Below are 54946 nucleotides of genomic sequence, written 5' to 3'. Positions count from 1 at the left end.
AGAACATGGAAGACGCCATCCCGCTCGGCCGCCTCGGCAGCCCGCGCGACGTGGCCAACGCCTTCCTGTTCCTGGCCTCGGATGACGCCAGCTACATCACCGGCACGACCATCATCGTCGACGGCGGGCAGCTTTTGCCCGAGGGCAAGGATTTCCGGCTGCTGCCACCATGATCGTCGATTTCGGCGGCGGTTTCTTCCTGCGCCGGGCGACCGCCGCCGATCGTGCAGCGCTTGCCGCAATCTGTCTCAAGACCGGCGACTCCGGCAAGGACGCCAGCGGCCGCGAGGACGATCCGGAACTGCTCGGTATCCTCTACACCGTTCCTTACCAGGTGCTCGAACCCGAACTGGCCTTCATTATCGATAGTCCCGCAGGTGCGGCCGGCTACCTGCTTGGCGCGGCCGATACGGGCGCTTTCAATGCCAGCCTGGCATCAGACTGGTATCCCGACCTTCAGCGGCGCGTGGCAGACCCCGGACCCGACAGCTCGCGCTGGCGCGGCAGCGACTGGGCGCGGCACCGGATCCACCACCCCGATTTCGCTGTTCCGCCTGCACTGGCGGCCTATCCGTCGCATGGCCATATCGACCTGTTGCCGCAAGCGCGCGGGAAAGGCATCGGCCGGCGCGCGATGGCCTTCCTCGAGCAGGGGCTTGCCGCGAGCGGCTCGACCGGCATCTACCTCGAAGTCATGCCGGAGAACGATGGTGCGCTAAGGTTCTACAAGGCGATTGGATTTGAGGTGGTGCAGGACGCTGATTCATCAAAGCGTTGTGTTTATGTGGCGAAACGGATTGCTCACGCTCCGGCGATTGCAGGCTGATCTGCGACAAGCCAATCGCCCAAGTTGCAAAGAACCGGGAGGCCTATGGAAGTACAATGCTGCCGTTCTGCAGCAGCCAGTTGCCCGCGTGAACACCTTTGCCGCGGGAACGAAACCTTCGTCGCGTGCTCCACCGCAGACACGAAAGTCACCAGCATCAACACGGTGTGGGGCTAATCCGAGTGTTGGCGGAGCGTCTACTAGTTCAGTATGGGCGGCAAGGGAACATCCGCGACCGTTCCCCCGGCCACAATCGAGAGCACATAAAGCAGATAAATGGCTAATACCAACAGGGCGAGGAATGAACCGCTGGCAAAGACTCCTGCAACCGCGGCGTCGGGATAAGCTTCGACTTGTTCTTTCTTGAAGGTGTCTTCTTCGTTACGGGTTGTCTTCACAACCCGTTCGCCTGGAAGCCGGTTTTTTTCAGCTTCCTTCGATATCTTATCCGCGAGATCTCCTGCGATCACGGGATCGTCCGGAAGATGACTCGCAAGCCATCCAGGAATATTTTCGCTCCCGCCCATGCCCATACGCAATTGAGATACTGCAAGTTGTAGCTTTCGGCAATCGTTTCCCTCATGAGAGGCAAGCAGATCAGACTTAAGTTCCTGCGGAAAGACAGTTTGAATCAGACCAAAGTCCGAGTAGCACAGTGGTCGGACGGGTCTCACCTGGGCGATCAGCTTGAGCGGTGTAGCCCAAACTGAACACATCGAGGAAAATGGTGGGCGATGACGGGCTCGAACCGCCGACATCTTCGGTGTAAACGAAGCGCTCTACCAACTGAGCTAATCGCCCGCCCCGGGCCGGACCTTTAAGCAGTTAGGACCGGCTTCGCAAGGCCAAATGAGCGGCGAGTGGCTTGGCCGGGAGCCGGTTTCGGCAACAAAGTTCGGCTTGTCAAAAAACCTTCTCCTGTTTGCTGTTATGCTGTCCGGGTCCGCTTGACACCCGGTGGGTTACCCCTTATCCACCGCCCCAACGACGAACACGGCTGACACGTGCTCGTCCATGCGCGGGTGTAGCTCAGTTGGTTAGAGTGCCGGCCTGTCACGCCGGAGGTCGCGGGTTCGAGCCCCGTCACTCGCGCCATTTCTCCTTTGGGGTCACGTCCCCTTGATGTCGGAGAAATGTCGACGTTGATTTGTCAAAAATCATCTTCTTCGTGACCCAGTCTAGGTCCATTCCTTTCGAATTCTGGCATTGATCCTCATCCATCGACCTGCCCGCCTGTTTGTGGTCGAGCCAGAAGACAATAGCTTCTCGGACAAGAGTCGGGTCTAACCCATTCGCTCCCGCTTACAGTCTCATCCCGCAGTGCCGGGCTTCACCCCTCGGCGAGCAGCGCCTCGACTTCCTGCAGCGTCGGCATGGACGGCGCGGTGCCCGGGCGCGTCACCGAGATGCCGGCGACGGCGCAGGCGAAGCGCACCGCTTCCAGAGGTTCGATCCCCCTCGACAGCGCGGCAGCCAGGCCGCCGTTGAAGGCGTCGCCAGCGCCTGTGGTCTCGACCACCGGGCCGGCGGCGACCGCTGCGACATGCTCGGAACGATCGGCCGTGTGCAGCAGCGCACCCTTTTCGCCGAGTGTCACGATGACCGTGCCAACGCCCTTCTCGAGCAGGCTGTCGGCGGCACGGCGGGCATCGTCGATCGAGGACACCTTGATGCCGGTCAGTTCCTCGGCCTCGGTTTCGTTCGGCGTGACATAGTCGCAAAGCGTATAGATGCGGTCTGGAAGCTTTGCCGCCGGCGCCGGGTTGAGGATAGTGGTCACCCCTGCCCCACGCGCGATCTCCAGCGCCCGCATCGCCGCCTCGATCGGCTGTTCGAGCTGGCTGACGAAGACCCCGGCCGCGCGGATCAGTTCGGCATTTGCCTCGATATCGGCGGGCGAAATCAGCATGGCCGCACCGGGACTGACGATAATGGCGTTGTTGCCGCTCGTCTCCTCGATGAAGATATAGGCGGCACCGGTGTAGCTTTCCGGTGTGTCGATGACAGCGCTCTTCACGCCGGCCGCGTTCCAGGTCTGTCTCGCCATCTCGGCAAAGGGATCGACGCCGAGGCGGGTCAGAAAGGTGACGTCGGCGCCGAGCCGGCCGGCCGCCACCGCCTGGTTCGAGCCCTTGCCGCCGGGGCCGAGCGTGAAGGACGTGCCCAGGATCGTCTCGCCGATGCGCGGCTGGCGGGCGGCGCGGTAGGCCGTGTCGGCGACGAAGACGCCCAATATGACAACAGGCTTCATAACGATCGGTCTGCCCGGCATGTCGCTACTCCGCATCCGGCGGCACGACGCCCTTGCGGAATGCGAAGCAGCCATAGAAGCGGCGCTCGCCGGTCTGGATGACGCAATAGGCCTTCTTGGCGCGTTCGTAGAAGGCATAGCGCTCGACCGAGATCATCGGCCAGGCCTTGCCCTCGGCGGCATCGATCTCTTTTTGCACTTCCTGCTGCACGGCGGGAATCTCGTCCGGCTTGCCGACGATCTCCATGCGCGCGGCGGCATCGTCGACGAAGGTGTCCAGCGGATAAAGCGACAGCACCGCCTTGACGACCTCCGCTGCCGATGCGTCGATGCGCAGCAGCTTGCCAAGCACAGTCTGCCGCGCCACCGAATCGGACGGGAAATTGGTGTCGGCGATGATCAGATCGTCACCGTGACCCATCGCCCGCAGCGCCTGCAGCACATCGGCATTGAGCAGCGGATTGATTCCTTTGAGCATGGTATTCCTCGCGAGGTTTGCTGGGGCGAAATCAGAGCCGCTTGCCGGTCTCTGCGTCGAAGAGATGCACCTGGTCGAGCCGCGGTTTCAGGTGCAGTGTGTCGCCCGGCTTGAACTCGTGGCGTTCACGGAACAGCGCCACCATCTCGCCCTCGCCGAAGCGCAGGAACACGAGAGTCTCGGAACCGGTCGGCTCGACCACCGAAATCTTCGCTGGGACACCATCTGGATGGATTTCGAGATGCTCGGGCCGCACGCCGTAGACGACATTGCGGCCATCTTCCACGGTATTGCTCGATGCGATCGGGAACGGCGTCCCGGCGATCTCGACGACGGGCTTGTCGCCCTTGCGCACGACGCCCTTGAGCAGGTTCATCGAGGGCGAGCCGATGAAGCCGGCGACAAACAGATTGGCCGGCCGGTCGAACAATTCCAGCGGCGCGCCGACCTGTTCGATGCGACCGTCGCGCATCACCACGATCTTGTCGGCCATGGTCATGGCCTCGATCTGGTCGTGGGTGACGTAGATGGTGGTGGTCTTCAGTCGTTGGTGCAGTTCCTTGATCTCGGTGCGCATCTGGACACGCAGCTTGGCATCGAGATTGGAGAGCGGCTCGTCGAACAGGAACACCTGCGGGTTGCGCACGATGGCGCGACCCATGGCGACGCGCTGGCGCTGGCCGCCCGAGAGCTGGCGCGGATAGCGCTTGAGGTAGGGGTTGAGGTCGAGGATGTCGGCGGCGCGCTTGACCCGCTCAGTGACCACCGCCGGATCAGTTTTGCGCAGCTTGAGAGCAAAGGCCATGTTCTGCTCGACCGTCTTGTGCGGATAGAGCGCGTAGTTCTGGAACACCATGGCGATGTCGCGCTTGGCCGGCGGCAAATGGTTGACGACGCGCTCGCCGATGGCGATGGTGCCGCCGGAAACCGTTTCCAGCCCGGCCACCATCCTCAGCAGCGTGGACTTGCCGCAGCCGGAAGGCCCGACCAGCACCACGAACTGTCCGTCGGCGATGTCGACGCTGACATCGTGCAGAACCTTGACGGTTCCGAACGCCTTGGCCACATTGCGGATCGCGACTTGAGCCATCATTCCCCCTTCAGTTGCCGTGAAGCTAAACAACGCAAACGGCGAGGGCAAGTCGGTCTCTTATAGATAAAAAACCCATTCACGTTGACACCGCACTTCGTTGTGCGAATAGTGACAGTGCCCGGCTTATGACCCTGTTCCGGGCGCACCGGTACGCTTGTCCGGCACTCAATGCGAGGCGTCGCGGGAGGGAGAATTCGGGCCGCTATTTACGGGAGTCGCTGTCGTTGGGGAACATAATCGGCGCTCCACCATCTGAACCAATTCACGATTGATCTTCTGGGAGGAACGAGATGAAAGTCAGCCTTTATAACCAACTTGTCCGCGCCGGGGCCACCCGCCGCGACGTGCTGAAGGGAGCGGCCAGCATGGCCGCCCTCGCCGCGGCCTCAAGCGCCGGACTTGGTGCCCTGACGCGCCCGGCTGCGGCCGCCGATGACCTGCGCGCGCAGATCCTGCAGATCCCGGGCGTCGGCAAGGGTCAGCCGACCGATGCCGATTTCCAGCAGGTCGGCGAGCTTTGCCTGGGCGCCACCAAGGCCAATGTCAAGGAAGGCGAATTCGCCGGTGTCGAACTCACCTTCATGGGCCTCAACAATCAGAACCTGCACAATGTGCTGTTTCGCGGCTTCCTGAAGCCGTGGGAGACCTATACCGGCGCCAAGATCAACTGGATCGACCTGGCGCAGGCTGACTACAACGCCCGCCTGCAGCAGTCGATTGCGACCGGCACCGTCGATTTCGACATCATCGAAATGGGAGCACCGTTCGAAGGCGACGTCTGCGGCAAGGGTCTCACCTCCGAGATGCCGGACTGGGTCAAGGACCAGATCGACATGAAGGACGTCGTGGCCTATCTGCAGCCGCCGGTCGGCACCTGGGACGGCAAGCAATATCGCGTCACCGTTGACGGCGACGCGCATAACTTCAACTACCGCACCGACGTGTTCGCCGATGCCGACCTCGCCAAGGCCTGGAAGGACGGCGGCGGAGAAGGCGAATGGGGCGTGCCGAAGACCTGGCAGCAGGTGCAGGCGGTGACGAAATTCCTCAAGGGCAAGCAGGTGAACGGCCAGGATGTCTTTGGCTACCTCGATGCGCCCAAGCCCTGGGGCGGTTTCGGCTTCTATTTCCTCGGCAGCCGCGCCAGCGCCTACGCCAAGCATCCCGATGACAAGGCATGGCTGTTCGATGCCGACACGATGAAGCCGCGCGTCAACAATCCGGCATGGGTGCGGGCGATCCAGGACGTCATCGATGCCCTGCCCTCCGAACCTGCCGACCAGATCAACGCCGACCCGAATACCACCGCCTTCCAGCAATTCCTGGCAGGCACCGGTTCGATGGTCACCTGGTGGGGCGACGTCGGTTCGAACGTCAAGACCAACGATTCCTCGGTCGTCGGCGACATCACCGGCTTCTCGATCCTGCCGGGCTCGGACGATGTCTACAACTCCAAGACCGGCCAGTGGGACAAGCTCGCCAGCGGGCCGAACCATGCGCCGAACTGCGCCTATCTCGGCTGGGGCGTCTATGTCATGGCCCGCGTCGACGGCGACGAAAAGAAGAAGAAGGCGGCCTGGTCTGCCGCCGCCCATCTCGGCGGCAAGGACCTGTCGCTCTGGTGCGCGGCCTATCCGTCGGGTTTCCAGCCCTATCGCAACTCGCATTTCAACATTCCGGAATGGGTGGCGGCGGGCTACGACGAGGCGTTCATCACCTCGTATCTGAAGTCGGAAGCCGACAGCTACAACCATCCGAACGCGGCGATCGAGCCGCGTATCCCCGGCATCTTCCAGTATTACAGCGCCGCCGAGGACATTTTGGCCAACACCTTTGCCGGCAAGATGAAGGCGCAGGAAGGCGCCGACGCCATCGCAGCCGCCTGGGAGAAGCTGACCGACCAGATCGGCCGCGACAACCAGATCAAGCTCTACAAGGCCTCACTCGGCATGTAGGTTGAGATAGTGAAACTTGGTCCCGCGGCGTACAGACCCCGGGCCTCCCCTTGACCGACTTGGCCTCGACCGGCTCGGCCGGTCATCGAGCCTCCTGTGAACGGGCAAGACGCGTGGCTGACCGGACCCTGGCTGACCAGACTCTGTCGACAAGTGAATGGCCGGCAGGCGCCGTGCCATCCGACCTGATACCGCGGAGCCGCAAACGGCTTGGCTGGGCGCTGATGGCTGCTGCAACGCTAGGCCTTCTGGCGGTGATTGCGCTGCAAATCCTTTACAAGAGCGATGTCGACACTATCGGCTTCGAGACGTGGCGGCCGGTGGTCTACGCCTATGTGCTGTGGGGTGTCGCGCTCGGCATCGGCCAGGTGCTGACGCGCGGCGAGGATGGCCAGCGCGCGTTGTTCCTGCTGCCGGCGCTGCTGTTCACCATTGCCATGGTGATCTTCCCGACATTGTTCGGCTTCTACATCGCGCTGACCGACTGGAACCTCAGTTCCTTCAGCGGCCGGCAGTTCAACGGGCTCGACAATTTCTGGCAGATGCTGAACGACGCCTATTATCGCAACGCCCTGTTCAACATGGTGCTCTACGTGCTGGCCGTGTTCGTCGAATATGTCATCGCCTTTGGCCTGGCGCTGCTGCTCAACGCGCAGATCCGGGCGCGAAAATTCTTCCGCGTCGTCTTTCTCATGCCCCTGATGCTGTCGCCGGTGGCTGTGTCGTGGATGATCGGCAAGTCGCTTATGGAATACCGCTTCGGGCCGGCCGCAACGCTGGCGCGGCATCTCGGCTGGGAAAACCCGGCCTTCTTCTCCAATCCGATCACCGCCCGCATCTCGATCATGGTGCTCGATGCCTGGACGTTCATCCCGTTCATGATGATCATGCTGCTTGCCGGCCTGCAGGCGATGTCGCGCGAGGTGCTCGAGGCAGCGCGTGTCGATGGCGCCACCGCCTGGCAGACCTTCTGGCAGGTCACCTTCCCGCTGATGCTGCCGGTCTCGGTGACGGCGGTCATCCTGCGCATCATCTTCAAGCTGAAGCTCGCCGATATCATCATCACCGTTACCTCCGGCGGCCCGGGCGGCGCGACTGATTCGGTGTCGAGCTTCATCTACCGCGAATATCGCGACCGTTCGAATGTCGGCTACGGCACGATGCTGGCGATGGCCTATTTGATCATCATCATCGTGTTTGTGACCTGGCTACTGAAATTCGCCAGCCGCTTCGTGCGCAACGTCAACTGATCGGGCCGGCAAGATGAGCGTTCAAACCACCGACTTTGCCGCCTCCGAAATCCGCTCGCCGGCGGCGTTCTTCGCCAACCGCGTCTTCATCTACGGTGCCCTCATCTTCTGGGCCTTCATCTGCCTGTTTCCAATCTATTGGACGATAACCACCTCGTTCAAGACCGCGGTCGACGTCACCCAGGGCCATCTGATCCCGTTCGTCGATTTCAAACCCGACTGGAAGGGCTGGCGTTCGCTTGGCCTGTCGCCGGACTCGATCTTTCGGACGTCGACGGTGCGCGACGAATTCATCAAGCGCTTCATGAATTCGGTCATCACTTCGGTCGGCGCGTCGACCCTCGCCATCGTCATCGGCAGCCTCGCCGCCTATGGGCTGACCCGCTATCGTTACAAGTTCGCCTGGTTCAGGAACGAGGACATTTCCTTCTTCTTCCTGTCGCAGTTGATCCTGCCGCCGGTGGTATTGGCCCTGCCCTTCCTCGTGCTCTACCGGGAAGTCGGCCTGCTCGACACGCGCGTCGGGCTGATCCTGCTCTACACGCTGATGGTACTGCCGATCGTCATCTGGATCATGCGCGACCAGTTCAATTCGATCCCTGTCGAGCTGGAGGAGGCAGCACTCGTCGATGGCCTGTCGATCTGGGGTGCCTTCTTGCGCATCGTCATGCCGATCGCGCTGCCGGGCATGGTCGCGGCCTTCATCCTGGCGATGGTGCTGTGCTGGAACGAGTATTTCTTCGCCGCGCTTTTGACCTCGACCGATGCCAAGACCATTCCTGTCATGGTGGCGAGCCAGACCGGCTCACAAGGCATCAACTGGTGGTCGATGGCAGCGCTTGCCACCGCGGCCATCACACCGCTCGCCGTCATCGGCATTGCGCTCGAGCGTTACCTGATCATGGGCATGACGGCGGGCGCGGTGAAATAGGCGATGGCCAACAAATACTGGTTCGCACGCAACAGGCGCGGCAGCGGCTACGCCAAAGGCGTGATGCCGATCAGTTGGGAAGGCCGGGCCGTAGTCGCCGGTTTTGTGATGGCGATGATTGCCGGCGGCTTGATCATGCTGCTTCTCGGCCTCTACGCGAACCTGATGGCACTCGGCATCGTGATTTACGTCCTGCTGGCTATCTGCGGCGCCGGCACGTTCATCTGGGCTGCGGCGACCAAGGTCGATCCCGAAAAGACCATGGCCGACTATCAGGCGGAAAGGCTAAGAGCCCGGTCGTCCGGGATCTAGACAGCACCTAACCCAAAAGTGTTGCCCGCAAATGATCGAGGATCATGGCAACCCCTTTTTGCCCCAGTTCCGCCGAGGCTTCGGGCGCACTTGCCGTGTACCAGCCGGTGTTGTCGGCGAAGCGGCCGGCATCCACCGCTTCCGGGCACAGCGCCAGCATCAGTGACGTCTCGCCGGTGCCGGCATGGTCGAACGGGTACTGGCTGTGCATTGAAGCCGGCATCAGCGGATGCACCTGTACCCAGTTGAAGAAATTGCTGCCCTCGGCGTGCTCGGCATAATAGTCAGCCATCGCCGCAGAGCCCCACCAGCCTTCGCCGCGTTCTTTCTCCAGGAAGCGGAAGATCGCTTGTCGGCCGGCGGCCTTGAAGGCGAGATCGGTTGGCATGCCGGCAGCAAAATTCTCGGTTTGGTGGTGAATGATGGCGTGGATGTTGCGGAAGCCAATGCGCAGCAAGCTGTAGAACAATTCTTCCGCAAATGGCGCCAGCACATTGCCGCCGACCTGCACCGAGCCGCTGCCTTCCGGCGCCGCAACGGCATAGCTTGCCGCGCCGTAATAGAAGGGCGGCAGAATGACGATTTCGGCCTCCGTTTCGAACAGTTCCAGGCTCTTGACCACGGCCAGCGTGTCCATGCCGACGGCCATGTGCTCGCCGTGATATTCGAGCACACCGAGCGGCAACACGACCGGCCGGTTCTCGGCGATCGCCTTGCGGATCTGGTGCGGCAGCATCAGTTCGTAGCGCATGACACCTACTCCATATTGGTGTGGCGGGCGCGCATCGCTTCCGGCGAGACGCCGGTCAGATCCCTGAGCTTCAGCACCATCACTTCGAAGAGGACGAACAGCGCGCCTTCGAACACCGAGCCCATCGGCAGGACGGATGTCTTTTCCGGACCCTGGTCGTCGGCCATGGTCTGAGCCGGGATAAGCAGCGTGAAGTCGGCCAGCTTCGCGGCAGTGCTGTCGGCTTGCGCGGTGAGCAGCAGGACGACGGCACCGGCCTCGCGCGCGACCCGCATCAAGGTCAGCACCGTCGATGTCTCGCCCGGGCCGGAGCTGGCGAGGAAGACATCGCCCGCGCCCAGCGGCGGCGTGGTCATGTCGCCGACGACCGACACCGGCAGACCGAGATGGTAGAGCCGCATGGCAAAACCCTGGACCTGCAGCGCCTCGCGGCCGCAGCCATAGGTGACGATCTTTTTCGCGCCGGCCAAGATGGCGCAAGCCGCGTCAATGCGGCTTTCGTTGATACGCTCCAGCACGGTGCCAAGCTCGCTCAGCGCAATCCCAAACAGGTTTTCGCCGTCGTCCGTCATGACATTTGCACCAGCTTGCAGGTACCGGAGAACCACATGAACATCTCAGTCACATTTGCCCCGAACAGCTTGTTTTCATTCATGCTATCACCGCGAAAATTGGTGTCCAACGACACGCAGTGCTTTTGATGCGCTACAGCCGTGATAGTGTCACGGCAAATCGTAAATGAGGAAACGACAGCATATGAAGACACGGCATTTCGACCGCATCGGCAATGGCGGCATCAACTTCACCGAGCTCGGCTTCGGCACCGCGCCGCTCGGCAATCTCTATCGCGCCGTGTCCGATGAGGATGCCAATGCCACGCTGGAGGCGGCATGGCGGGTCGGCTGCCGCTACTACGACACAGCACCGCTCTATGGGCTCGGCCTCGCAGAAACGCGGCTTAATCCGTTCCTGCGTTCGAAGAGGCGCGACGACTACGTGCTGTCGAGCAAGGTCGGGCGCATCATGCGCGCCTGCCCGCCGGAACAGCGCACCGGCATCGGCAAGTTCTTCGACACGCCGTCGCGCCGCGAGGTCTACGACTACAGCTATGACGGCGTCATGCGCTCGTTCGAAGCCTCGCTGGAACGGCTCGGCGTCGACCGCATCGACATCCTCTTCGTGCACGATGTCGATATCTTCACTCATGGCAGCAAGGAAGCCTCGGACCAGCGCATCCAGGAATTCATGAGCTCCGGCTACTATGGATTGCTGGCACTGCGCGACCAGGGCGTAATCGAGGCGTTCGGCGGCGGCATCAATGAGTGGCCGGTTGCCCAGACGCTGGCCGAGCGCGGCGATTTCGACCTGTTTCTGCTTGCCGGGCGCTATACGCTGCTGGAGCAGGAGGCGCTGCAGTCTTTCCTGCCTCTATGCCAGCAACGCGGCATCGGCATCGTTCTCGGCGGGCCGTACAATTCCGGCATTCTGGCAACCGGGCCGAAGCCCGGCGCCTACTACAATTATTCGGAAGCGCCGCAGGATATCATGGACCGCGTCACCCGCATCGAGGCCGTCTGCAAGCGCCACGGCGTGCGCCTGATCGAGGCGGCGCTGCAGTTCCCGCTGTTGCATCCTTCGGTCGTGTCGGTAATCCCGGGTGGCCAGCGGCCGGGCGAAGTCGAAAGCAATCGCTCGCTGCTCGACGCGAAGCTGCCATCAGCGCTGTGGGCCGATCTCAAGACAGAAGGCTTGATGCGCACGGATGCGCCGACGGCATAGCGCCGCCTTTCCAACGACCTGCGGGCACAGAAAAGAAAAACCGGATATGCCGGCTTTTCTTTTCTCTGAAAGACTTAAGGAGGCGCTTAGTTGACCGCGTCCTTGAGGCCCTTGCCGGCCGAGAACTTCGGCACGGTGCGCGCCGGGATCTTCACTTCCGCACCGGTCTGCGGATTGCGGCCGGTCGACGCGGCGCGTTTTGACACGGTGAAATTTCCGAAGCCGACAAGCCGGACATCGCCGCCCTTTTTCAGTTCGCCGGTGATGACGGAAAACACCGCATCAACCGCCGACTGCGCGTCACCCTTCGAAATACTCGCGGCATCGGCGACAGCGGACACCAGTTCGTTCTTGTTCATAAAAATTCCCTTCCATGAGAAAACCGGAACACTCGACTCATCCGGCAGGAAACGGACTTTAGAAAGAAGCGCTCCGCCAACCAAGTCGAAAAGCGCCAAGAAAGTCGAAAAAAGCCCGGAAATCCGGGGTTCTTCACATGAAAAAGCCGGGCTCAAGGCCCGGCTCTCTCTTGTGCATTGCAACTTTAGCAAGAACTAATGCGCCAGCGATTTACCTGCCTCGTCTCCGACATCGACCACGGCCGGCGCATTGACGGGTTCGACCCACTGGATCGGTTCCGGCATGCGCACCAGCGCATGGCGCAACACTTCGCCAACGCGTGAGACCGGAATGATCTCCATGCCGCTCTTCACGTTCTCCGGAATCTCCGCCAGATCCTTGGCGTTCTCTTCCGGGATCAGCACCTTCTTGATGCCGCCGCGCAGTGCGGCAAGCAGCTTTTCCTTAAGGCCGCCGATCGGCAGCACCCTGCCGCGCAGCGTGATCTCGCCGGTCATCGCCACATCGGCCTTGACCGGGATACCGGTCAACACCGAGACGATCGCCGTCGCCATCGCCACGCCAGCCGACGGTCCGTCCTTAGGCGTTGCGCCTTCTGGCACGTGCACGTGGATATCGCGCTTGTCGAACAGCGGCGGCTCGACGCCGAAATCGATGGCCCGCGAGCGGACGTAAGACGCCGCCGCCGAGATCGATTCCTTCATCACGTCGCGCAGATTGCCGGTCACCGTCATGCGGCCCTTGCCGGGCATCATGACGCCTTCCACCGTCAACAGCTCGCCGCCGACTTCCGTCCAGGCGAGCCCGGTGACCACGCCGACCTGATCGTCGCTCTCGACCTGGCCGAAGCGGAAGCGCGGAACACCAAGGTAATCGGCAAGATTGTCCGCCGTGATGTTGATCGTCTTCTTCTTCGTCTTCAGGATCTCGGTCACCGCCTTGCGCCCGAGCTTCATCAGCTCGCGCTCCAGGCTCCTGACGCCCGCTTCACGGGTGTAGGTCTGGATGATGCCGCGGATCGCGTCCTCGCCGACGGAGAACTCCTTCGGCTGCAACGCGTGGTCGCGGATCACCTTGGGCATCAGGTGACGCTTGGCGATTTCGATCTTCTCGTCCTCGGTGTAACCGGCGATACGGATGATCTCCATGCGGTCCATCAAGGGCGCAGGGATGTTCAGCGTGTTCGCCGTCGTCACGAACATCACGCTCGACAGGTCGTATTCGACCTCGAGGTAATGGTCCATGAACGTCGAGTTCTGCTCGGGATCGAGCACCTCGAGCAAAGCCGATGACGGATCGCCGCGGAAATCCTGGCCCATCTTGTCGATCTCGTCGAGCAGGAAGAGCGGGTTGGATTTCTTCGCCTTCTTCATCGACTGGATGACCTTGCCGGGCATCGAGCCGATATAGGTGCGGCGGTGACCACGGATCTCGGCCTCGTCGCGCACGCCGCCCAGCGCCATGCGGATGAACTCACGACCGGTCGCCTTGGCGATCGACTTGCCGAGCGAGGTCTTGCCGACGCCGGGAGGTCCGACGAGGCACAGGATCGGCCCCTTCAGCTTCTTCTGGCGGCTCTGCACGGCGAGGTATTCGACGATGCGGTCCTTGACCTTGTCGAGGCCGAAATGATCCGTATCGAGCACGTTCTGGGCAAAGGCCAGATCCTGCTTGACCTTGGAGTTCCTGCCCCACGGGATCGACAGCAGCCAGTCGAGATAGTTGCGCACGACGGTCGATTCAGCCGACATCGGCGACATCGTCCGCAGCTTCTTCAGTTCGGCTTCTGCCTTTTCGCGGGCCTCCTTGGAGAGCTTGGTCTTCTTGATGCGCGCCTCGATCTCGGCGGCCTCGTCGCGGCCGTCCTCGCCTTCGCCGAGCTCCTTCTGGATCGCCTTCATCTGCTCGTTGAGGTAGTATTCGCGCTGCGTCTTCTCCATCTGGCGCTTGACGCGCGAGCGGATGCGCTTCTCGACCTGGAGCACCGAGATTTCGGCTTCCATGAAGCCCATCGCCTTCTCCAGCCGTTCCTTGACGGAAAGCGTGGCGAGCATCTCCTGCTTCTCGGGGATCTTGATGGCAAGATGCGAAGCGACCGTGTCGGCGAGCTTGGAATAGTCGTCGATCTGGCTGGCGGCACCCACCACTTCGGGCGAGATCTTCTTGTTCAGCTTGACGTAGTTCTCGAAGTCGGTGACGACGGAACGGGCCAGCGCCTCGACCTCGACCTCTTCCTCCTCCGGTTCGACCAGCGCCGCAGCACGGGCTTCATGGAAGTCGGGACGGTCGGTGAACGCAACGATTTTCGCGCGCGAGGCGCCTTCGACCAGCACCTTCACGGTGCCGTCTGGCAGTTTCAGCAATTGCAGCACATTGGCGAGCGTGCCGATGTCAAAGATGGCATCGGGCTCCGGATCGTCGTCGGCGGCATTCATCTGGGTCGCAAGCAGGATCTGCTTTTCCTGACCCATCACTTCTTCCAGCGCCTTGATCGACTTTTCACGCCCGACGAAGAGCGGAACGATCATGTGCGGGAACACCACGATGTCGCGCAGTGGGAGGACTGCGAAGACGCCGTCGCTGGGAGCCTTGGATAATTTGGCCATTGTCCAACCTTTCATGTCGCGGCCGCCAATCGGCCAACCGCGAATCTCATATTAACGACCGGGGATCGTTCCGCCTACCACCGTTTGTGACGGGAGTTTTACAGCACAGAATTCGGCACCACGGCCTTCTGCCTTTAGTTGGAGGCACGGCGGGTAAAGATCAAGGGTCAACACGGTCCGTCCCTCCAATCCGCAGCCATTACGCGGCGCCGTACGCGGTGTGCGACAGCAAAACGGCGCCCCGCGGCGCCGTTTCAGAAAAATCCATTGCCGGCTCACGTCAGGCGCTGACGTTGCCCTTCTTTTCCTTCTGCTCGGAATAGATGTAGAGCGGCCTGGCGTTGCCTGACACCACCTCTTCCGAAATAACCACTTCGCGCACGCCTTCGAGCGCCGGCAGCTCGAACATGGTGTCGAGCAGAATCGCTTCCATGATCGAACGCAGGCCGCGCGCGCCGGTCTTGCGCTCGATGGCGCGCTTGGCGATCGCCGACAGCGCGTTCTCGTGGAAGGTCAGGTCAACATTCTCCATCTCGAACAGCCGCTGATACTGCTTGACCAGCGCGTTCTTCGGTTCGGTCAGGATCTGGATCAGTGCCGGCTCGTCGAGATCCTCCAGCGTCGCCAAGACAGGCAGACGGCCTACGAACTCGGGAATGAGGCCGAACTTCAACAGATCCTCAGGCTCGACCAGGCGGAAAACATCGCCGGTGCGGCGATCCTCGGGCGAAGCGACGATGGCGCCGAAACCGATCGAGGTCTTCCTGCCGCGATCCGAGATGATCTTGTCCAGGCCGGCAAAAGCGCCGCCGCAGATGAACAGGATGTTGGCGGTGTCGACCTGCAGGAATTCCTGCTGCGGATGCTTCCTGCCGCCCTGCGGCGGCACGGAGGCAACGGTGCCTTCCATGATCTTCAAAAGTGCCTGCTGCACGCCCTCGCCCGAGACGTCGCGGGTGATCGACGGGTTGTCCGACTTGCGCGAGATCTTGTCGATCTCGTCGATATAGACAATGCCGCGCTGGGCGCGCTCGACATTGTAGTCGGCCGACTGCAACAGCTTCAGGATGATGTTCTCGACGTCCTCGCCGACATAGCCGGCCTCGGTCAGCGTCGTCGCGTCGGCCATGGTGAAGGGAACGTCGATGATGCGGGCCAGCGTCTGCGCCAGCAACGTCTTGCCGCAACCGGTCGGGCCGATCAGCAGGATGTTCGACTTCGCCAGCTCGACGTCGTTGTTCTTGCCGGCATGGGCGAGGCGCTTGTAGTGGTTGTGGACGGCCACCGACAGCACGCGCTTGGCGTAGGGCTGGCCGATGACGTAGTCGTCGAGAACCTTGAGGATTTCCTGCGGGGTCGGCACGCCCTCGCGCGACTTCACCATCGAGGTCTTGTTCTCCTCGCGGATGATGTCCATGCACAGCTCGACGCATTCGTCGCAGATGAACACCGTCGGCCCGGCGATCAGCTTGCGCACTTCGTGCTGGCTTTTGCCGCAAAACGAGCAATAAAGCGTGTTCTTGGAATCACCGCTGTTGTTGCCGACCTTGCTCATTTTCATGTCCTTTCATGGCCGCCCGCCGATGGTCTGGTTGAAAGGGCGCATATTCAATCTATCGCGGGAATCCGCCGCCGCCAGTGCCCCGGCTCCCGCAACGCATTCCGTACGAAACACAAATCGGAAAACGGGGCAATGATTCGAACAACCCCACGCAAAGCTAAGCCGTCGAAAATCAACATAGCCTTAACGTAGGCAATTGCACCCGTCGAGGGAACAGCCAATTGTGGCCGAAATGCCGCAAGCTGCGCCAAAAGCGTGTGATCCCGCCACTCACTGCCACCGCGGGGCCACCGCGTGCCTATAAGGCAATACCTTCGACCGGCTCACGTGACGAAATGACCTTGTCGATAAGGCCGAAATCCCTGGCCTCGTCGGCAGTCATGAAATGGTCACGGTCGAGCGTTTTTTCAATCTCATCGTAGCTCTTGCCGGTGTGCTTGACGTAAACCTCGTTGAGGCGGCGCTTCAGCTTGATGATGTCCTGGGCATGGCGCTCGATGTCGGAGGCCTGGCCCTGGAAGCCGCCGGACGGCTGGTGGACCATGATGCGGGCGTTCGGCGTGGCAAAGCGCATGTCCTTGTGGCCCGCCGTCAAGAGCAGCGATCCCATCGATGCGGCCTGGCCGATGCAGAGCGTCGACACGGCGGGCTTGATGAACTGCATGGTGTCGTAGATCGCCATGCCGGAGGTGACGACGCCGCCGGGCGAGTTGATATAAAGGTTGATTTCCTTCTTCGGATTCTCCGCCTCGAGGAACAGCAGCTGCGCGCAGACCAGCGTCGCCATGCCGTCCTCGACCGGGCCGGTGATGAAAATGATGCGCTCCTTGAGGAGCCGCGAGAAAATGTCATAGGCCCGCTCGCCGCGATTGGTCTGTTCGACCACCATCGGAACGAGGTTCATGTAGGTTTCGACGGGGTTCTTCATGGACTATCCCTTTTTGAGGATGGGATTCCGGCGCCGGAGATTTGCAATCGGGCAGAATCGGTTCTGGATCGTTATTGTGTAAATAGGATGCCGGCTCACCCTAGCGCAAGGCCGCCTCTCCTAGCCATCCGGTTAAGTCGAATCAAGGTTTCCAAACCAAGTTTCGCCCGTCGCCGTGCCGGCAGCCCTCTCCTGCCGCCGGAAGGGACGCTCATGCTTGGCCGTTGTTTAGCAGTTTCTTAACCGCATCGCTTAACGAAAAGCGGTGAAACCGCTTTTTCCAGCCGCGGCTTGCCCTACAATCCAACGTTGAACCCGCTTCACGCAGTTCAAACAGGGGGAGTGCGATGATCAGGAAAACTGCTTCCTTGGCTCTTACCGGCATCGCCGTACTCGGCATGGCATCCGAAACGGCTGCCAGCGGACGCGCGGTTGAATGCTACGAGAAGGTCAACCGGCCGGCCGTCTACGACACGGTCTATGAGGACGTGCTCGTCAGTCCGGCCGGCCAGCAGGTGGAATACGAGGCGCCAATCTACGGGACGCGCGAGCGCGTAGTGCAGATCGCGCCGGCGCGCGTCAGCTACGAGATCGCGCCCGCCATCACCCGCACCATCTACCGGTCCGTGAGGGTCGACGACGGCGGCTATTCCTGGGAATGGCGCATCATCAATGGTCGCAAGGTCCTGTGCAAGGTCAGGCACAAGGCGCGCTATGAACGTGTGGCCGAGATCGTCGTGGTTGAGCCGGAACGCCGGCGGCGCGTTGTCCTCCCCGCCGAATACGAGAGCGTCGCCGAAGAGGTGCAGGTGCGGCCGGAGCAACGGCGCATCATCGACATTCCAGCGTCTTATCAGACAGTGGCGCGCCGCGTGGTGGTCAGGGAGGGCTCATCCAGCTGGCGGCGCGTGCATATTCCGAGGCATTGCCGATACTAGGCGCTCAGGCCGCCTCGGCCCTGAGCCATTTCTTCAGGCCGTCGACATCGCCATCGCCGACGCAGGCCGCAACCCTTCTGCCAACTGCCGCGCCGAACTTGTAGCCGTGGCCGGAGCAGGCCGAGACGACCAGGCATCTGCCCTTTTGGTGGGCCAGAAATTTCTGGTCGGCGGTGAAGGTGTAGGCGCAGGTGACCACCTCGGTGACCTTGTACTCCGCGATACGGGCAATCGGCGGCGAAAACAGGTTGCGGATCGCCTCACCCTCGCCCGGTACCGGTTGACGGTTCCAGTCGGCATCGCTGGTCGGTACTCGGTGCAGGCCTGAGCCGAACTTCATGCCGGCGCCGCCGGAGGGCGGGATCACGTAGCCGTCGACGGAGCCACCGACGTCGAGCACAACCGGTGCTGCCTGCCAGGCTGCCTTCAGGTCCACCGGCGGCTCGACATAGGCGAGCGCGGTGCGCCAGGTTTTCAGCTCGCCATCCAGCTCCGGGAACAGTTTTAGCACCCAGGCGCCGGCAGCGACGACGATCCGGTCGGCCTGCATCGTTTCGCCCCTCGCAAGCACGACATGTCCGGCGTCGGCGTCGATCTCGACCACCTTGCTGTTTTCGTAGACATTGGCGCCGTTCGCGCGCAGCCATCTGGTGAGGCCCGAGGCGATCTTGCGGCAGTGCAAGGCGCCACCGTCCGGTGAAAAATATGCATAGCGGAATGAACCGGGTTCTAGGAACGGCCAGCGGTCGACCGCGGCGTCCGGTTCGAACAATTCGAACGGGTAGTTCCCGGCTTCCATGCCTTCGCGGTATTCCTCGGCCTCATCTCCCGGCTCGCGCGAAATACAGATGAAGCCGCGCGGATCGAGATGGCTTTCGCCGAGATCGGCCCACATTTCGTCCCAGGCTTCATAGGCGTTGGTGATCAGCCGGCCGTAGCCCGTCCTGGCCCGATAGGCGCGGCGAATGATGCGATGGTGGTCGCCGGAGGCGGCGAGCGGATTGGGGATCGGTCCCTGCTCGACGATCGAGACGAGGTGACCGGCCTTGACCAGCGACCACGCCGTGGAAAGCCCGGCAATGCCTGCACCGACCACGATCACATTCATGAAAACCGTCCTTCCACAACCGCTTTGGTGGCTCACCTCACGGGAGGGCCAACATACGGTCTGGCACCAGACTGGCAAGCCTTGGAGCGCCGCGCGTCCTTCGACGCGCAAAGGACGCTCCAACACTTTGAATCTGCGCATGATCCTTTCCGAAAACCGATTCCGGTTTTCGGGGTCATGCGCTAATGGTCTGGCATGACCGAATTGAAGCCGCCCTACCTTGCCTTTGATCCAGCCACCCGCCGACTGCGGCTCGATCCGCACGAGCCGGCTTTTTTTCAGGACCCTTACGAAGCCTACGCTTACCTGCACGGTGCATCGAGCGCCATCTTCTGGGAAGAATTTGGTTTCTGGTGCTTTGGCGGCTTCGACGACGTCAACCGTCTGCTGCGCGATCGCCGCTTCGGCCGGCAGAACCCGGCCGGCATTCCGGACAGCCGGGGCATCGGCCAGGATCGCACGCATCTCAGCGCCTTCGACGGCATCGAGGCCAATTCGATGCTGGAGCTGGAACCGCCCGTCCACACACGGCTCAGAACGCTGGTCAACCGGGCCTTCGTCTCGCGCCAGGTCGAGCGGCTCAGGCCGCGCGTCGAGGCGCTGGCCAACGAACTGATCGACCGTTTCGAACCAGGGGAAGTCGACCTGCTGCCGGCGTTCGCAGCTCCCTTGCCGATCACCATCATTGCCGAGATGCTCGGCGTACGGGTCGACATGGGTCCGCAGCTGCTCGACTGGTCGCATCGGATGGTCGCCATGTACATGCATGGCCGCACCCGCGAGACGGAGGACACGGCCAATCGCGCCGCGCGCGACTTTTCGAATTTTTTGCGCGGCTACGTCGCCGAGCGGCGAAAGAGGCCGGGCGAGGATCTTCTGTCGCTGCTGATTGCGGCACAGGAGGATGGCCAGAAACTGTCGGAGGACGAGCTGGTATCGTCGGCGATCCTGTTGCTCAATGCCGGCCATGAAGCAACCGTCCACCAGACCGGCAATGCGGTGCGCTCGATCCTTGCGCAAGGCGGCGACCCGCGCCGCTTCTTCGCCTCACCGGAAGCAACAGCCGCGACGGTCGAAGAGTGCCTGCGCTTCGACGCGCCGCTGCACATGTTCACGCGTTATGCCTATCAGGAGGTCGAGGCTGGGCCTGGGATCATCGTAGGCCCTGGCGAGACGATCGGTCTGCTGCTCGGCATGGCCAATCGCGATCCCGTCGCCTTTACCGAGCCCCTCGCCTTCAGGCCGGACCGCGCCGACCAGAAAAACCTGTCGTTCGGCGCCGGCATTCATTTCTGCATCGGCGCGCCGCTCGCCCGGCTCGAATTGCAGGTGTCGCTGAAAACCTTGTTCGAACGCCTGCCGCAGCTGCATCTTGCCGAACAACCACGCTTTCGCGACAGCTATCATTTCCATGGGCTGGAAACGCTCGCCGTGGGCTTTTGAGGATTCGATCCGATAGGCTCAGCCGACAGGCGATCAAAGCTTGATCACATACTCCTTGCGAGTCGTTTCAAGCACTTCCCAGCTCCCCTTGAAGCCCGGCCTCAGCACGAAACTATCGCCGGCTTTGACGGTGCGCGCCTTGCCGCCGTCTTCGGCGATCACCGAAACCCCTGACAGGATGTGGCAGAACTCCCATTCATCATATTCGATGCGCCATTTGCCTGGCGTCGCTTCCCAAATGCCGGCATAGAGGCCGCCGTCCTGTTCCTCGACATTCCAGGTGCGGAATTTCGGATCGCCCGAAATCAGGCGATCCGGCGCGGGTGCGCCAAGTTCCGGTGCGACGGTGTCGACGCCGACGGAAAGAAATCTCGGCGTGGTCATGGCGATCAGACCTTGGCGAGAGCCTGTTCCAGATCGGCGACGATGTCGTTGACGTCCTCGATGCCGACCGAAAGCCTGACCGTGTCCGGCCCTGCCCCGGCATTGATCTTCTGCTCGTCGGAAAGCTGGCGATGCGTGGTCGATGCCGGGTGGATGACCAGCGACTTGGTGTCGCCGACATTGGCCAGGTGCGAGAACAGCTCGAGCGCCTCGACGAACTTGATGCCCGCCGCGTAGCCGCCCTTCAGCCCGAAAGTGAACACCGCGCCGGCGCCCAGCGGCGAGTACTTCTTCTGCAACGCATTGTTCTTGTCGCTGGGCAGGCCGGGATAGGACACCCAGGCGACCTTGGGATGGTTGGAAAGCCATCCGGCGACCGCCGCCGCATTGTCGCAGTGGCGCTGCATCCTGAGCGGCAAGGTTTCCAGACCGGTCAGGATAAGGAATGCATTGAACGGCGAAATCGCCGCGCCGATGTCGCGCAGGCCGAGCACGCGCGCGGCGATGGCGAAGGCGAAATTGCCGAAGGTCTCATGCAGGACGAGGCCGCCATATTCGGGGCGCGGCACCGACAGCATCGGATATTTGCCCGACTTCGACCAGTCGAACGTGCCGCCGTCGACAATGGCGCCGCCGATCGAATTGCCATGGCCGCCGATGAACTTCGTCAGCGAATGCACGACGATGTCGGCGCCATGCTCGATTGGCCGCAGCAGGTAGGGCGAGGCCAGCGTGTTGTCGACAATCAGCGGCAGGCCGTGCTTGCGGGCAATGTCGCCGATCTTCTCGATATCGACGAAGACGCCGCCCGGATTGGCCAGGCTTTCGATGAAGATCGCCTTGGTCCTGTCGTCGATCTGGCTCTCGAAGGTCGAGATGTCATTGGTGTCGGCCCAGCGCACCTGCCAACCGAAATTCTTGAAGGCGTGGCCGAACTGGTTGATCGAGCCGCCGTAAAGCTTTGTCGCTGAAACGAAATTGTCGCCGGGCTGCATCAGATTGTGGAAGACCAGCACCTGCGCGGCATGGCCGGAGGCGACCGCAAGGCCTGCCGTGCCGCCTTCGAGTGCCGCGATGCGCTCTTCCAGCACCGCCTGTGTCGGGTTCATGATGCGGGTGTAGATGTTGCCGAACGCCTTCAGCCCGAACAACGAGGCGGCGTGGTCGGCATCGTCGAAGACAAAGGAGGTCGTCTGATAGATCGGCGTCGCTCGCGCCCCAGTCGCCGGATCCGGCTTGGCGCCGGCATGGACGGCGAGCGTGTTGAACCCGGGCGTGCGCTGAACCATGTCGATATTCCTCTCCTGCCCACTGATACGGCCGGCATTGTTGGCCGATCATTGGCGCGAATGCAAAGGAGAAAAATTCCAGCCGACTTGTTCCTTCGGTGCAACCGGCTCGGGCATCGCGGGCTGAGGAGAATGGATTTGCGCCTCGCAAAAGATTGGGCCGGCGTGGCTCCCCGCCACAAGCCTGCTTCGCCGGCTCGCCACCCCGCGAAGCCGCCGCCTTCTTCCATAAGCCATCCGTAAGTCCGGCTCTGTCAGCCTGCGCGTCGGCAGCAATTTACTGCCTCCGACCATGGCAACAACCATGGGACTCCCAAGCATCCGCTGATGGACAAAGGCGATTATTCAAGGAGTATCTCAATGACGCTGCTGATCAATCTGCAAAGCATCAAGTGCCTCAACGAGACCAACGAGCTTTCGGCTTCCGACGAAGTCTACGTCCTGGTGAGCGTGGCGAACATGCGCCCCACCGCGCCGGGACTGCCCGCCGTGCCGGACCTCCAGGTCTTCAGCTTCGGCATCTTCGAGGACATGGACGACGATGACGAGCATCCCGTCACCGTGAACGGGCAACCGTTCTGGGGCACGAACGGAACCCCTCAGCCCATCCAGAATCCGGCCGACGTGGCAATTGTCGTCTCGCTGATGGAGCAGGACAACGGCTCGCCAAATCAATACCGGAACCTGGTGAGCATCAGGGGGGCGGCCTCGCTTACGGCGTCGCTCGGTGACCCCGACCCGCGCAATCGCGCGGCGCGGCTAACCAGCGACATCGGCAGCGTGTTGAACGGCATCGACCTGCCGATCCCCTTCGCGCTCGACGACGACCATCTCGGCACGCAGGAGCTCAGGCTGGAGGGGGCAGACCTGATAGATTTCGGCGTCAGGGACCGGCGCATGATCATCGAAGGCGACGGCGGAACCTACGAGCTGATCTTCCGGATCACCTTCGTCGGGACGTTGCGCGACGTGCCCGGCGTCAAGGGCATCGCATCGCTGGCCCGCATTCCGGGAAGCATGGAAATCTGGTGGGCCAGCCCCAGCGGGTCGATCGAGGTCGGCTTCTGGTACGACGGTAGCCGTTGGAACCGCTATCGCCTGGCACCGGACGGAAGTGCCGCGCCTGGCACCGCCATCGCCGCCGTCTCACGTATCCCGCAAAGCATGGAGGAATGGTGGATCGGCCCAGCTGGATCGGTCGAAGCCAACTTCTGGTACGAGGGGGGCCAGCCGACCCGCTATCAGCTGGCGCCGAACGGCAGCGCCGCTCCCGATGGCGGCATCGTAGCGGTATCGCGCATCCCGAACAGCATGGAGGTCTGGTGGATCGGTCCCAACGGCTCGATCGAGGCGGCCTTCTGGTACGAAGGGGGCCAGTGGACACGTTATCAGCTGGCACCGGACGGCAGCGCGGCGCGCGGCGGCAGTATCGCAGCCGTCTCGCGCATCCCGAACAGCATGGAGGTCTGGTGGATCGGGCCCAACGGCTCGATCGAAGTCGCCTTCTGGTATGAGGGCGGCCAATGGACGCGGTATCAGCTTTCACCGGACGGCAGCGCCGCCGTCGGCGGCACCATCGCCACGCTGTCGCGCATCCCGAACAGCCTCGAGCTCTGGTGGATCGGGCCGCACGGATCGGTCGAAGCCAACTTCTGGTATGAAGGCGGCCAGCCCACCCGCTATCAGCTCGCGCCGAACGGCAGCGCCGCGATCAATGGCGGCATTGCCGCAGTTTCCCGCATCCCTGGCAGTATGGAAGTGTGGTGGACGGGGCCGAATGGGTCGATGGAGGCCGCGTTCTGGTACGAGGGCGGACAGTGGACCCGTTATCAGCTCGCGCCGGACGGCAGCGCCGCGACCAATGGCGGTATTGCCGCGGTCTCCCGTATCCCGAGTAGCATGGAGCTGTGGTGGGTCGACGGCGGCGGACGGATCTCGGCCGCCTTCTGGTACGAAGGCGGACAGTGGACCCGGTACTAGCGATCGGCGGGCGGCACGATGAGGTTCCCGCTCTCCCAGATGGGGATGCGGGAACCTACTTCTGGCGAACGCCGAAACTCTGGAATCCCGGCCGCATAAGCGGCTTCTTCGACGACAGCACGCCGGAATTGACGCCGGTCCAGCCGATCTCGCCCGACAGCTTGCCATATTCGATCTTGGGGCAACGGTTCATCACCACCTTGATGCCGGCGGCTTCGGCGCGTGTGGCCGCCTCGTCATGGCGTATGCCAAGCTGCATCCAGATGACCTTCGGCAGCGGATCGAGCCGCAGCACCTCGTCGACAATGCCCGGCACGGCAGCGGACGCGCGAAACACGTCGACCATGTCGACAGGTCCCGGAACGTCGGCGAGCCTGGCAAAGGTCATCTGGCCTAGGATCTCCTTGCCGGCCTGGCCGGGATTGATCGGGAACACCGAAAAGCCCTTGCCGAGCAGATATTTCAGCACGAAATAGCTCGGCCGCACGTCATTAGCCGACGCGCCGACCATGGCGATGGTCTTCACCGAATTGAGGATGCCGGCGATATAGGCGTTGTCGTAAGCGTCGTGGTTCATGCCTCGTCCTCATACAGCGCTTCGGCGAGAAAACCATCTGGATCGTTGCAAAAATTGCGCATCACGCGGAAATGATGGGTGTCGTGAAAATCGGTCGGGTCGAGCCCGGACCGGCTGATGCGGAACAGCCGCGCGCCGGGACAGGCCATCAGCAGCGGCGAATGTGTCGCCATGATCACTTGCGCCGTGCCGGACTGGTCCATCCGCCGCAGCATCTTGAGAAGTTCGATCTGGCGCGTCGGCGACAAGGCGCTTTCGGGCTCGTCGAGGATGTAAATGCCTTGCCGGCGGCAGCGCTCCTCGAAGAATCTGATGAAACCCTCGCCATGCGACCAGGAAAGGAAGTCGGGCGGCGCCTCATGGGCGTCGATGGCAGCCTGATCTACATAGCGGGCAACCGAATAGAAGGATTCGGCGCGAAAGAACCAGCCGGCGGTGACCTTCGGCAGCCAGTGGCCGCGCAACGTCGCCGCCAGCGCTGCGCCGCTCTTGTCGACGGCGCGGGAGTGATCGACCGGCATGTAGCCCTTGCCGCCGCCAGCCTCGTCGTAGCCGGCCAGCGCGCCGATCGCTTCGAGCAGCGTCGATTTACCGGTGCCGTTCTCGCCGACGATGATGGTGATCGGCGTGGTGAATTCGAGCTCGAATTCATGGCCGTGAAAGATCGGCAGGTCCCAGGGATATTTTTCCCAATCGACGACCCGGCTGGGCTCGATCAGGATGCGTTTCAGATAGGGCGCCTTCAGCCGCGTCAGTTGCTTGCGATGAGCCAGAGGGGAACCTCGTCAGGCCGGCAGCGAAATCGATCCGTCTTCCGCGATCGGAAAAGCCGGATTGTGCGCCACTTCCCAGACATGCCCGTCCGCATCGGCGAAATAGCCGTACCAGCCACCCCAGAAGGCCCGTTGCGCCGGCTTGACGATACGGCCGCCGGCCTTCTTGGCCAGCGCCAACACTGCATCGACCTCGGCGTCGGAGCGGGTGTTGTAGGCGAGGTAGACGGCCGACGGCGCGTTGCCGAAGGTCACGCCTGAATCCTCCTCGGCGCTTGGGCGCGGAAACAGGGCAAGGATGGCGCCACCCATCTGGAAGAAAGCAACGCCCTCGGTGATCCCGGCATGGCGGGTCAGGCCCATCGCCTCATAAAAGCGCGTGGCGCGGTCGAGATCGTCGGTGGCGATGGTGATGATGGAGATGCGCGGTTCCATATCCGCCTCCTATTCCTCCGGCCATTCCGGCTTGCGTTTGCCAATGAAGGCGCCAATGCCCTCTTCCGCATCGCGCGCCAGCATGTTCTCGACCATGACGCGCCCGGTGTAATCATAGGCCTCGGCCAGCCCCATTTCCGCTTGCTCATAAAAGGCTTCCTTGCCGATCTTGACGACCAAGGACGATTTGGACGCAATGGTTTGCGCGTATTTGGTGACAATCTGATTCAGATATTCGCGCGGCACGACGCGGTTGACCAAGCCGAATTCCTTAGCGGTTGCCGCTTCGATCGTTTCGCCGGTCAAAAGCATCTCCATGGCGTGCTTGCGCGAGACATTGCGCGACAGCGCCACCATCGGCGTCGAGCAGAACAGTCCAATATTGACGCCCGGCGTGCAGAAGGTCGCCTCGTGCGAAGCGATGGCGAGATCGCAGCTGGCGACCAGCTGCAATCCGGCCGCCGTCGCCAGGCCGTCGACTTCGGCGATCACCGGCTTGGGATGGCGAACGATCGCCTGCATCAGTGAAGCGCAGGCGGAAAACGTCTTTTCGAAGAAGGCCCTGCCGTGATCGGCATCGGCGCGGTGCGTGCTTAACTCCTTGAGGTCGTGCCCGGCGCAGAACACTTTGCCGGCCGCCCCAAGGACGATGACGCGGACGGACTTGTCGGCCTTGGCGCGGTCGAGTTCCGCCATCAGCGCCGCCATCACTGAAAGCGAAAGAGCATTGGCCGGCGGATTGGCGAGCGTCAGGCGCAACACGCCCTTATCCAGCCGGGCGGCGACCGGCCCTTCAGCAACGGCAGGCTTGATGGCGACGATTTCGGCCATGGGTCATTCCTCCGCGATTCCGGATCGGTGATGGACTAATCTAGTATGCGGGTCTCGCTTCGTCCAACACTCCGCCTCTGCCATAATGAATGGCTGTTGCCAGAAACGGCACGCTGCGCTCAAACAGGCAGGCACAACGAGAGACCGCCATGCCTGCTCAAAGCAATCTCAAGCCGGTGCTGACGGCTGCTGACGTCAACGCGCTTGTGGCGACTGTTTTCCCGCAGCTCAACGACCAGTTCACCTTCTACGAGGCGTTGGAGGTGTTTCCAGGCGGCTGTGTTGTGCGGCTCAATGCTGACGAGCGCCATTTGCGTCCCGGCGGCACCGTATCGGGTTCGGCGCTGTTCACGCTGGCCGACATAGGCGGTTATGTCTGCGTGCTCTCGCATGCCGGACCGGATGCACTTTCGGTCACCACCAGTCTCAACATCAATTTTGTCCGCAAGGCCGAGGCCGGGCCGATCGACGGCCATTGCCGCATCCTCAAGCTCGGCAAGAGCCTGATGGTGTTCGATATCGACATCGTCGCCGGCCCGGAGGGACACACGGTAGCGCACGCAACGGGCACCTATTCGATCCCGCCAAAGCGGATTGGAGATGTGGTAAAATAATACCTTGTGCTCAAATCATTGTTTTTGCTTGATTTTAGCCCAGAGATGGCTTTTCACGCGCCTTGACGTAGTCGCCGCTCTCTCCTATAAGCCCTCACGGAACAGCGGCCCGCAAAGGCCGCCGTTTTGTTATTGGCGGCGGGCAAGTGCCTTTCGCCAATCCAAGCAACAAGAAACGCCTTCTTTTGAAGGTCCGAACCGAAAGCAACAATCCATGACAACCTTTTCGCAGAAGCCTGCGGATGTGGTGAAGAAGTGGGTGCTGATCGACGCCGAGGGTCTCGTCGTCGGCCGTCTCGCCACTGTCATCGCCAATCATCTTCGCGGCAAGCACAAGCCCACTTTCACCCCGCATGTCGACGACGGCGACAACGTCATCGTCATCAATGCCGACAAGGTGGTGTTCACCGGCAAGAAGTTCACCGACAAGGTCTATTACTGGCACACCGGTCACCCCGGTGGCGTCAAGGAACGCACCGCGCGGCAGCTGCTCGAGGGCCGCTTTCCCGAGCGTGTCGTTGAGAAGGCCGTCGAACGCATGATCCCGCGCGGCCCGCTCGGCCGTCGCCAGATGAAGAATCTCCGCGTCTATGCAGGCACGGAACATCCGCATGTCGCCCAGCAGCCCGTCGTCCTCGACGTGGCCAAGCTGAACGCCAAGAACAAGAAGGTTTCGTAAGATGGCTGAGCTTTCCTCGCTCGCAGAACTCGGAACTGCCACCGGCAACACCAACACCCAGCCGGCTGCACCCGTCCATGTCCAGAAGCTCGACAAATCGGGCCGCGCCTATGCCACCGGCAAGCGCAAGAACGCCATCGCCCGTGTCTGGGTGAAGCCCGGCTCCGGCAAGATCGTCGTCAACGACAAGGTGTTCGCCGAATATTTCGCGCGCCCGGTTCTGCAGATGATCCTCAACCAGCCGATCATCGCTGCCAACCGCGCCGGCCAGTACGACATCGTTGCCACCGTCATCGGCGGCGGCCTCTCCGGCCAGGCCGGTGCCGTGCGCCACGGCATCTCCAAGGCGCTGACCTATTACGAGCCGGCGCTGCGCGCCGTGCTCAAGAAGGGCGGCTTCCTGACCCGTGACAGCCGCGTGGTCGAGCGCAAGAAGTACGGCAAGGCGAAGGCCCGCCGGAGCTTCCAGTTCTCCAAGCGCTAAGCGCTGCGAAGCTACACAGAGTTCAAAGGCCGCCTTCGGGTGGCCTTTTTCTTTGTGCCGTGCCCGTGATGTCAGAGTTCATCGGCAATGCCTTGATGAAGTCGACGAACGCCCGCAGCGGCGCCGGTACGAGGCGCCGGCCGGGATAGTAGAGGAACGGCCCGGAGAAGCTCTGCCACCAGGGTTCGAGGACGGGTTCGAGTGCACCGCTCTCGAAATGCGGGCGAAGCCAGTCCTCGAACAGCTTCACGATTCCGGTGCCGGCGATCGCTGCATCAACGGCTAAATCGGCTGCTCCGCCGATCCCCACAATCAGTGGCCCCGTCGGATCGACCCGCACCACCTCGTCGTCGCGCTCGAACTCCCATGGCGTTATCGCACCGCTGGGAAAGCGGCCGCGCAGGCAGGCGTGGCCGAGCAGGTCGCGCGGGTGTTGCGGCCGGCCATGACGATCCAGGTAGGCCGGGCTGGCGGCGGTGGCGAAGCGCTGCACGCGCGGCCCGATCGGCACGGCGATCATGTCCTGTTCCAGCCGCTCGTCGTAACGGATGCCGGCATCGCAGCCGGCCGCCAGCACGTCGACAAAGCTCTCCTCGGCGATCACCTCCAGCCGGATACCGGGATAGGCGGCAAGGAACCGCGGCACGATGCTGGGCAGGACCAGTCGCGCCGCGCTGACCGGCACATTGAGGCGCAGCGAGCCGGCCGGCCTGTCGCGAAAGCCGTTCACCACGTCCAGCGCCGACTCCACCTCGGTCAAGGCTGGACCGAGCCGCGCCAGCAAGCCTTGGCCGGCCTCCGTCAGGACGACGCTGCGCGTCGTCCGGTTGAGCAGCCTGACACCGAGCTGCGTCTCCAGGCGGCGCACCGCCTCGCTCAAGCCGGACGCACTGCCGCCGCTGGCGCGTGCCGCATCCCGAAAACCTTTGGCGCGCGCTACGGCCACGAAGGCGTTCAGATCCCCGAGATCAATCTGCATTGTTCGTCATTCCGCACAGCCCGTGCGAATTGTACCCAATTATCGCGAGATCGGACACCGTCTATCTGTGCACCATTCCCTGAAGGAGAAAGACTATGTCCAGCGTCGACCAGTCCGGCACATTCATCCTCGGCGACCGCAAAGTCAGACGGCTCGGCTACGGCGCCATGCAGCTCGCAGGGTCCGGCGTCTTCGGCCCACCAAAGGACCACGATGCGGCATTGGCCGTGCTGCGCGAAGCCGTTGCGCAGGGCGTCAATCACATCGACACCAGCGACTTCTATGGCCCACACGTCACCAATTTGTTGATCCGCGAAGCGCTCGCACCCTATCGCGACGACCTCGTTATCGTCACCAAGATCGGCGCCCGGCGCGGCCGGGACGGAGCATGGCTGCCGGCCTTCTCGGCCGACGAGCTGACCAAGGCGGTGCACGACAATCTGCGCAATCTCGGGCTCGACGTGCTGGAGGTGGTCAACCTTCGAGTCATGTTCGACGCGCATGGCCCCGCCGAAGGGTCGATCGAGGCCCCGCTTGCAACGCTTACCGAGCTTCAGCGACAGGGCCTTGTGCGTCACATCGGGCTGAGCAACGTCACCGCTGCACAAATCGCCGAAGGCCGCAGGATTTGCAAGATCGTCTGCGTGCAGAACCAGTACAATCTGGCGCATCGGGGCGACGATGCGTTGATCGACGATCTGGCCCACGGCGGCATCGCCTATGTGCCGTTCTTCCCGCTTGGCGGCTTCAACCCGCTGCAGTCGTCGACCTTGTCCAAGGTCACCGCACGCCTCGGCGCCACGCGCATGCAGGTCGCGCTCGCCTGGCTGCTTCGCCGCGCGCCCAACATTCTTCTGATCCCCGGCACGTCTTCAGTTGCGCATCTCAGGGAGAACCTCGCCGCAGGCGATCTCGCGCTGCCGGAGGATGCGCTCGAGGCGCTAGAGGGCGTGGCGATGGCCGCTTGACCTGCGCACGAGGCGCGAGGTGCCGCCAGCCGGTGTTGGAGACTAGCGAAGGCGGTGATGAGCCAATCTCCCCCCTCGTGGGGGAGATGTCCGGCAGGACAGAGGGGGGCGCGAAGGATCGCCTGCCTCTTGTTGAACCCTGCGTGACAATTGACGCCAATTGCAATCTCAATCGACCCGATAGGCTGGAGGGACAGCGCCCCCCTCTGCCCTGCCGGGCATCTCCCCCACAAGGGGGGAGATTGGCAGCGCGACCGCCGCTCCTAGTTAATGCTGGCCGTATTCGCCGGCTCGGCCGGGCCGGCATAGGGCACGCGAAAACCGTTCGCCGCCAGCCAATCGATGGCGGCCTTCGGTTCGTCGGTCTGGATGATGGTGGCGCCGCGCTCGACCCAGAAGCCATAAGTCTCGCGCGGCAGGCTGGCCGCGACCGCCAGCTCGTCGCCGCGGCCACCGGCGAGGAAGCCACCCGGCTTGTTGACGATGGCATAGGTGTCGGCCCAGATGTGCCAGTCACCCCTCACCGCCAGCGCGCGCATGCGCGGGCTGAACAGCGGGCCGCCGGTCTCGGTCAGTGTCTCGGCGCCAGCCCGCCAATTGATCAGTTCGATCGCCCGCACCGGGAACGCCCGGCTGACTTTTTCGGCAAACATGGCGTCGTGAACCGCATCGTCGGCAATGATCGGCATGAACTGGAAGCCGCCGTCGATCGCGTCCATGGCGGCCGCAACCGTGGCGATCCTCTCCGCATCCCACAGGTTCTCCTTGACGATCACCTGTTCGGCCATGCCGAGGTCGCGCGCGACCGCGACCATGCCGGCGAGGCTTTCGGTATCGAGCTTATTGTCGAGATTGATGAGGATCCTGTCCCTGGTCGCCATCAACATTTCGCGCAACGTCGAGACTGTCTCGCCCGTAAAGGCGCCGGTGCCTTCGATCACCAACCGGCACGTCTTGAGTTCGGCCAGCGTGCGCTTGACCACCTCGCCCTTGCAGTTCGTGGTGCGGTCGAGCCAGCTGTCATGCATGACGACGAACTGTCCGTCCTTCGAGCGCCTGATATCGACCTCGACGATTTCGGCGCCCATTGCAATCGACGCCTCGACGGCGGCGATCGAATTTTCGGGATAGAGCGTCTTGCCGGCCTGCATGCCGCCGGCGCGGTGCGCGGCCACCATCACATGGTCGCGCCATTGGTTGGCGTGCTCGAACCGGTCGAGAATCTGCCTGGCGCGCGTTTCGCCTGCCGATGCATGGCCAAGGGAGGCCGCCAGCGCCGCGGAAAGCAGAAGGCTCAGCCAAGTCGTTCGCATGAGACAGGTCGTTCGCATGAGAATCGCTCCGTACCGGATCGACACCCGGTTAAGCGACGCTCGTGACAGCCTAGTGAACGAAGCCGGCTTCGCAAACGCTGGAAAATCAGGTTAATGCCGGCCGAAACGGCCGTAGCGGCTACTTTCGGTTGCTAACTAGGCAATCTCCGGGCCAGCCATGCGGGGCTCTCCTGGCAAGCAAGGATTTGTGACCGGGCCGAATAGCCATGTTCTTCCGAAGGGGTCGCAATTCTGAGAATTATGGCCAATAAGGTTGCGCGTCGACGCACAGGAGATCGCTTCATGCCGCCAAGGACCATCGATCACGCCTTCACCACCCGCTCCAGGACGGGCGCGTCGTTCGAGCCGACCTATGCCGGCGCGCTGTCGTTCATGCGGCGCAAATATTCGAAGGACGTGAAGGGCGCCGATGCGGTGGTGTGGGGCATTCCCTTCGACGCGGCGGTCACCAATCGGCCGGGCGCGCGTTTCGGACCGCAGGCGATTCGCCGCGCGTCGGCCATCCTCGACAACGATCCGCAATATCCGTTTTCGCGCGACCTGTTCGAACAGCTTGCCGTGGTCGATTTTGGCGATTGCCTGCTCGACAGCGGCAATCACCAGAAGACCCCTGCCACGATCGAACGCGAAGCGGCGAGGATCCTGAAATCCGGCGCCTTTCTGCTATCGCTCGGCGGTGACCATTTCGTCACCTGGCCGCTGCTCAAGGCGCATGCCGCCATCTACGGCCCGCTGGCCCTGGTGCAGTTCGACGCTCATCAGGACACCTGGCCCGACGACGGCAAGCGCATCGATCACGGCTCCTTCGTCGGCCGTGCGGTCAAGGAGGGCATCATCGACCCCGACCGGTCGATCCAGATCGGCATCCGCACCCACGCGCCCGATACGTTCGGCATCAAGATCCTGTATGGCCATGAAGTGGAGGAAATGCGGGCGTCCGACATCGCCTATGCCATCGTCGACCGTACGGGCGGCAAGAAGACCTACGTCACTTTCGACATCGATTGCCTGGATCCGGCTTTTGCGCCCGGCACCGGAACGCCGGTAGCGGGAGGCCCGTCTTCGGCAAAGATCCTGTCGGTGCTGCGCCAGATCAACCAGGTCGATATCGTCGGCGCCGACGTCGTCGAGGTTGCGCCAGCCTATGATCACGCCGATATAACGGCAATTGCCGGCTCGATGGTGGCCATGCACTATCTCGGGCTGCTGGCGGAACGAAAGGCCCGGCTCGAGGAAATGAACCAGGGCAATCACAGCGTTGCCGGATTGAATCAGGCAAGCGGCATATAGCTAACAGGAATTTTGGCAGGCAATGAAACCGAAAATCTTCATCGACGGCGAGCACGGCACCACCGGTCTGCAGATCAGGGCGCTGCTTGCCGAGCGCGGCGACCTGGAAATCATCTCCATCCCGACTGAGCGCCGCAAGGAAACGGCAGCGCGCGCCGAGTTCCTCAATGCCGCCGATGTCGCGATCCTCTGCCTACCGGACGCGGCAGCCAAGGAAAGCGTTTCGCTGATCGCCAATGACACCACCAAGGTGATCGACGCCTCGACGGCACATCGCGTCGCCGAGGGCTGGGAATATGGTTTCGCCGAAATGGACAAGGACCAGGCGAAGAAGATCGCTTCGGCGAAGCGCGTCGCCAATCCGGGCTGCTGGCCGCAAGGACCGATCGCGACGCTGCGGCCGCTGGTTGCGGCGGGGCTGTTGCCAGCCGATTTTCCGGTCACCGTCAACGGCATTTCTGGCTATTCCGGCGGCGGCCGGCCGATGATCGAGGATTATGTCGCCAAGGGCGAGGATGCGTCGGAATTCCTGCCCTACGGGCTGACGCTGCAGCACAAGCACGTGCCGGAGCTCAGGACCTATGCCAGGCTTTCGCAGGATCCGATCATGCAGCCGGCAGTCGGCAATTTCGCGCAAGGCATGATCACGGTAGTGCCGCTGCAACTCGGCGGTCTCGACCATGTACCGACCGGCGCTGAGCTTCACGCGGCGATCGCCGACCATTTTGCTTCCATTGATCGTGGCGTGGTCGAGGTGGCGCCGTATCTGCATCAGGAACGCATGCCTGACATCGATCCGGAGATCTACAACGGCACCAACCGGATGAAGCTCTATGTCTTTGCCAATGACGACAGGGCGCAGGCGCTGCTGCTTGCCGTCTACGACAATCTCGGCAAGGGTGCCTCGGGTGCAGCCGTGCAGAACATGGATCTGATGCTCGGCCTCTGAATGGATGCGCCGGCATTTCCGAAGCGCTGGAAGGTCGGCGCGCCCGAACTCATCGCCGAAACCTTCAGCAGCCGCATCTGGAAGGTTGCTCGCGAGGACGACTCACCGGCAATCGTCAAGGATCTAAAGCCTTTCGACGATGTCGAGGACGAGTTGCGTGGCGAGCATTTCCTCGCCTGGCGACGCGGCGAAGGCGCGGTGCGGCTGCTCGGCCGCGACGGCCACCGCATGCTGCTCGAATACGCCGGCGACAGGATGCTGTCACACCATCTTGCCGAACAAGGCGACAATGCCGCCACCGCGATCGCGGCCGAGGTAATGGCAAGACTGGTCTCGCCGTCGAAGCACCCTGCCCCGCCGGATCTCCAGCCGTTGCGGACCCGGTTCTCCAGCCTGTTCAAAAAGGCCAAGGCCGATCGCGCCGCCGGCGAAAAGAGCCTGTATGTCGAAGCAGCCGAAATCGCGGAACGGCTGCTGTCCAATCCGCATGACGTGCGGCCGCTGCATGGCGACCTGCACCACGACAACGTCATGCACGGTCCGCGCGGCTGGCTGGCGATCGACCCGAAGGGCGTTCTCGGCGACCCCGGCTTCGACGCGGCCAACATGTTCTACAACCCACTCGACCGAGACGATCTTTGCCTCGATACGCGGCGGATCGGCCATATGGCGCAAGTCTTTGCCGCAACGCTCGGCCAGTCGCCGCCCGCGATACTGGACCACGCCATCGCCTATGGCTGCCTGTCGGCTGCATGGCATCATGAAGATCGCAATGCGGTCGACGAGGACCGCGAGCTGGCGATCGCCATGGCGATCCGGACGGTGCGGCTCAGCCTCTGAGAGCAATCTCGTGGGGCAGCGGATAAGCGCCCTTGGTGCCGCGCCAGTGCGCGGCGGCAAAACCCAGCAGGAACAGCGCGAATGCCTGATGCGTCAGGGCCATGTGCAGCGGCACATGCATCAATAGGGTGCCGATGCCGATCGACGCCTGCACCACGACAATCAGGAACAGCAGCGTCGCGCGTCGGGCATGCGTCGTGCCCGGCAGACGCCGGCGTGTCGCAATCATGTGCCAGAGCGCGACCGCGAAGATCGTGTAGGCGCCGACCCGGTGGATGAACTGCACCGTCTTCGGGTTTTCGAAGAAATTGCGCCATGCCGGCTCGAGCAGCAGCAGGTCGCCGGGGACCAGTTTGCCGTCCATCAGCGGCCAGGTGTTGTAGCTCAAGCCGGCATCGAGCCCTGCGACCAGCCCGCCGAGATAGATCTGGACCAGCGCCAGCAGCACCAGAAAGCCGGCCAGACGTTGCGTCGATCGGTCGGCGGCCGGTTCGGAGTGTGGGGCCAGTCCGCGCGCGACCACCATGGTCGCCGTGAAGATCAGCGCCGCCAGCGTCAGATGCGTCGCCAGCCGGTATTGGCTGACCGAAACCCGGTCGGCCAACCCGGACGCCACCATCCACCAGCCTATCGCGCCCTGCAGGGCGCCGAGAAGGAGGATGCCCGACAATTTCGTGCCGAGGCCGCGCTCGATGCGGCGCGTCGCCCAGAAGAACAGCAACGGCAGGGCGAAGACCACGCCGACACTACGCGCCAGGATGCGGTGCACCCACTCCCACCAGAAGATCGACTTGAACGCCTCGATGCTCATGCCCTTGTTGAGTTCGGCATATTGCGGGATCTGCTGGTAGCGCAGGAACTCCTCCTGCCACTCGGCATCATTGAGTGGCGGGATGACGCCGTGAATCGGCTGCCATTCGGTGATCGACAGGCCCGAATCGGTGAGCCTCGTAGCGCCGCCGACCACCACCAGCGCAAACAGCACGAGGAGCACGACATAGAGCCAACCACGTACCAGCGCGCGGTTGCGAAGGTCGCGATCGCGGGCTGCGAAAGGCACAGCATTGGCAGCAGCCATGGCTTTGTCCCGGCAGTTGAAGTCGCGGATTGGTGAACCATCGCAACCCGGCTTGCAAGACCGGACAGCGCGGCACGCCGTCGCGCCGTTTCTGGCGGGTTGCGCGTATTGGCTGTTCGGCTTAAGCGATAGCGATCAACGAGATCGCGTTATGCCCATTCGCCTGAAAAAGCTGATCGGAAGCTTCCTGCTGGTACTGCTGGTCGTCGTCTATGCGATGGTCGCCTCGATCGTGGCAGTCGCCCAATTGTCACAGTCCGGGCCGCTGGCGCACTTCATCTTCTTCCTGCTGAGCGGGCTTTTGTGGGTGCTGCCGGCGATGGGCATCATCAAATGGCTGATCCTGGAGCCGCGGCCGAAGGGCCGAGGCAACAGTTAGATCGTCACCACCGTCTTGCCGGCATTGGCCAGCGGCGTCGTCACGCCCGACAACATTGTTCGGATGTGGGCGACGCTCTGATAGCGGCCATTGACCGAAATGCGCGGCAGGGCATGCAGGAACCCGGCATGCTCGGCGCGGAGTATGCCGTGGCGGGTCGTCACGGCCGAGGCATAGCCGGCATCGCGGACAAGGCCCACTTCGCGACGGCCGACGGCGCTGGCATAACCGTAGGGATAGGCGAAATGGCGCGGCTCCTCGCCGAGTTCGGCCTGCAATATGCGCTTGACGTCGCCGATCTCATGCCGCGCGTCGCTCTCGGAAAGCCGCTTCAGATTGCAATGATTGACGCTATGCGCTCCGATCGTCACCAGCGGGTGCGCGGCCATGGTGCGGAGCTCGTCCCAGTTCATCAGCGTGTTCGGGCGCGAACCGCCCAACTCGATGCCGTTCGAACGCGCCAGATCGCGCAATACCGCACGCTGGTCCTGCTCGCGCACCTTCAGCGTCAGATGAGCGTGCAGGCGCGCATTGGCCTGGACCTTTTTTCCTGGGTTCGAGCAATCGATCGTCACCGGGCCGTCCGGCGTCGTCAGCGTCAGGCGATCGCGCGCATTGACGATGTCCTCGACCACGTCCCACCACAAATCGGCAGCGCCATCAATCAGTCCCGGCGCGACGTAGATGGTGATCGGCGCGCCGTGCTTCTCCAGCACGGGCAGCGCCTCGGTCATGTTGTCTCGATAGGCGTCGTCGGCGGTGATCGTCGCGAACTGGCCGTCCTTGTCGCCAGCCTTGATGCGCTCGATTGCCTCGTCCAGAGTAACGAACGTGTAGCCGTTCGCCTTCATGTCGGCGATCACGATGTCGAGGAACCCAGGCGCGATGTTCAAGTGGCGGTTGACGCCGTTCGGCTTTTCCGGCGTCGCGGTGACCCGATGCAGCATCAGGATGGCGCCAAGGCCGCCGATGAACGGCTTGGCCAGCGGCGCAAGACCGGAATAGCGGGCGAGATTGAGCGCCAGTTTGCGGATTGCCTCGCCCCCGTCGATCATTCATTCACCTTTTGCGCCTAAGCTCATCAAGCATGGAATGCGCCTGCGCGGACCCCCAATCGCGACGAATACGCCCTAAGGATTGAGGTATGGTTGACGCCACCGCGTCATTTGACGGCAATCGGCTGGCAAGCAGCGAGGCGTCGCCGTGTGCCTTGCCGGCCGGCAACGCCGGCCTGTCGACCTCGGTTGCCGATAGTGCGGCGCTGGCGGCGTACGCCGAATTCTGCCGTTCGGCGCTTTTTGCCCCGGCGCAGAGCGCAGGCTGGATCCTGAACTGGGCCGCACATACCGGCGCCGACGTTGTCGTTGCGACGCTGCGCGCCGACGACAGGCCGGTTTTCTCGTTGGCGCTGGAGGTCACCCACAGCGGGGCATTCCGCATCGCCCGCTTTATGGGCGGCCGCCATGCCAACGGCAATTTTGCCGCCTCCGACCCGCAATGGCTGGCGAATGCCGATATCGCGGCGATCCGCTCTATGCTGGCCGCGATTGCCAAGGCGCGGCGCGACATCGATCTTGTCGCGCTAGAGCGGCTGCTGCCTGATCTCGACGGCGTTGCCAACCCGCTCTCCGCCTTGCCGCATTTTTCGAGCCCCAATCTGTCGCTGGCCGCCGGTCTTGTCGGAGGGTTTGATGCACTGCTCACCCGGGTGAGCGGCAAGCGCAGGCGCAAGAAGCATCGCTCGCAGGCGCGCAAGTTCGAGGCCGTCGGCAGCTATCGTCGCATCGAGGCGAGGACTGCGGACGAGGTGAACAGGCTGCTCGACGCCTTTTTCGAGATGAAGGAATTCCGCTTCCGCAAGATGGGCATCGTCAATGTTTTCGGTGAAGCGGAGGTACGCGCTTTTTTCCGCTCGCTGTTTGCCGAAGCGCTTCAAGAGGAAAACCCGTGCTTCGTGCTGCATGGGCTGGAAGTCGCCGGCAAGCTTCGTGCGGTCACCGGGTCGAGCCGCTCGGGCAAGCGGCTGATCTGCGAATTCGGGGCGATCGCCGAGGACGACCTCGCACACACCAGCCCGGGCGACTTCCTGTTCTTCGAGAACATCCAGGAAGCCTGCGAAACGGGTTTTGAAATCTATGATTTCTCAGTCGGCGACGAACCCTACAAGCGATTGTGGTGCGATGTCGAAACGCAGCATTTCGAAGTGCTGGTTCCGCTGACGCTGAAGGGCCGCGCGCTGGCGCTTGCGCTCAGGCACGGCGCAAGCCTGAAAGCATTCATCAAGCACAGCCCAATGGTCTGGAAGCTGACCAAGCTGCTGCGCCGCAAGGCTGTGGGACAGACAGCACCGGCCGCAGGCGAAGACGACAGCTGATTTCGATTTGAGAAAACTGCCTCAGGCGGCCGAGCGCCGCCCCGGCATTGGCCCCGGCGCCACATGGCCGATTGGCGTGACCAGCGTCAGGTCGGGATAGCCGCTCTCGATGAGCGCGACTGCGGCTTGCGTCACCTCGTCGTCCGGCTCCAGCATGGAGAGCAGCACCTCGGTGCCCTCGCCCACTAGGCGGCTGATGCCTAGCGCGTCCGCTGGTCCGCATTCGACAACGACCAGGTCATAGGCGGTGGTCAGCGACTGCATGATGATCGGCAGCCGGTCGGCGGCGCGCATGGCACGGACCGGATCGGCTGTGCCGACGGGAATCACGTGGCAGTCCGAATAGAGATCGGGGTGGATCACATCGCTGAACTGCGCTTCCGAGGCGAGCAGATCGGTGATGCCCGGAAACAGCCCGCTGTCCAGCATCGGCCGCGAGGCAGCACCCGAAGCGGTGAGATCAAGCAGCAGCACGCGTAGCCCGGCGTCAGAGACTGCGCGCGCCACCAGCACCGCCGAGGCAGCCGCCTCGTCGCCTTCCGGCGACACGAATATGGCGCGGGCGGCACCGGTGGCGATCAGTTTTTCCGCGGCCTTGTCGATGTCGACCTCACCGAGGGTGGAACGTGCCGGTTCAATGTCTGCAGCAGCCATCTCAGAGTACTCCGGTTCGATTTTCTCGGCAGCCGCTTCCGCCACCGCGACGGGTTCCGGCTCCAGTTTGGTTTCAGTGACACTGTTGTCGGACTCACCGAGCTGGTCGATCTCGGCGACTGCCGGTTCGGGCCGGGCAACCGGCGGGCCGGGCTCGGCCACTACGCGTTCGGCTTGGACAGCCGGCATCGCAACCTGCTCGATGCGTTCGAAATGGGCACCGGCGGCCGGACGCATGGCGCGGCCGGAAAACAGTTCCTGCAGCAACGTGACGATCGCCATGAGGAGCAACGAGCCGACAAAGGCCGCACCGACAATCGGACCAATCTTGGGGAAATAGGGTTCGGTCGGCGCCCGGGCCTCCGAAAATAGGCGAGCGTCGACAGGCAGGTAGTTACGATCCTTGCGTGCGGCCGCCTGGAGATAGCTGGACGAGTAGAGATCGAGTTGCTGGCGCTTGGTCGCGGCATCGCGCTGCAGGGCATCGAGTTCCACCTGCTCTTCGCCGGCGCGGGCGGACGCCGCCTTCAGGGTGTTGACGTCGGCCACGAGTTGAGCCTCTCGTGCCTTCGCCGTCTCGGCCTGCGCCATCAGACCCTTCATGATCTTTTCCGCTTCGTTGCGGATCTGGCGGTCGAGATCGGCGAGCTGCGACTTCAGCGCACGGATGCGCGGATGATTGTCGAGCAAGGTGGTGGAAAGGTCGGCGATGTTGTTCTTGAGTTCGACTTGCCGCTCGCGCAGGCGCTGGATCAGGTCGGAAGACAACACCTCTGGAACGGCATCCAGCGAGCCGCCATTGCGCAACGCCCTGCGCACACTGTCGGCGGTCGCTTCCGCCGAAGCGCGGTTGGCGCGTACCCGTGACAGTTCGCTCGACAATTCGGACAGCTGCTGGGTGGCAAGCACCGAATTGTTGCCGCCCATCAAAAGATCGGACTGCGCACGGAATGCGGCAACCTTGGCCTCCGCCTCCTTCACCCGGTTCTGCAGGTCCGCGATTTCCGGCGCCAGAAAGTCGGTGGCGGCGGAATTCGATTCGAGCTTGGCGTTGCCCTTGGAGGCGATATAGGCGTTTGCGATGGCGTTCGGGATTGCGGCGGCAAGCTGTGGATCCTCTGACGAGAACTCGATAGCGATCGCGCGGGTTTTTTCAACGCCATAGACGTTGAGCTTGTCATGCATTGCGTCCAGCACGCGCTCTTCCAGCGGAATCTCGAAGGGATCGCTTTTCAAGCCAACGAGGACAAGGGTGCGGCTCAGCGCCGACATCTTCAGCGCCTCGTCGAATTCGGGCAATTTCGCGAGGTTGAGCTTCGCCGCCACCTGTTTGAGGATGTCAGGGGACGAAATGATCTGGACCTCGGTGGCCACAGCCTCTTCGTCGGGAATCGACCGCTCGTTGCCGTTGGCACCGGCTGGCCGCGTGAACTCCGATTCTCGAGGCCCGATCTCCAGCTTGGCTGCCGCCTTGTATTCGGGCGTTGCAAGCCAGGCGAGCGCAAAGGCCAGGCCGGTTACAGCCAGCGCGACGACAAGGATGCGCAGCCAGTTTCGCGCCAGGCTGGCGAAAAGCTGCCTGAGATCGACGTCGACATCTGCGGCCGCGGATTGAACGGACATGCATCCCTGCTCCGGTACTGAGTCAGCATGCACCGTAAACAACTATGGTAACTCAGCCGTTAATAACGCGGTAAGCACCTGTTAGGCTCTGCTAACAAGCCGCAAACAAGAGGCTGAAAACCATCTGCATTTGTCGATCGGGCCCGCATCGGCCGCGCGCCTTTACCGGCCATTAACCCTAACAGGATGATAACCGAGCTCGATCGTTAAGGTTTGCCGCAGAGTCGCCGGCTATTAAAAGGTACGTGTCCGCTCATGAAAAGCACTGCTCCCCTTTTCCGCGCGCTGCTTGCCGTATCGATGCTTTCGGGCTGCTCAAGCTACCGGCCGACGCCGGCCGCCTTCCATGAAGTGCTCGACCAGCCCTATCGCCTCGGTGCCGGCGACCGCGTCCGCGTCACCGTGTTCGAGCAGGAAGGATTGACCAACACCTACAGCGTCGACCAATCCGGCTATCTCTCGCTGCCGCTCGTCGGCAACGTGCCGGCGCGCGGCCACACCGCCCAGCAACTCGAGGGCGAGATCGCCGAGAAACTGCGCCAGGGCTATTTGCGCGATCCTGACGTTTCGGTCGAAATCGATCGCTACCGGCCGATCTTCGTCATGGGTGAAGTGGGCGCGGCGGGCCAATATTCCTACGTTCCGGGCCTGACCGTGCAGAAAGCCATCGCCATCGCCGGCGGCTTCACGCCACGCGCCAACCAGGAAAGCGTCGACATTACCCGCGACATCAACGGCAAGGTTATAACCGGACGCGTGGTGACCTCCGACCCGCTGTTGCCCGGCGACACAGTCTATGTTCGCGAACGCCTGTTTTGATGTGCTGACCAAGTGGCGGACACACTCAGGATCGTCCACTGCTTTCGCTCACCCGTCGGAGGCATCTTCCGGCATGTGCGCGACCTGACCGAGGCTCAGGTCGCCGCCGGCCATGCCGTCGGCATCGTCTGCGATTCGACGACTGGCGGCGATTTCGAGGAACGGCTGTTCGAACAGATGAAAGGCAGCCTGGCGCTCGGCATTCATCGCACACCGATGCAGCGGCATGTCGGGCCAGGCGATCTCGCTTCGGCCCGACGCACCTATAGGATCATAAAAGAATTGCGGCCGGACGTGCTGCACGGGCATGGCGCCAAAGGTGGCGCCTATGCCCGTCTGTTCGGCTCATTGTTGCGGGTATCCAGGTCTCGCGTAGCCCGCCTTTATTCGCCGCATGGCGGCTCACTGCACTATGACGAAACCACGGCGATGGGGAAGCTGTTCTTCGCGCTCGAACGCTTCATGGCTCGCTTCACCGATTGCCTGCTATTTGTTTCCGATTATGAGCGGCGGACTTATCGCAGGAAGGTCGGCGAGCCGCCCATTCCGAACGCTCTCGTACACAACGGCCTGCGCGCCGCCGAGTTCGAGCCGGTGCAGACCGAGCACAATGCCGTCGACCTCCTCTATATCGGCATGATGCGCGACCTCAAGGGCCCGGACATCTTCATCGATGCGCTGGGGCGAGCCGCAACACGGCTCGGTCGCCCATTGAAAGCGCTGATGGTCGGCGACGGCGACGACCTGCCGCGCTATCGCGCCAAGGTAGATCAGCTCGGCCTCGAGGTCAGCTTCCTGCCGCCGATGCCAGCCAGGCTCGCCTTCACGCTGGCCAAGCTGGTCGTCGTTCCCTCGCGCGCGGAAGCCATGCCTTATATCGTTCTGGAAACGCTTGCCGCCGGCAAGCCGCTAATCGCGACGTCGGTCGGGGGCATACCGGAAATCTTCGACACCGGCTCCCCTGCCCTGATCCGGCCCGACCCGCGCGAACTTGGCGACAAGATAAGCGCCGCTCTGGCCGATCTCGACGCCTACAAAGGCCTGATGCCCGGTGCCGCCGACCTCAAGGCACGGTTCGGCGCGGATGTAATGGCCGCCGAAATCGAAAAGGCCTATTTCGCCGCGCTCAAACAGTAGAGCAACTGATATCCACTCGGCTGCAAAAGGCCCCCGGTGAAAGCGTCTCCAAAGCCATCTGTTGTTTCAAGGGTTTCTTAGCTCTCTTTTGCTATTCACCTGAGGGAAACCTACGGACGCCCCATGAACGAAATCGACCCCGCGCGCCGTTTTTCGCTAGACGCGGTGCGCAAATTCGACGCCCCTGCCGAGAACAACACGGCCGGCGGCATGAACGACGTTGCCCGCCAGGTCGCCTCGCAATACCGGCGCGATACGATGTCGCCGATCATGGTCAGCGGCGTCCTGCGCATGGCGGAATTCGCGCTGCTGTTGGTGTCGGGTCTTGCCGTCTATTTCTACTATGTCGGCTTTTTCAGCTATCTTGCCTGGCAATACTCGCTGACGATCGCCGCCACCTCGTTCCTCGCGGTCGTTTTGCTCGACGTCACCGACTGCTACCAGATCGTCGCGCTGATGCGGCCGATCGCCAATTTCGGCCGCCTCCTACTGGTCTGGGCTGGAACCTTCGCCTTGATGGCGCTCACCGCCTTCACCATGAAAATGTCGGAAGACTATTCGCGCCTGCTCTTCGGCACGTGGTTCGTTATTGGCTTCGTGCTGATCCTGGGTCTCCGGCTGGTGATGTCGAAGCTGATCCGGCGCTGGGCGCGCGACGGGCGGATGGAGCGCCGCGCCGTCATCGTCGGCGGCGGCAAGGCGGCGGAGGTGCTGATCCGCTCGGTCGAAAAGCAGCCCTACAACGACATCCGCATCTGCGGCATCTTCGACGATCGTGGTGACAAGCGTTCGCCGCCGGTTGTCGCCGGCTATCCCAAGCTCGGCACGATTTCCGAGCTCATTGAATTTGCCCGCATCGCACGCATCGACATGCTGATCGTTTCGCTGCCGCTGACCGCCGAATCGCGCGTGCTGCAACTGTTGAAGAAGCTGTGGGTGCTGCCGGTCGACATCCGGCTGTCGGCGCATTCGAATGCGCTGCAGTTCAGGCCGCGCGCCTATTCCTACATCGGCTCGGTGCCGATGCTCGATATCTTCGACAAGCCTATCAACGACTGGGATTCGGTCGCGAAACGCGCCTTTGACATCGTCTTTTCGATCATCGGCATCATCGTGTTCTCGCCGGTGATGCTGGCGACCGCGATCGCGATCAAACTCGACAGCAAGGGCCCGGTGCTGTTCCACCAGAAGCGGCACGGCTTCAACAACGAAATCATCGACGTCTATAAGTTCCGTTCGATGTACACCGACAAGGCGGACCCGACGGCGAAGCAGACCGTGACCAAGAACGATCCGCGCGTCACCCGCGTCGGCCGCTTCATCCGCAAGACCTCGATCGACGAATTGCCGCAGTTCTTCAATTCGCTGTTCGGTTCGCTGTCGCTGGTCGGGCCGCGCCCGCACGCCATTGCCGCGCAGTCGCACAACCTTCTCTACAATGAGGTGGTCGACGGCTATTTCGCCCGACACAAGGTCAAGCCCGGCGTGACCGGCTGGGCTCAGATCAATGGCTGGCGCGGCGAGATGGACACCAACGAGAAGATCCGCATGCGCACGGAATACGACCTCTATTACATCGAGAACTGGTCGCTGTTGTTCGACCTGAGAATCCTGTTCCTGACGCCGATCCGCCTGCTCAACACGGAAAATGCGTATTGAGCGCGACGGCCTACGAATTGCCGGCGGCGGCGGTCAACGCCAAGCTCATTGCGCTGATTGCGTCAGGGGCAGTTTTCCTCGGCGTCTTCCTGTCCGGTTTCGTTATTGCCGAGCCGGCGCCATACGACCTCTATATGATCGGGCTGATCGTGGTGTGGCCCTTGTTCGGCATGCGCATACAGCGCGCGGCGGTGCCACTTCTGGTGCTGCTGATGATCATGAACATCGGCGGAATGATCTCGATGACGCAGATGCCGGACCTCGCCGCCACGCCGCTCTATCTCGCCGTCTCGCTGTTCCTGACCCTCACTGCGGTTTTCTTCGCTTCCGTAACGGCCGTCCAGCCCAGTCTCTACCGCGTGATCTTCGTCGCTTATGTCGTGTCGGCAGTGCTGACTTCGCTGGTCGGCATAGCCGGCTATTTCCATGCCTTTCCAGGAGCGGAGATCTTCACCAAATACGACCGTGCCGCCGGCGCCTTCCAGGACCCGAACGTGTTCGGGCCGTTCCTGGTGCTGCCGGGCATCTACCTGCTCTATCTGCTGCTTACCGGCTCGATCGCGCGCATGCCTCTATTGGCGGTGCCGCTGCTGATCATCACCGCCGGCATCTTCTTTTCTTTTTCGCGCGGCGCCTGGGGCATGTTCGCCGTTTCGGCGATCCTGCTGACCGGGGCCTTGTTCCTGCAGAGCGCCAGCGGCAAATTCCGGCTGCGCGTCGTCGTCATGACCATCGCCGCCGTCGGACTGCTGGTCATTGCGATGATCGTCATCCTGCAACTGCCTGGCGTGGCGGAGATGTTCTCGAATCGCGCGCAACTCGAACAAAGCTACGACACCGCCCGCCTCGGCCGCTTCGCCCGCTACACGATCGGCTTTCAGATGGCGCTGGAGCATCCGTTCGGCATCGGCCCGCTCGTATTCGGCAAGATGTTCGGCGAGGACACGCACGACATCTGGCTGAAGATGCTGATGGATTACGGGTGGCTCGGCTTCGTGTCGTTCCTGACGCTGACGTGCTGGACGATCGCCGCCGGCTTCCGCATTCTGCTGCGCGACCGGCCCTGGCAGCCTTATCTACTATGCGCCTATGTCGCCTTCATCGGCAATATCGGGCTCGGCACCTTCATCGACATCGACCACTGGCGGCATGTCTACCTGCTGCTCGGCCTGATCTGGGGCGCCATCGCGCTGGAATACCGCCATCAGTGGCAGTTGCGGGCGGCGCGGCGCCCGCAACCTCCGTTGCTGTTGCTTCAGGCCGGACAGCAGCCGAATTCGGTTGACCGGACCCAGTCTATCACGATACATCGCGACCGGTCCGGAGTGTAGCGCAGCCCGGTAGCGCACTTGACTGGGGGTCAAGGGGTCGTCGGTTCGAATCCGGCCACTCCGACCATTAAATCCAAAGGCTTAGCCAGTTCCCCCAACTGGCCATACAGAATAGCCGCATTGCAGCCAGCGCAACACGATTTCGACCAAGGGCTTCGCTCGCCAGGTCAATGTGGAATAGCCCAAACCAGCATGCAAAAAGCTCGCGCCTTCCGGGAGAAGGACGCGGGCAGATCGGTGCAACCCGATCTGGCAGCAATTCTTATGAGGAGGGACTTGCTGCGTTGAGATGAACCGTCGCGCCGGCCGGGTTGTTCCATCGAGTAAATAAAAACCCGCCGCACATGAAGTACGGCGGGGCCGATCAAGCGCTGTTGCACCAGGCGGGGGACTCGGGTGGGCGGGCTTGCCAGGTGCGCGCGGATCAAGTCGACATTAGGCGCATGAGCGGTAGCGCGTCCACCAACCGGCGGTTGGAACGAACTGGTTCAACGCCGGCGGCCGGCTTGGCCTGAAACTTTTTCAGGGCGGCAGCGACGGGGTCAGGAAAGTCGAGCAAGCGCAACGTGCCCGGCCCTCGTTGCTTGCGGGAATGCCGGAAGGATCAATGGCAGCAAGCATGAAGAACCCAACCTGGATGCTGGCGGCCTGGGAACGAAACGTGGCAGCTCACCCCGCCGGTTTCCGTGAGGACGCGAGCGCATCGTCCGCTACCGCGATTGGCGGCTGAACGCAAACAAGCCCGCCGCTTTTTCGGCACGGCGGGCTTCAGGCAGAAAATCAATCGTAGATCTTAACAATTTTGCGGGTACCTGGATCAACCAGGACGGTTCGTCCCTCGACGACTACATAGCGGTACTGAACGTCCGGCACTTCGTAAAGCTCGACTGTGTCGGGCAGAGCGGTGCCAATGTTGAGCTCAACACCGGGAAGGCTCAGGGATGCTACCGGCTTCTTCTTTACATACTCCCGGATCACCGTGTCTTGCTCAGGCTGAATGATGACGTCCTGAGCAGCGGCGGTTCCGATACCTACGAAAAGAAAGATTCCTGTCGCAGCAGATAAAAGTTGCTTTCCCATATAGCAATCCTCCAGCGAGGCAACCTTCCGCTACGGTGCTTGATGCTTCCGTGCGGGGCTACTTACCTAAACGAGCCGAAAGACTTGTTGTTCCGCTGGCGGTGGGCGAACTCCGGTGCCATGGCCATGAGGCCGCCTACAAACAAGCACCTGCTCAAGGCTTAGTTTCTTCCCGGGGAGGAGCTTTTGGGTCAGGACAATCAGGATAGGGCAATTCTTCACACGGAGAGGGCCTGTCGCCAACGCTGCCATAATGTTCCACGAGTTTTGCGAAACCGTAGGCGAAGGCGAAAAGAAGCATTAGGACAACCGCTATACGGACGGCCATACCGTATTGTAGCAGGATCCTCCCATTGGAGCGCGGGCGGCGTTTTTAATACGTTCGAATGTTGAGTTCGAAAAAGGTTGGCTCTAGTTGAATTGCCGTCGTCCGCAGTTGTAAGGGCGAGCGGACGCTTCGAAGATGACACGCCCTTTCGGCCTTTTCGGGAGAGATGCAATGTCGCTTCAAGGAGCTACCTGTCCTGCCGAGCTGACCATGTTGGCCAAAGCACTTGATGCCCGATGCCGTGAACTAGGCCTCGCTGACGGCGATCCAGGCAGAGAAGTGCTCGGCCGCAGGGTGATGGATTTGTTCGAAAGTGGTCAGCTCAGCGCCGAAGATTTGAGACTGGCTCTGAGCGGCGAGATTTTTTACGCCAAAAATCCTCCGGCCGGAGGCAGTGGGTTTTGATACGGCAAGCGGCTATCCGCGCAACCATTTGAATTATTGGTCCAGCGTAGGCTTCCGTGCACGCAAGGGCGCGCGTGAACAAATGTGATTTTGCGGTCGGTGCCAGACGGGCTAATCTTCCCAACGAATATCCAATGAAAGAGGAGAATGATCATGAAGACATTCCTCGCAACAGCCGCCGCACTGACCCTGTCCATATCCGCTGCCTCTGCGGATTGCCCCGCGCATTCAAAGGTCCAGGCATCGGTCGACACGCAGACGAGGACAGCGAGCGTCGAGAAGGCCGATATGTCGACAGCCGCGGACGCTCAGACGATCAAGAAAGAAGAGCCACAGAAGACCGAATAGCGGTAACGCTCACCGGATCCCACGACCCGGATAAAGGGCTACTGGCAGACATCCACCCACTCGGCGTCGACGAGTTCGGCCATGCGTTGCGGGCTGAGCCGGACGGCGGCGTTCGTCGCGCCTGCGGCGGGGACGACCTCGTCAAAGGCGCGCAGCGAGACGTCGCAGTACACCGGGAGCGGTGCCGGTAGGCCGAACGGGCACACCCCACCGACGGGATGACCGGTCGCGGCGAGCACCTGCTCGGCATCCAGCATTCGCGCCTTGCCGCCGAACCGGTCCTTGAATTTGCGATTGTCCAGCCTGGAGATGCCGCTGGCCACGATCAGCATCGTCTGGTCGCCGGCGCGCAGGCAGATCGTCTTGGCAATCTGCGCCGGCGCTACGCCATGCGCTTCGGCAGCCAGAGGCACCGTCGCCGAGCTGGCTTGCGTAACGATGACGTCGATTTCGGGCGCGTGGGCGACGAAGAAAGCGCGAACGGATTCGAGGCTCATCTCCGGCGATTTCCGTCTCGCGTCGCCGTGGCGGCCGGCAAGTCCGCTACGTGGCCGGAAAAACGAAGCCCGCCAGGGCAACCCATGGCGAGCTCGTCGAATAAACGCATGGCACGCCGCTACGACACGGACCGCCTTTTCGCAGGCAACACGGCTTCGTCGAACAGAGCGCTTTCCGGAAGTTGAAGCGCGGAGGCAATACGCCGACGTTTCGAAGGATCGGCATCGTTGCCGCTTTCGATGTCGGCAATCTCATAGGCTGCCAGCCCGCACGCCAGGGACAGCTCTTCGATACTGTATCCACGGGCTTCCCGGGCGGTTCGGACGGCACTGCGTTCAGGCGTAACCGCGCTCGCCGCCAGTTCGGAGTAAGGTTCGCGTTTTGCTATTTGGGGCATTGGCAACTCCGTGGGATGAAAGAGTTAGATCAAATCATGTTGTTGCCTGAGACGATCGGGAGAATGCCCGCTCCCCGGTGATTTGCCAAGCATCAAAGATAGCGTCACGGCATCGTGAACCGACGCCGGAATGAATGTGGATGCCGGGGCGCTCACATCTGGCCGGATCGTCGGCGGACACAGTTCGGAAACAAAATTCTACAGGCCGGAAAAACTGCCGAAAAACTCCAAGGCGATAGTCCCGACCGCAGTGCTCGAGTCACCGACCTGAATCGGTGACGCTCAAATTCGCCCTGCGCAAAAAGGAAACGATGTCATGAAGAAGTCTCTTCTCTCCGCCCTTGGACTTGCAATCGCACTTGCCCTCTCGATGCCGATCATCGGCGCGAGCAGCGCGAATGCAGCGACGATGCACACCACCGTCAAGAAGCATCACCGTCATCACTACCATCACCGCGTCCACCACCATCGCCATCATCACAAGAAGGTTGTGGCGAAGACGTACTGAAAACACCCTGGGACAGACAACCGGCAAGCAGGCGTTCTTGGCCTCTGATCAAGAGCGGCCAGCTTGCCGGGGTTTGCCGCGTCGACGAAATGGCGGCGGTCCCGCTGACCACCGCATTTCCCCTACCTTGAACGCGCTCGCGGCGCTTTTTGCTGCCGGCCACCGAGAAACAGACTGGCGACCAGCCCGACCAGAACCAGCCCGACAGCGGCCGCCGTCGCCGGGTGATCACGGGCAGTCTTCTCGATCGCCCGGCCTTGCCTTCTGATTGCCGGCAAGGTGTCGCCGAGACGCTCGGCGATATCCGAATAATAGTCCGACGCGGTATCGCGACCGTCTTCGTAATAGGCGCCGCCCCGCTTCAACACGGCTTTCTTCAAAGTGGCCAGTTCCCTGGTCAGGGCCGCGACCTGCTTGTTCAGATCGGTGTCGGAGATGCTCGAAAGCGATGCCATGACGTGGTTCCTTCATCTGCAGAAGGAAGCCTAACGCATGACCCCGAAGACCGTTCCGGTCAGCCCCGGCGGGCTTTAGCGAACCTGATCGAGCAGGCGCTTGCATTCGAGCAGGTCGAACAGCGCCTCCTGCAGCAATGCGCGATTATCACGGGAAAGTTTTGACGTGTCCGGCGGAACCGGGCCTTCCTCGTCGCTCTTGCCGATGCCGAAAAAACGACGGCTGGGTTTCACCCTCGGTTGGCCGACCAGCATCTCGTCGTCGGGGCCGCGCGGCTGCGCCGCTGGCGTCAGCGGTACCGCGTCAGCCTGCCGGCGCTGCGAGATCGCCTCGACCGCCGCCATGTCGCCATTGCCGACGGCGATCAAAAACTGGTTGCCGTTCTCGCGCAACAGCTTTTGTACGCCCTTGATCGTATAGCCCTGATCGTAGAGCATGTGGCGAATGCCCTTGATCAGCTCGACGTCCTGCGGCCGGTAGTAGCGGCGGCCGCCGCCGCGCTTCATCGGCTTGATCTGGTTGAAACGCGTCTCCCAGAAGCGCAGCACGTGCTGCGGCAAATCCAGATCCTCCGCGACCTCGCTGATGGTGCGGAAAGCATCGGGGCTCTTGTCCATGGGCGAATCCTCACGCTAGAGCATGATCGCGAAAGGCGGGGACCGGTTTTGGGCAACATCACGGTAAAACAAAGAGAGCAGCTTTTCCGTCCACCGGGGCGGATCACACCCAAATACCGATCCGGCCTGCCGAATCGCATCTTATTTCAGCGGTTTATGAAACAATATTCAAGCCCGGCGTAAAAGCAGGCTTCGTTTTTCAACCGAAGCCTGAAGCATGGATTCTCGGCAAGGGAGATCGGGAATCTACTTGCTGCCCTTGGCCTTGCTGTTTTGATGGGAGCGCAGGATGCGGTTCTTCAGCACGTTCGATGACTTGAAGGTCATCACCCGGCGCGGCAGGATCGGCACTTCCTCACCGGTCTTGGGATTGCGCCCGATGCGTTCGTTCTTGGAACGGACATGGAAGGTCGCGAAGGACGACAGTTTCACCGTCTCACCGCGAACGATCGCCTCGCAGATCTCATTCAGCACCGCCTCGACAAGCTCGGCCGATTCAGTACGCGACAGCCCAACCTTGCGGTAAACGGCTTCGGCGAGGTCGGCGCGCGTAAGTGTCTTTCCCCCCATACGAACCGTCCCATCAGCTCAAAAAATAAAATCGATACAAGCAACGGCAGAACCTAAGTAATTGATCCGTCAAGGTCAAGGACCCGAACCCGTTAGTTCGGCACTTACCAACGCAGCAGGACGGCGCCCCAGGTGAAGCCGCCGCCCATCGCCTCAAGCAGCACCAGGTCACCCTTTTTGATGCGGCCGTCGGCGACGGCCGCGGATAGTGCCAGCGGCACGGAAGCAGCCGATGTGTTACCGTGCAAATCGACGGTCACCACCACCTTCCGCTCCTCTATCCCGAGCTTTTTCGCCGAAGCATCAATAATTCGTTTATTGGCTTGATGCGGCACGAACCAGTCGAGATCAGCGGCGCTGATGCCGGCCTGTGCGAACGTCGCCTCGATGACGTCGGTGATCATGCCGACCGCATGCTTGAACACTTCGCGGCCTTCCATCCTGAGGTGCCCGACCGTTCCGGTAGTCGACGGCCCACCGTCGACAAAAAGCTTGTCCTTGTGGATGCCGTCGGAGCGCAGGCTGGCCGCCAGAACGCCTCGGTCGGCGATGCCGCCTGCCCCCGTGCCTGCTTCCAGCACTATCGCGCCGGCGCCGTCGCCGAACAAAACGCAGGTCGAGCGGTCGTTCCAGTCGAGAATGCGCGAAAACGTTTCCGAGCCGATCACCAGCACCCGTCTGGCCAAGCCGCCGCGGATATAGAGGTCGGCGGTCGTCACCGCATAGACAAAACCCGAGCAGACCGCCTGCAGGTCGAAGGCAAAACCGTGGTGCATGCCGAGCCGGTTCTGGATCTCGACTGCGGTCGCGGGAAAGGTGTTGTTGGGCGTCGAGGTCGCCAGCACGATCAGGTCGATGTCGTCAGCCGTCAGGCCGGCGCTGTCGAGGGCTGCGCGCGCTGCCGCCTCACCCAGAGAGGCCGTCGTCTCGTCGTCGGCCGCAATGTGGCGCTGGCGAATACCGGTGCGCTGGACGATCCATTCGTCCGAGGTCTCGACCATGCCTTCAAAATCGGCATTCTTCATAATGCGGCGGGGCAGCGCGGCGCCCGTGCCGCGCACGACTGATCTGATCAATGCTCTTTCCTATTCCTTTGCGTCGATGACGACGTCGGATTTCCGGATTGTCTGGGCATTCGGATTGCGGGCATGGAACAGGTCGAGATCGGCCTCGATGCGGTCAAGCAGATTGTTGCGCACCATGTCGTAGCCGAGCTCGATCGCCGCAGCGAAGCCATCCGAATCAGCCCCGCCATGGCTTTTCACCACGATGCCGTTCAATCCCAGGAAGACGCCGCCATTGGAGCGGCCGACATCCATCTTCTCGCGCAGGCGATCGAAGGCGGTCTTGGCGAAGATATAGCCGATCCTGGCCATCAGTGTCCGGTTCATCGCGGCGCGCAGGTAGCCGGCGATCTGCCTGACCGTGCCTTCCGCCGTCTTGAGCGCGATATTGCCGGCAAATCCTTCGGTAACGACGACGTCGACACTGCCCTTGCCGATGTCGTCACCCTCGACAAAGCCATGGTAGTTCATCGAGGCCATGTTGGCCTCGCGCAGCATACGGCCTGCTTCCTTGACCTCCTCCTGACCCTTGATCTCCTCGACGCCGACATTGAGCAGGCCGACGCTCGGCCGTTCGATGCCGAAAACCGAGCGCGCCATGCCGGTACCCAGAATGGCAAAATCAACCAGTTGATGCGCATCCGCACCGATGGTTGCGCCGACGTCCAGCACCACGCTTTCGCCGCGCAATGTCGGCCAGAGCGCCGCAATCGCCGGGCGGTCGATGGTCGCCATGGTGCGAAGGCAGAATCTGGACATCGCCATCAGTGCGCCGGTATTGCCAGCCGAGATGCAGGCGTCCGCCGTGCCTGCCTTGACCGCTTCGACGGCTTTCCACATCGATGACTTCCAGCGGCCATGGCGCAGTGCCTGGCTCGGCTTGTCGTCCATCCGGACTGCGATCTCGCAGTGGATGAACTCGCTCACCTCCGCTAGCTTGGGGAATTTGGCGAGTTCAGGCCTTACCGCTTCTTCGCGCCCATAGATGACGAAGCGTATGTCCGGACGGCGGGTGGCGACAGTCATGAGCGCCGGGATGACCACGCTTGGCCCGTGATCGCCGCCCATGGCATCGATGGAAATCCTGATCACGCGGTGTTCATCTCACGGTTGCTTGGCCAGCGGGCTTGCCAAGGTACGGGGCTCGCGAAGGTTCGGCGAAAATAACGGTTTTGGGCTGCCGCACAACCAACTTTTCTCAAATTGGGTCAGCCATCAGGATTTTCCCAGCAGTGATCTGAGCTTTTGCTGGAATTCATTCTCCACAGGCTCGGCATCGCCGGCGGCCTCCAGCGACACACCCGGCTTGCGCGGATAGGGATCGATCGCCAAGCCAAAGAACTGTTCGGCAAGCGCCCCGACGTCGATCGCGTCGCCGGAAAAGGTTTCCGGGCTGTCCGGCCCTTCGGCGTCGAGCAGGATCTCACCGCCACCGTCGAAACCTTGCCGCCCGAGCTTGGATTGTTCCGGCAGGAACAGCGCCTCGACCGGCTCGTCGATATGCGCCTCGACCGGGTCGAGAGTGACGATGCAGGCCTGCGTTATATCGGCCTCGACATGGCCGCTGACTTTCACCCCATTGCGCTTCCACGGCTCGATCAGAAGTTCGGCGCGATAGTTCTCGACCGAAAGCAGCTCATGCTCGACGGCCAGTATGGCGCGCTGCCCGGCGTCGGCATCGATCACCACCGGCAGCCCTTTTTGCGGCATCCGGGCGACATTTGCCAGGAATGACACTGGGCTGTGGGTATCAGGATGTTTCATCTTCGCCTCCACTTCGCCGCCTTCATTCGGCCTGCCTTCGCTCAGAGTTGGCCACTGGAAATGCCACCGTGCCGGAAACGATCGATTCGGTCGGCTGTTGCGTGAGTTGCCTTGATGCATCGGCGGCATAGAGTGCCAGTTGCGACGCTTGCGGCCAGGCGCCGGCATCCGGCCTGACATTGCGGGAAAGGGCGGCGGCAAGCGCATCATGGTCATTTCGTTTCAGCGCATCGTCATAGGCGGCGGTACGGCCATAGAACATCTTCGCCAGTTTCCGCATTCGCTTCGGCACGCCGACGTCGCCAATGCCCAATTCCCGCAACGAATGTTCGACATCCATGAAGAACTCGTCGATCAGCACCTGCGCAACCTCTGCCGCAGCACCGCCCTCGCCGCGCAACCGGTGCTGGAACAGGAACATGTGCAACGACAGCATCTCGAAGCGGCCGAGCGGCGTGTCCGGCACGTTCCAGGCGGAATAAAACACCGGTTGCCGCGCCGCCGCCACGATTTGTGCGTAAAGCGCCTCGGTGATGGCGCGGTTGGCGTGACGTTCGCGGCCAAAGAGGCGCTGGAACATTTGAGGGTGGTCTCCCGGGACCGTTTGTTGAAGTGGCCTTGTTGCATCGGCAAGCAAGCTGGTTTACCGGTTTTGCGGCCCAGCGCAAGTTGCGGCCAGCTTATGGAGTTGTAGTTGCGCGCGCTGAAATTCAAGTCGACTTTCCTGCCTAGGCCCGCCGGTGCGGTTTCGCTGCTGGTGATCGCTGCGGCGCTTTCCGCCTGCAATTCGTCCAAGATGATCGGCGATCTCAATCCGAGCGAGACGCTGACGCAGGGCTACGTCATCGACCAGCAGGCGATCGACCTGGTGCCGGTCGGCT

59 protein-coding genes and 3 tRNA genes (2 of these 62 running past the window's edge) are annotated in these 54946 nt (G+C 62.2%); 29 read left to right on the top strand and 33 right to left on the bottom strand.

Features of this window, described 5'->3' with window-relative positions; all coding sequences use genetic code 11:
- A protein-coding gene (locus NKH71_RS21000; RefSeq protein ID WP_352791999.1) for an SDR family oxidoreductase crosses the window boundary here: on the top strand, window positions 1-173 show its end. Its footprint begins 598 nt before the window's first position; the window shows 173 of its 771 coding nt (coding positions 599-771); its start codon lies off the left edge, out of view; its stop codon occupies window positions 171-173.
- Window positions 170-826 (top strand): GNAT family N-acetyltransferase, encoded by a 657-nt coding sequence (locus NKH71_RS20995; RefSeq protein WP_352791998.1) that lies wholly within the window; start codon window positions 170-172, stop codon window positions 824-826. Before NKH71_RS21000 ends, NKH71_RS20995 begins: the two co-directional genes overlap by 4 nt.
- Window positions 827-1026: 200 nt before the next feature.
- On the opposite strand, the gene NKH71_RS20990 is transcribed toward NKH71_RS20995, so the two are convergent.
- Together NKH71_RS20990 and NKH71_RS20985 are read right to left on the bottom strand one after the other, a co-directional pair.
- Window positions 1027-1353 carry a hypothetical protein gene (locus NKH71_RS20990; RefSeq protein ID WP_352791997.1) on the bottom strand — a complete coding sequence of 109 codons (327 nt, stop codon included), beginning with the start codon at window positions 1351-1353 and terminating at the stop codon, window positions 1027-1029.
- 198 nt (window positions 1354-1551) lie between these two features.
- Window positions 1552-1627, bottom strand: a tRNA-Val gene (locus NKH71_RS20985).
- 217 nt (window positions 1628-1844) lie between these two features.
- Here NKH71_RS20985 and NKH71_RS20980 point away from each other — a divergent pair.
- Window positions 1845-1921, top strand: a tRNA-Asp gene (locus NKH71_RS20980).
- 235 nt (window positions 1922-2156) lie between these two features.
- Here NKH71_RS20980 and rbsK read toward each other — a convergent pair.
- From rbsK to NKH71_RS20965, 3 genes are read right to left on the bottom strand one after another with little or no spacing between them, the layout of a single operon-like run.
- On the bottom strand, window positions 2157-3098 hold the full coding sequence (gene rbsK, locus NKH71_RS20975; RefSeq protein ID WP_352640081.1) for a ribokinase: 942 nt from the start codon (window positions 3096-3098) through the stop codon (window positions 2157-2159).
- Between the two features lie 4 nt (window positions 3099-3102).
- Window positions 3103-3555, bottom strand: a complete 453-nt coding sequence (locus NKH71_RS20970) for an RbsD/FucU family protein (RefSeq protein WP_352481196.1) — start codon at window positions 3553-3555, stop codon at window positions 3103-3105.
- 31 nt (window positions 3556-3586) lie between these two features.
- Window positions 3587-4645: an ABC transporter ATP-binding protein gene (locus NKH71_RS20965; RefSeq protein ID WP_352640079.1), complete on the bottom strand. Its 1059-nt coding sequence runs from the start codon at window positions 4643-4645 to the stop codon at window positions 3587-3589.
- Window positions 4646-4938: 293 nt separating this feature from the next.
- On the opposite strand from NKH71_RS20965, the gene NKH71_RS20960 reads away from it, so the two are divergent.
- From NKH71_RS20960 to NKH71_RS20945, 4 genes are all read left to right on the top strand, one after another.
- Window positions 4939-6603, top strand: coding sequence for an ABC transporter substrate-binding protein (locus NKH71_RS20960; protein WP_023717335.1), 1665 nt, complete (start codon window positions 4939-4941; stop codon window positions 6601-6603).
- A 128-nt stretch (window positions 6604-6731) separates the two neighbouring features.
- On the top strand, window positions 6732-7853 hold the full coding sequence (locus NKH71_RS20955) for a carbohydrate ABC transporter permease (protein ID WP_031193505.1): 1122 nt from the start codon (window positions 6732-6734) through the stop codon (window positions 7851-7853).
- A gap of 13 nt (window positions 7854-7866) precedes the next feature.
- Window positions 7867-8784, top strand: coding sequence for a carbohydrate ABC transporter permease (locus tag NKH71_RS20950; protein WP_352456619.1), 918 nt, complete (start codon window positions 7867-7869; stop codon window positions 8782-8784).
- Window positions 8785-8787: 3 nt separating this feature from the next.
- The gene (locus NKH71_RS20945) at window positions 8788-9096 is read left to right on the top strand and encodes a hypothetical protein (RefSeq protein WP_023717332.1); all 309 of its coding nucleotides are present in this window, start codon (window positions 8788-8790) and stop codon (window positions 9094-9096) included.
- Between the two features lie 7 nt (window positions 9097-9103).
- On the opposite strand, the gene NKH71_RS20940 is transcribed toward NKH71_RS20945, so the two are convergent.
- Both NKH71_RS20940 and NKH71_RS20935 read right to left on the bottom strand, forming a co-directional pair.
- A complete protein-coding gene (locus tag NKH71_RS20940) occupies window positions 9104-9847 on the bottom strand; it encodes a creatininase family protein (RefSeq protein WP_023717331.1) in 744 nt (247 codons plus the stop codon).
- Between the two features lie 5 nt (window positions 9848-9852).
- Window positions 9853-10419 (bottom strand): SIS domain-containing protein, encoded by a 567-nt coding sequence (locus NKH71_RS20935; protein ID WP_023717330.1) that lies wholly within the window; start codon window positions 10417-10419, stop codon window positions 9853-9855.
- A gap of 184 nt (window positions 10420-10603) precedes the next feature.
- On the opposite strand from NKH71_RS20935, the gene NKH71_RS20930 reads away from it, so the two are divergent.
- Window positions 10604-11626, top strand: a complete 1023-nt coding sequence (locus NKH71_RS20930; protein ID WP_352789589.1) for an aldo/keto reductase — start codon at window positions 10604-10606, stop codon at window positions 11624-11626.
- Between the two features lie 86 nt (window positions 11627-11712).
- Here the strand turns inward: NKH71_RS20930 and NKH71_RS20925 are convergent, their stop codons facing one another.
- The 4 genes from NKH71_RS20925 to NKH71_RS20910 all read right to left on the bottom strand — a co-directional run bounded on the left by NKH71_RS20925 (window position 11713) and on the right by NKH71_RS20910 (window position 17081).
- Window positions 11713-11985, bottom strand: coding sequence for an HU family DNA-binding protein (locus NKH71_RS20925; protein WP_006201846.1), 273 nt, complete (start codon window positions 11983-11985; stop codon window positions 11713-11715).
- A 195-nt stretch (window positions 11986-12180) separates the two neighbouring features.
- Window positions 12181-14592 (bottom strand): endopeptidase La, encoded by a 2412-nt coding sequence (gene lon / locus NKH71_RS20920; RefSeq protein ID WP_023674656.1) that lies wholly within the window; start codon window positions 14590-14592, stop codon window positions 12181-12183.
- A 280-nt stretch (window positions 14593-14872) separates the two neighbouring features.
- Window positions 14873-16147 carry an ATP-dependent Clp protease ATP-binding subunit ClpX gene (clpX, locus tag NKH71_RS20915; protein ID WP_006332719.1) on the bottom strand — a complete coding sequence of 425 codons (1275 nt, stop codon included), beginning with the start codon at window positions 16145-16147 and terminating at the stop codon, window positions 14873-14875.
- A 304-nt stretch (window positions 16148-16451) separates the two neighbouring features.
- A complete protein-coding gene (locus NKH71_RS20910; protein WP_023674655.1) occupies window positions 16452-17081 on the bottom strand; it encodes an ATP-dependent Clp protease proteolytic subunit in 630 nt (209 codons plus the stop codon).
- 347 nt (window positions 17082-17428) lie between these two features.
- Between NKH71_RS20910 and NKH71_RS20905 the strand changes: the two genes are divergently transcribed.
- Complete coding sequence (locus NKH71_RS20905) at window positions 17429-18019, top strand: hypothetical protein (RefSeq protein ID WP_352481202.1); 591 nt, start codon at window positions 17429-17431, stop codon at window positions 18017-18019.
- Window positions 18020-18023: 4 nt separating this feature from the next.
- Here the strand turns inward: NKH71_RS20905 and NKH71_RS20900 are convergent, their stop codons facing one another.
- Window positions 18024-19127, bottom strand: coding sequence for an NAD(P)/FAD-dependent oxidoreductase (locus NKH71_RS20900; RefSeq protein ID WP_352895309.1), 1104 nt, complete (start codon window positions 19125-19127; stop codon window positions 18024-18026).
- Between the two features lie 195 nt (window positions 19128-19322).
- On the opposite strand from NKH71_RS20900, the gene NKH71_RS20895 reads away from it, so the two are divergent.
- Complete coding sequence (locus NKH71_RS20895; RefSeq protein WP_023717326.1) at window positions 19323-20570, top strand: cytochrome P450; 1248 nt, start codon at window positions 19323-19325, stop codon at window positions 20568-20570.
- Between the two features lie 33 nt (window positions 20571-20603).
- On the opposite strand, the gene NKH71_RS20890 is transcribed toward NKH71_RS20895, so the two are convergent.
- Window positions 20604-20954, bottom strand: a complete 351-nt coding sequence (locus tag NKH71_RS20890) for a cupin domain-containing protein (RefSeq protein WP_352640074.1) — start codon at window positions 20952-20954, stop codon at window positions 20604-20606.
- Window positions 20955-20959: 5 nt separating this feature from the next.
- Entirely contained in the window at window positions 20960-22243 is a 1284-nt protein-coding gene (locus NKH71_RS20885) for an O-acetylhomoserine aminocarboxypropyltransferase (RefSeq protein WP_023717324.1), read from the bottom strand.
- A gap of 360 nt (window positions 22244-22603) precedes the next feature.
- On the opposite strand from NKH71_RS20885, the gene NKH71_RS20880 reads away from it, so the two are divergent.
- Window positions 22604-24223 (top strand): PLL family lectin, encoded by a 1620-nt coding sequence (locus NKH71_RS20880; protein WP_023717323.1) that lies wholly within the window; start codon window positions 22604-22606, stop codon window positions 24221-24223.
- A 55-nt stretch (window positions 24224-24278) separates the two neighbouring features.
- Here the strand turns inward: NKH71_RS20880 and NKH71_RS20875 are convergent, their stop codons facing one another.
- Genes NKH71_RS20875 through NKH71_RS20860 form a run of 4 tightly spaced genes read right to left on the bottom strand, consistent with a single transcriptional unit; the run spans window position 24279 to window position 26839 of the window.
- Window positions 24279-24800 carry a CoA-binding protein gene (locus NKH71_RS20875; RefSeq protein ID WP_023717322.1) on the bottom strand — a complete coding sequence of 174 codons (522 nt, stop codon included), beginning with the start codon at window positions 24798-24800 and terminating at the stop codon, window positions 24279-24281.
- Window positions 24797-25573, bottom strand: a complete 777-nt coding sequence (locus NKH71_RS20870; RefSeq protein ID WP_352895315.1) for an AAA family ATPase — start codon at window positions 25571-25573, stop codon at window positions 24797-24799. Before NKH71_RS20870 ends, NKH71_RS20875 begins: the two co-directional genes overlap by 4 nt.
- Window positions 25574-25585: 12 nt before the next feature.
- Window positions 25586-26008 carry a VOC family protein gene (locus NKH71_RS20865; RefSeq protein ID WP_023717320.1) on the bottom strand — a complete coding sequence of 141 codons (423 nt, stop codon included), beginning with the start codon at window positions 26006-26008 and terminating at the stop codon, window positions 25586-25588.
- A gap of 9 nt (window positions 26009-26017) precedes the next feature.
- A complete protein-coding gene (locus NKH71_RS20860; protein WP_023717319.1) occupies window positions 26018-26839 on the bottom strand; it encodes an enoyl-CoA hydratase in 822 nt (273 codons plus the stop codon).
- 149 nt (window positions 26840-26988) lie between these two features.
- Here NKH71_RS20860 and NKH71_RS20855 point away from each other — a divergent pair, with 149 nt between their 5' ends.
- The 3 genes from NKH71_RS20855 (at window position 26989) to rpsI (ending at window position 28616) form a co-directional block, all read left to right on the top strand.
- Complete coding sequence (locus NKH71_RS20855) at window positions 26989-27453, top strand: PaaI family thioesterase (RefSeq protein WP_023717318.1); 465 nt, start codon at window positions 26989-26991, stop codon at window positions 27451-27453.
- 214 nt (window positions 27454-27667) lie between these two features.
- Entirely contained in the window at window positions 27668-28132 is a 465-nt protein-coding gene (gene rplM / locus NKH71_RS20850; RefSeq protein WP_023717317.1) for a 50S ribosomal protein L13, read from the top strand.
- A 1-nt stretch (window position 28133) separates the two neighbouring features.
- Window positions 28134-28616 (top strand): 30S ribosomal protein S9, encoded by a 483-nt coding sequence (rpsI, locus tag NKH71_RS20845; RefSeq protein WP_023717316.1) that lies wholly within the window; start codon window positions 28134-28136, stop codon window positions 28614-28616.
- A gap of 22 nt (window positions 28617-28638) precedes the next feature.
- Here the strand turns inward: rpsI and NKH71_RS20840 are convergent, their stop codons facing one another.
- On the bottom strand, window positions 28639-29595 hold the full coding sequence (locus tag NKH71_RS20840) for a LysR family transcriptional regulator (RefSeq protein ID WP_023717315.1): 957 nt from the start codon (window positions 29593-29595) through the stop codon (window positions 28639-28641).
- Window positions 29596-29690: 95 nt separating this feature from the next.
- Here NKH71_RS20840 and NKH71_RS20835 point away from each other — a divergent pair, with 95 nt between their 5' ends.
- Window positions 29691-30563 (top strand): aldo/keto reductase family oxidoreductase, encoded by an 873-nt coding sequence (locus tag NKH71_RS20835; RefSeq protein ID WP_023717314.1) that lies wholly within the window; start codon window positions 29691-29693, stop codon window positions 30561-30563.
- Window positions 30564-30826: 263 nt separating this feature from the next.
- Here NKH71_RS20835 and NKH71_RS20830 read toward each other — a convergent pair whose 3' ends face one another.
- A complete protein-coding gene (locus tag NKH71_RS20830; protein WP_023717313.1) occupies window positions 30827-31876 on the bottom strand; it encodes a glycerophosphodiester phosphodiesterase family protein in 1050 nt (349 codons plus the stop codon).
- A 303-nt stretch (window positions 31877-32179) separates the two neighbouring features.
- Here NKH71_RS20830 and speB point away from each other — a divergent pair, with 303 nt between their 5' ends.
- Genes speB through NKH71_RS20815 form a run of 3 tightly spaced genes read left to right on the top strand, consistent with a single transcriptional unit; the run spans window position 32180 to window position 34976 of the window.
- Window positions 32180-33187 carry an agmatinase gene (gene speB / locus NKH71_RS20825; RefSeq protein ID WP_352481211.1) on the top strand — a complete coding sequence of 336 codons (1008 nt, stop codon included), beginning with the start codon at window positions 32180-32182 and terminating at the stop codon, window positions 33185-33187.
- 22 nt (window positions 33188-33209) lie between these two features.
- Window positions 33210-34136, top strand: a complete 927-nt coding sequence (argC, locus tag NKH71_RS20820; RefSeq protein WP_023717311.1) for an N-acetyl-gamma-glutamyl-phosphate reductase — start codon at window positions 33210-33212, stop codon at window positions 34134-34136.
- Window positions 34137-34976, top strand: a complete 840-nt coding sequence (locus NKH71_RS20815; protein ID WP_023717310.1) for an aminoglycoside phosphotransferase family protein — start codon at window positions 34137-34139, stop codon at window positions 34974-34976. It abuts the gene before it with no gap.
- On the opposite strand, the gene NKH71_RS20810 is transcribed toward NKH71_RS20815, so the two are convergent.
- Window positions 34966-36054: a COX15/CtaA family protein gene (locus NKH71_RS20810; RefSeq protein WP_352548173.1), complete on the bottom strand. Its 1089-nt coding sequence runs from the start codon at window positions 36052-36054 to the stop codon at window positions 34966-34968. The two genes, NKH71_RS20815 and NKH71_RS20810, sit on opposite strands and share 11 nt — an antisense overlap.
- A gap of 151 nt (window positions 36055-36205) precedes the next feature.
- On the opposite strand from NKH71_RS20810, the gene NKH71_RS20805 reads away from it, so the two are divergent.
- Complete coding sequence (locus NKH71_RS20805) at window positions 36206-36433, top strand: DUF2842 domain-containing protein (protein WP_023717309.1); 228 nt, start codon at window positions 36206-36208, stop codon at window positions 36431-36433.
- Here NKH71_RS20805 and NKH71_RS20800 read toward each other — a convergent pair.
- Window positions 36430-37488, bottom strand: coding sequence for a polysaccharide deacetylase family protein (locus tag NKH71_RS20800; protein ID WP_023717308.1), 1059 nt, complete (start codon window positions 37486-37488; stop codon window positions 36430-36432). The two genes, NKH71_RS20805 and NKH71_RS20800, sit on opposite strands and share 4 nt — an antisense overlap.
- An 89-nt stretch (window positions 37489-37577) precedes the next feature.
- Between NKH71_RS20800 and NKH71_RS20795 the strand changes: the two genes are divergently transcribed.
- Window positions 37578-38807: a GNAT family N-acetyltransferase gene (locus NKH71_RS20795; protein ID WP_352895308.1), complete on the top strand. Its 1230-nt coding sequence runs from the start codon at window positions 37578-37580 to the stop codon at window positions 38805-38807.
- Window positions 38808-38828: 21 nt separating this feature from the next.
- Here NKH71_RS20795 and NKH71_RS20790 read toward each other — a convergent pair whose 3' ends face one another.
- On the bottom strand, window positions 38829-41084 hold the full coding sequence (locus tag NKH71_RS20790; RefSeq protein WP_352895307.1) for a GumC family protein: 2256 nt from the start codon (window positions 41082-41084) through the stop codon (window positions 38829-38831).
- 255 nt (window positions 41085-41339) lie between these two features.
- On the opposite strand from NKH71_RS20790, the gene NKH71_RS20785 reads away from it, so the two are divergent.
- From NKH71_RS20785 to NKH71_RS20765, 5 genes are all read left to right on the top strand, one after another.
- A complete protein-coding gene (locus tag NKH71_RS20785; protein WP_023717305.1) occupies window positions 41340-41903 on the top strand; it encodes a polysaccharide biosynthesis/export family protein in 564 nt (187 codons plus the stop codon).
- Window positions 41904-41915: 12 nt separating this feature from the next.
- Complete coding sequence (locus NKH71_RS20780) at window positions 41916-43040, top strand: glycosyltransferase family 4 protein (RefSeq protein WP_352640066.1); 1125 nt, start codon at window positions 41916-41918, stop codon at window positions 43038-43040.
- 123 nt (window positions 43041-43163) lie between these two features.
- Window positions 43164-44699, top strand: coding sequence for an undecaprenyl-phosphate glucose phosphotransferase (locus NKH71_RS20775; RefSeq protein ID WP_352481219.1), 1536 nt, complete (start codon window positions 43164-43166; stop codon window positions 44697-44699).
- Window positions 44696-46030, top strand: a complete 1335-nt coding sequence (locus tag NKH71_RS20770) for an O-antigen ligase family protein (protein WP_352481220.1) — start codon at window positions 44696-44698, stop codon at window positions 46028-46030. Before NKH71_RS20775 ends, NKH71_RS20770 begins: the two co-directional genes overlap by 4 nt.
- Window positions 46021-46097: transfer RNA gene (locus NKH71_RS20765), tRNA-Pro, on the top strand. Before NKH71_RS20770 ends, NKH71_RS20765 begins: the two co-directional genes overlap by 10 nt.
- A 713-nt stretch (window positions 46098-46810) precedes the next feature.
- On the opposite strand, the gene NKH71_RS20760 is transcribed toward NKH71_RS20765, so the two are convergent.
- On the bottom strand, window positions 46811-47110 hold the full coding sequence (locus NKH71_RS20760) for a DUF1236 domain-containing protein (RefSeq protein WP_023717301.1): 300 nt from the start codon (window positions 47108-47110) through the stop codon (window positions 46811-46813).
- Window positions 47111-47609: 499 nt separating this feature from the next.
- Here NKH71_RS20760 and NKH71_RS20755 point away from each other — a divergent pair, with 499 nt between their 5' ends.
- Both NKH71_RS20755 and NKH71_RS20750 read left to right on the top strand, forming a co-directional pair.
- A complete protein-coding gene (locus tag NKH71_RS20755; protein ID WP_031193496.1) occupies window positions 47610-47843 on the top strand; it encodes a hypothetical protein in 234 nt (77 codons plus the stop codon).
- Window positions 47844-47996: 153 nt separating this feature from the next.
- Window positions 47997-48191: a hypothetical protein gene (locus tag NKH71_RS20750; protein WP_023717300.1), complete on the top strand. Its 195-nt coding sequence runs from the start codon at window positions 47997-47999 to the stop codon at window positions 48189-48191.
- Window positions 48192-48229: 38 nt separating this feature from the next.
- Here the strand turns inward: NKH71_RS20750 and NKH71_RS20745 are convergent, their stop codons facing one another.
- Both NKH71_RS20745 and NKH71_RS20740 read right to left on the bottom strand, forming a co-directional pair.
- Window positions 48230-48688, bottom strand: a complete 459-nt coding sequence (locus NKH71_RS20745) for a YbaK/EbsC family protein (RefSeq protein ID WP_023717299.1) — start codon at window positions 48686-48688, stop codon at window positions 48230-48232.
- A gap of 119 nt (window positions 48689-48807) precedes the next feature.
- Window positions 48808-49086, bottom strand: a complete 279-nt coding sequence (locus NKH71_RS20740) for a helix-turn-helix domain-containing protein (RefSeq protein WP_352481221.1) — start codon at window positions 49084-49086, stop codon at window positions 48808-48810.
- Between the two features lie 316 nt (window positions 49087-49402).
- On the opposite strand from NKH71_RS20740, the gene NKH71_RS20735 reads away from it, so the two are divergent.
- Entirely contained in the window at window positions 49403-49594 is a 192-nt protein-coding gene (locus tag NKH71_RS20735; RefSeq protein ID WP_352481222.1) for a hypothetical protein, read from the top strand.
- Between the two features lie 122 nt (window positions 49595-49716).
- On the opposite strand, the gene NKH71_RS20730 is transcribed toward NKH71_RS20735, so the two are convergent.
- The 7 genes from NKH71_RS20730 to NKH71_RS20700 all read right to left on the bottom strand — a co-directional run bounded on the left by NKH71_RS20730 (window position 49717) and on the right by NKH71_RS20700 (window position 54645).
- The gene (locus NKH71_RS20730) at window positions 49717-50049 is read right to left on the bottom strand and encodes a hypothetical protein (protein ID WP_023717294.1); all 333 of its coding nucleotides are present in this window, start codon (window positions 50047-50049) and stop codon (window positions 49717-49719) included.
- A 75-nt stretch (window positions 50050-50124) separates the two neighbouring features.
- Complete coding sequence (locus NKH71_RS20725) at window positions 50125-50667, bottom strand: MerR family transcriptional regulator (RefSeq protein WP_352481223.1); 543 nt, start codon at window positions 50665-50667, stop codon at window positions 50125-50127.
- Between the two features lie 246 nt (window positions 50668-50913).
- A complete protein-coding gene (locus NKH71_RS20720) occupies window positions 50914-51237 on the bottom strand; it encodes an integration host factor subunit alpha (protein ID WP_023717292.1) in 324 nt (107 codons plus the stop codon).
- A gap of 104 nt (window positions 51238-51341) precedes the next feature.
- Window positions 51342-52313, bottom strand: coding sequence for a beta-ketoacyl-ACP synthase III (locus tag NKH71_RS20715; RefSeq protein ID WP_023717291.1), 972 nt, complete (start codon window positions 52311-52313; stop codon window positions 51342-51344).
- Between the two features lie 9 nt (window positions 52314-52322).
- Window positions 52323-53393: a phosphate acyltransferase PlsX gene (gene plsX, locus NKH71_RS20710; RefSeq protein WP_352481224.1), complete on the bottom strand. Its 1071-nt coding sequence runs from the start codon at window positions 53391-53393 to the stop codon at window positions 52323-52325.
- Window positions 53394-53516: 123 nt separating this feature from the next.
- Window positions 53517-54065 (bottom strand): YceD family protein, encoded by a 549-nt coding sequence (locus tag NKH71_RS20705; RefSeq protein ID WP_023717289.1) that lies wholly within the window; start codon window positions 54063-54065, stop codon window positions 53517-53519.
- A 22-nt stretch (window positions 54066-54087) separates the two neighbouring features.
- Entirely contained in the window at window positions 54088-54645 is a 558-nt protein-coding gene (locus NKH71_RS20700; RefSeq protein WP_023717288.1) for a ubiquinol-cytochrome C chaperone family protein, read from the bottom strand.
- Window positions 54646-54759: 114 nt separating this feature from the next.
- On the opposite strand from NKH71_RS20700, the gene NKH71_RS20695 reads away from it, so the two are divergent.
- Window positions 54760-54946: the start of an outer membrane protein assembly factor BamE gene (locus tag NKH71_RS20695; RefSeq protein WP_023717287.1), read on the top strand. It continues 347 nt past the right edge of the window; 187 of the gene's 534 nt are visible here — the first part of the coding sequence; its start codon is at window positions 54760-54762; the stop codon falls past the right edge of the window.

It is taken from the genome of Mesorhizobium sp. M0983 (assembly GCF_040318975.1).
Taxonomy (GTDB): Bacteria; Pseudomonadota; Alphaproteobacteria; order Rhizobiales; family Rhizobiaceae; genus Mesorhizobium.
Note: the sequence above shows the minus strand (reverse complement) of the source record. Positions and strands in the feature narration are given on the sequence as shown.

Coding starts and splice junctions, on each gene's coding strand:
- NKH71_RS20995 (WP_352791998.1), top strand. CDS start 170: ATGATCGTCGATTTCGGCGGCGGTTTCTTCCTGCGCCGGGCGACCGCC.
- NKH71_RS20990 (WP_352791997.1), bottom strand. CDS start 1,353: ATGGGCGGGAGCGAAAATATTCCTGGATGGCTTGCGAGTCATCTTCCG.
- rbsK (WP_352640081.1), bottom strand. CDS start 3,098: ATGCCGGGCAGACCGATCGTTATGAAGCCTGTTGTCATATTGGGCGTC.
- NKH71_RS20970 (WP_352481196.1), bottom strand. CDS start 3,555: ATGCTCAAAGGAATCAATCCGCTGCTCAATGCCGATGTGCTGCAGGCG.
- NKH71_RS20965 (WP_352640079.1), bottom strand. CDS start 4,645: ATGGCTCAAGTCGCGATCCGCAATGTGGCCAAGGCGTTCGGAACCGTC.
- NKH71_RS20960 (WP_023717335.1), top strand. CDS start 4,939: ATGAAAGTCAGCCTTTATAACCAACTTGTCCGCGCCGGGGCCACCCGC.
- NKH71_RS20950 (WP_352456619.1), top strand. CDS start 7,867: ATGAGCGTTCAAACCACCGACTTTGCCGCCTCCGAAATCCGCTCGCCG.
- NKH71_RS20945 (WP_023717332.1), top strand. CDS start 8,788: ATGGCCAACAAATACTGGTTCGCACGCAACAGGCGCGGCAGCGGCTAC.
- NKH71_RS20940 (WP_023717331.1), bottom strand. CDS start 9,847: ATGCGCTACGAACTGATGCTGCCGCACCAGATCCGCAAGGCGATCGCC.
- NKH71_RS20935 (WP_023717330.1), bottom strand. CDS start 10,419: ATGACGGACGACGGCGAAAACCTGTTTGGGATTGCGCTGAGCGAGCTT.
- NKH71_RS20930 (WP_352789589.1), top strand. CDS start 10,604: ATGAAGACACGGCATTTCGACCGCATCGGCAATGGCGGCATCAACTTC.
- NKH71_RS20925 (WP_006201846.1), bottom strand. CDS start 11,985: ATGAACAAGAACGAACTGGTGTCCGCTGTCGCCGATGCCGCGAGTATT.
- lon (WP_023674656.1), bottom strand. CDS start 14,592: ATGGCCAAATTATCCAAGGCTCCCAGCGACGGCGTCTTCGCAGTCCTC.
- clpX (WP_006332719.1), bottom strand. CDS start 16,147: ATGAGCAAGGTCGGCAACAACAGCGGTGATTCCAAGAACACGCTTTAT.
- NKH71_RS20910 (WP_023674655.1), bottom strand. CDS start 17,081: ATGAAGAACCCCGTCGAAACCTACATGAACCTCGTTCCGATGGTGGTC.
- NKH71_RS20905 (WP_352481202.1), top strand. CDS start 17,429: ATGATCAGGAAAACTGCTTCCTTGGCTCTTACCGGCATCGCCGTACTC.
- NKH71_RS20900 (WP_352895309.1), bottom strand. CDS start 19,127: ATGAATGTGATCGTGGTCGGTGCAGGCATTGCCGGGCTTTCCACGGCG.
- NKH71_RS20895 (WP_023717326.1), top strand. CDS start 19,323: ATGACCGAATTGAAGCCGCCCTACCTTGCCTTTGATCCAGCCACCCGC.
- NKH71_RS20890 (WP_352640074.1), bottom strand. CDS start 20,954: ATGACCACGCCGAGATTTCTTTCCGTCGGCGTCGACACCGTCGCACCG.
- NKH71_RS20885 (WP_023717324.1), bottom strand. CDS start 22,243: ATGGTTCAGCGCACGCCCGGGTTCAACACGCTCGCCGTCCATGCCGGC.
- NKH71_RS20880 (WP_023717323.1), top strand. CDS start 22,604: ATGACGCTGCTGATCAATCTGCAAAGCATCAAGTGCCTCAACGAGACC.
- NKH71_RS20875 (WP_023717322.1), bottom strand. CDS start 24,800: ATGAACCACGACGCTTACGACAACGCCTATATCGCCGGCATCCTCAAT.
- NKH71_RS20865 (WP_023717320.1), bottom strand. CDS start 26,008: ATGGAACCGCGCATCTCCATCATCACCATCGCCACCGACGATCTCGAC.
- NKH71_RS20860 (WP_023717319.1), bottom strand. CDS start 26,839: ATGGCCGAAATCGTCGCCATCAAGCCTGCCGTTGCTGAAGGGCCGGTC.
- NKH71_RS20855 (WP_023717318.1), top strand. CDS start 26,989: ATGCCTGCTCAAAGCAATCTCAAGCCGGTGCTGACGGCTGCTGACGTC.
- rplM (WP_023717317.1), top strand. CDS start 27,668: ATGACAACCTTTTCGCAGAAGCCTGCGGATGTGGTGAAGAAGTGGGTG.
- rpsI (WP_023717316.1), top strand. CDS start 28,134: ATGGCTGAGCTTTCCTCGCTCGCAGAACTCGGAACTGCCACCGGCAAC.
- NKH71_RS20840 (WP_023717315.1), bottom strand. CDS start 29,595: ATGCAGATTGATCTCGGGGATCTGAACGCCTTCGTGGCCGTAGCGCGC.
- NKH71_RS20835 (WP_023717314.1), top strand. CDS start 29,691: ATGTCCAGCGTCGACCAGTCCGGCACATTCATCCTCGGCGACCGCAAA.
- NKH71_RS20830 (WP_023717313.1), bottom strand. CDS start 31,876: ATGCGAACGACTTGGCTGAGCCTTCTGCTTTCCGCGGCGCTGGCGGCC.
- speB (WP_352481211.1), top strand. CDS start 32,180: ATGCCGCCAAGGACCATCGATCACGCCTTCACCACCCGCTCCAGGACG.
- argC (WP_023717311.1), top strand. CDS start 33,210: ATGAAACCGAAAATCTTCATCGACGGCGAGCACGGCACCACCGGTCTG.
- NKH71_RS20815 (WP_023717310.1), top strand. CDS start 34,137: ATGGATGCGCCGGCATTTCCGAAGCGCTGGAAGGTCGGCGCGCCCGAA.
- NKH71_RS20810 (WP_352548173.1), bottom strand. CDS start 36,054: ATGGCTGCTGCCAATGCTGTGCCTTTCGCAGCCCGCGATCGCGACCTT.
- NKH71_RS20805 (WP_023717309.1), top strand. CDS start 36,206: ATGCCCATTCGCCTGAAAAAGCTGATCGGAAGCTTCCTGCTGGTACTG.
- NKH71_RS20800 (WP_023717308.1), bottom strand. CDS start 37,488: ATGATCGACGGGGGCGAGGCAATCCGCAAACTGGCGCTCAATCTCGCC.
- NKH71_RS20795 (WP_352895308.1), top strand. CDS start 37,578: ATGGTTGACGCCACCGCGTCATTTGACGGCAATCGGCTGGCAAGCAGC.
- NKH71_RS20790 (WP_352895307.1), bottom strand. CDS start 41,084: ATGTCCGTTCAATCCGCGGCCGCAGATGTCGACGTCGATCTCAGGCAG.
- NKH71_RS20785 (WP_023717305.1), top strand. CDS start 41,340: ATGAAAAGCACTGCTCCCCTTTTCCGCGCGCTGCTTGCCGTATCGATG.
- NKH71_RS20775 (WP_352481219.1), top strand. CDS start 43,164: ATGAACGAAATCGACCCCGCGCGCCGTTTTTCGCTAGACGCGGTGCGC.
- NKH71_RS20760 (WP_023717301.1), bottom strand. CDS start 47,110: ATGGGAAAGCAACTTTTATCTGCTGCGACAGGAATCTTTCTTTTCGTA.
- NKH71_RS20755 (WP_031193496.1), top strand. CDS start 47,610: ATGTCGCTTCAAGGAGCTACCTGTCCTGCCGAGCTGACCATGTTGGCC.
- NKH71_RS20750 (WP_023717300.1), top strand. CDS start 47,997: ATGAAGACATTCCTCGCAACAGCCGCCGCACTGACCCTGTCCATATCC.
- NKH71_RS20745 (WP_023717299.1), bottom strand. CDS start 48,688: ATGAGCCTCGAATCCGTTCGCGCTTTCTTCGTCGCCCACGCGCCCGAA.
- NKH71_RS20740 (WP_352481221.1), bottom strand. CDS start 49,086: ATGCCCCAAATAGCAAAACGCGAACCTTACTCCGAACTGGCGGCGAGC.
- NKH71_RS20735 (WP_352481222.1), top strand. CDS start 49,403: ATGAAGAAGTCTCTTCTCTCCGCCCTTGGACTTGCAATCGCACTTGCC.
- NKH71_RS20730 (WP_023717294.1), bottom strand. CDS start 50,049: ATGGCATCGCTTTCGAGCATCTCCGACACCGATCTGAACAAGCAGGTC.
- NKH71_RS20725 (WP_352481223.1), bottom strand. CDS start 50,667: ATGGACAAGAGCCCCGATGCTTTCCGCACCATCAGCGAGGTCGCGGAG.
- NKH71_RS20720 (WP_023717292.1), bottom strand. CDS start 51,237: ATGGGGGGAAAGACACTTACGCGCGCCGACCTCGCCGAAGCCGTTTAC.
- NKH71_RS20705 (WP_023717289.1), bottom strand. CDS start 54,065: ATGAAACATCCTGATACCCACAGCCCAGTGTCATTCCTGGCAAATGTC.
- NKH71_RS20700 (WP_023717288.1), bottom strand. CDS start 54,645: ATGTTCCAGCGCCTCTTTGGCCGCGAACGTCACGCCAACCGCGCCATC.